54 protein-coding genes (1 of these 54 only partly in view) are annotated in these 55,785 nt (G+C 66.2%); 32 read left to right on the forward strand and 22 right to left on the reverse strand.

All coding sequences use genetic code 11. The features are described 5' to 3' along the window. Positions 1-27: 27 nt before the first annotated feature. The 5 genes from can to asnS form a co-directional block, all read right to left on the reverse strand. On the reverse strand, positions 28-690 hold the full coding sequence (gene can, locus GIW57_RS09770; protein WP_236510324.1) for a carbonate dehydratase: 663 nt from the start codon (positions 688-690) through the stop codon (positions 28-30). 73 nt (positions 691-763) lie between these two features. Continuing rightward, a complete protein-coding gene (locus GIW57_RS09775) occupies positions 764-1,402 on the reverse strand; it encodes an FMN-binding negative transcriptional regulator (RefSeq protein ID WP_230112633.1) in 639 nt (212 codons plus the stop codon). A gap of 9 nt (positions 1,403-1,411) precedes the next feature. Next, on the reverse strand, positions 1,412-1,726 hold the full coding sequence (locus GIW57_RS09780) for a hypothetical protein (RefSeq protein ID WP_025876872.1): 315 nt from the start codon (positions 1,724-1,726) through the stop codon (positions 1,412-1,414). A gap of 7 nt (positions 1,727-1,733) precedes the next feature. Continuing rightward, a complete protein-coding gene (locus GIW57_RS09785) occupies positions 1,734-2,033 on the reverse strand; it encodes a hypothetical protein (RefSeq protein ID WP_006376524.1) in 300 nt (99 codons plus the stop codon). 33 nt (positions 2,034-2,066) lie between these two features. Beyond that, a complete protein-coding gene (gene asnS / locus GIW57_RS09790) occupies positions 2,067-3,461 on the reverse strand; it encodes an asparagine--tRNA ligase (protein ID WP_100460442.1) in 1,395 nt (464 codons plus the stop codon). Between the two features lie 130 nt (positions 3,462-3,591). Between asnS and GIW57_RS09795 the strand changes: the two genes are divergently transcribed. From GIW57_RS09795 to rplI, 4 genes are all read left to right on the forward strand, one after another. Next, positions 3,592-3,930 carry an iron-sulfur cluster assembly accessory protein gene (locus GIW57_RS09795; protein WP_012511555.1) on the forward strand — a complete coding sequence of 113 codons (339 nt, stop codon included), beginning with the start codon at positions 3,592-3,594 and terminating at the stop codon, positions 3,928-3,930. 208 nt (positions 3,931-4,138) lie between these two features. After that, entirely contained in the window at positions 4,139-4,576 is a 438-nt protein-coding gene (gene rpsF, locus GIW57_RS09800) for a 30S ribosomal protein S6 (RefSeq protein ID WP_025876882.1), read from the forward strand. Between the two features lie 11 nt (positions 4,577-4,587). Further along, entirely contained in the window at positions 4,588-4,818 is a 231-nt protein-coding gene (rpsR, locus tag GIW57_RS09805; RefSeq protein WP_002804494.1) for a 30S ribosomal protein S18, read from the forward strand. Positions 4,819-4,923: 105 nt separating this feature from the next. Continuing rightward, the gene (rplI, locus tag GIW57_RS09810) at positions 4,924-5,376 is read left to right on the forward strand and encodes a 50S ribosomal protein L9 (RefSeq protein ID WP_025876905.1); all 453 of its coding nucleotides are present in this window, start codon (positions 4,924-4,926) and stop codon (positions 5,374-5,376) included. 108 nt (positions 5,377-5,484) lie between these two features. Here the strand turns inward: rplI and GIW57_RS09815 are convergent, their stop codons facing one another. Beyond that, entirely contained in the window at positions 5,485-6,072 is a 588-nt protein-coding gene (locus tag GIW57_RS09815; protein ID WP_236510326.1) for a DUF1963 domain-containing protein, read from the reverse strand. Positions 6,073-7,073: 1,001 nt separating this feature from the next. On the opposite strand from GIW57_RS09815, the gene smc reads away from it, so the two are divergent. Beyond that, positions 7,074-10,577 carry a chromosome segregation protein SMC gene (gene smc / locus GIW57_RS09820; protein WP_236510329.1) on the forward strand — a complete coding sequence of 1,168 codons (3,504 nt, stop codon included), beginning with the start codon at positions 7,074-7,076 and terminating at the stop codon, positions 10,575-10,577. A gap of 46 nt (positions 10,578-10,623) precedes the next feature. Further along, complete coding sequence (zipA, locus tag GIW57_RS09825) at positions 10,624-11,361, forward strand: cell division protein ZipA (protein WP_236510332.1); 738 nt, start codon at positions 10,624-10,626, stop codon at positions 11,359-11,361. A gap of 152 nt (positions 11,362-11,513) precedes the next feature. Here zipA and GIW57_RS09830 read toward each other — a convergent pair whose 3' ends face one another. After that, positions 11,514-12,638 (reverse strand): pyridoxal phosphate-dependent aminotransferase, encoded by a 1,125-nt coding sequence (locus GIW57_RS09830; protein WP_236510335.1) that lies wholly within the window; start codon positions 12,636-12,638, stop codon positions 11,514-11,516. 182 nt (positions 12,639-12,820) lie between these two features. Here GIW57_RS09830 and ligA point away from each other — a divergent pair, with 182 nt between their 5' ends. From ligA to GIW57_RS09865, 7 genes are all read left to right on the forward strand, one after another. Then, a complete protein-coding gene (gene ligA / locus GIW57_RS09835; protein ID WP_236510471.1) occupies positions 12,821-15,292 on the forward strand; it encodes an NAD-dependent DNA ligase LigA in 2,472 nt (823 codons plus the stop codon). 51 nt (positions 15,293-15,343) lie between these two features. Beyond that, a complete protein-coding gene (locus GIW57_RS09840; protein WP_100460434.1) occupies positions 15,344-15,829 on the forward strand; it encodes a GNAT family N-acetyltransferase in 486 nt (161 codons plus the stop codon). Further along, positions 15,826-16,782 (forward strand): EF-P lysine aminoacylase EpmA, encoded by a 957-nt coding sequence (gene epmA / locus GIW57_RS09845; RefSeq protein ID WP_100460433.1) that lies wholly within the window; start codon positions 15,826-15,828, stop codon positions 16,780-16,782. The genes GIW57_RS09840 and epmA overlap by 4 nt, the downstream gene beginning before the upstream one ends. 137 nt (positions 16,783-16,919) lie before the next feature. After that, on the forward strand, positions 16,920-17,651 hold the full coding sequence (locus GIW57_RS09850) for a DUF3011 domain-containing protein (RefSeq protein WP_236510474.1): 732 nt from the start codon (positions 16,920-16,922) through the stop codon (positions 17,649-17,651). 46 nt (positions 17,652-17,697) lie between these two features. Next, a complete protein-coding gene (gene mtnA / locus GIW57_RS09855) occupies positions 17,698-18,762 on the forward strand; it encodes an S-methyl-5-thioribose-1-phosphate isomerase (protein ID WP_236510337.1) in 1,065 nt (354 codons plus the stop codon). 258 nt (positions 18,763-19,020) lie between these two features. Continuing rightward, positions 19,021-21,735 carry a DNA gyrase subunit A gene (gene gyrA / locus GIW57_RS09860; RefSeq protein ID WP_236510340.1) on the forward strand — a complete coding sequence of 905 codons (2,715 nt, stop codon included), beginning with the start codon at positions 19,021-19,023 and terminating at the stop codon, positions 21,733-21,735. A gap of 130 nt (positions 21,736-21,865) precedes the next feature. After that, the gene (locus GIW57_RS09865; protein ID WP_236510343.1) at positions 21,866-24,397 is read left to right on the forward strand and encodes a membrane-bound PQQ-dependent dehydrogenase, glucose/quinate/shikimate family; all 2,532 of its coding nucleotides are present in this window, start codon (positions 21,866-21,868) and stop codon (positions 24,395-24,397) included. 87 nt (positions 24,398-24,484) lie between these two features. Here the strand turns inward: GIW57_RS09865 and GIW57_RS09870 are convergent, their stop codons facing one another. Next, positions 24,485-25,474: a zinc-dependent alcohol dehydrogenase family protein gene (locus GIW57_RS09870; RefSeq protein ID WP_236510345.1), complete on the reverse strand. Its 990-nt coding sequence runs from the start codon at positions 25,472-25,474 to the stop codon at positions 24,485-24,487. Positions 25,475-25,596: 122 nt separating this feature from the next. Here GIW57_RS09870 and GIW57_RS09875 point away from each other — a divergent pair, with 122 nt between their 5' ends. From GIW57_RS09875 to GIW57_RS09885, 3 genes are all read left to right on the forward strand, one after another. Beyond that, positions 25,597-26,505 carry a LysR substrate-binding domain-containing protein gene (locus tag GIW57_RS09875; protein ID WP_236510348.1) on the forward strand — a complete coding sequence of 303 codons (909 nt, stop codon included), beginning with the start codon at positions 25,597-25,599 and terminating at the stop codon, positions 26,503-26,505. A 79-nt stretch (positions 26,506-26,584) separates the two neighbouring features. Beyond that, complete coding sequence (locus GIW57_RS09880) at positions 26,585-27,052, forward strand: DUF4952 domain-containing protein (protein WP_236510351.1); 468 nt, start codon at positions 26,585-26,587, stop codon at positions 27,050-27,052. A 47-nt stretch (positions 27,053-27,099) separates the two neighbouring features. Next, positions 27,100-27,483, forward strand: coding sequence for an energy transducer TonB (locus tag GIW57_RS09885; RefSeq protein ID WP_100460426.1), 384 nt, complete (start codon positions 27,100-27,102; stop codon positions 27,481-27,483). A 4-nt stretch (positions 27,484-27,487) separates the two neighbouring features. Here the strand turns inward: GIW57_RS09885 and GIW57_RS09890 are convergent, their stop codons facing one another. Together GIW57_RS09890 and GIW57_RS09895 are read right to left on the reverse strand one after the other, a co-directional pair. Continuing rightward, positions 27,488-27,880 (reverse strand): DUF3037 domain-containing protein, encoded by a 393-nt coding sequence (locus tag GIW57_RS09890; protein ID WP_100460425.1) that lies wholly within the window; start codon positions 27,878-27,880, stop codon positions 27,488-27,490. Continuing rightward, the gene (locus GIW57_RS09895; protein WP_032976287.1) at positions 27,858-28,634 is read right to left on the reverse strand and encodes a HipA family kinase; all 777 of its coding nucleotides are present in this window, start codon (positions 28,632-28,634) and stop codon (positions 27,858-27,860) included. The genes GIW57_RS09890 and GIW57_RS09895 overlap by 23 nt, the downstream gene beginning before the upstream one ends. A 434-nt stretch (positions 28,635-29,068) precedes the next feature. Between GIW57_RS09895 and GIW57_RS09900 the strand changes: the two genes are divergently transcribed. From GIW57_RS09900 to GIW57_RS09920, 5 genes are all read left to right on the forward strand, one after another. Then, positions 29,069-29,278 carry a hypothetical protein gene (locus tag GIW57_RS09900; RefSeq protein WP_236510354.1) on the forward strand — a complete coding sequence of 70 codons (210 nt, stop codon included), beginning with the start codon at positions 29,069-29,071 and terminating at the stop codon, positions 29,276-29,278. Next, positions 29,275-29,610: a hypothetical protein gene (locus GIW57_RS09905; protein WP_089236083.1), complete on the forward strand. Its 336-nt coding sequence runs from the start codon at positions 29,275-29,277 to the stop codon at positions 29,608-29,610. The genes GIW57_RS09900 and GIW57_RS09905 overlap by 4 nt, the downstream gene beginning before the upstream one ends. A gap of 156 nt (positions 29,611-29,766) precedes the next feature. Then, positions 29,767-32,229: a prolyl oligopeptidase family serine peptidase gene (locus GIW57_RS09910; RefSeq protein WP_236510357.1), complete on the forward strand. Its 2,463-nt coding sequence runs from the start codon at positions 29,767-29,769 to the stop codon at positions 32,227-32,229. Positions 32,230-32,351: 122 nt separating this feature from the next. Further along, positions 32,352-33,113: a hypothetical protein gene (locus GIW57_RS09915; RefSeq protein ID WP_100460423.1), complete on the forward strand. Its 762-nt coding sequence runs from the start codon at positions 32,352-32,354 to the stop codon at positions 33,111-33,113. Between the two features lie 140 nt (positions 33,114-33,253). Further along, positions 33,254-33,577, forward strand: coding sequence for a hypothetical protein (locus GIW57_RS09920; RefSeq protein ID WP_236510360.1), 324 nt, complete (start codon positions 33,254-33,256; stop codon positions 33,575-33,577). Between the two features lie 13 nt (positions 33,578-33,590). Here the strand turns inward: GIW57_RS09920 and GIW57_RS09925 are convergent, their stop codons facing one another. Then, entirely contained in the window at positions 33,591-34,574 is a 984-nt protein-coding gene (locus tag GIW57_RS09925; RefSeq protein ID WP_236510364.1) for a hypothetical protein, read from the reverse strand. A 140-nt stretch (positions 34,575-34,714) separates the two neighbouring features. On the opposite strand from GIW57_RS09925, the gene GIW57_RS09930 reads away from it, so the two are divergent. Both GIW57_RS09930 and GIW57_RS09935 read left to right on the forward strand, forming a co-directional pair. Beyond that, positions 34,715-35,683: a DUF2268 domain-containing putative Zn-dependent protease gene (locus GIW57_RS09930; protein ID WP_236510366.1), complete on the forward strand. Its 969-nt coding sequence runs from the start codon at positions 34,715-34,717 to the stop codon at positions 35,681-35,683. A 94-nt stretch (positions 35,684-35,777) separates the two neighbouring features. Beyond that, positions 35,778-36,524: an SGNH/GDSL hydrolase family protein gene (locus GIW57_RS09935; protein ID WP_236510477.1), complete on the forward strand. Its 747-nt coding sequence runs from the start codon at positions 35,778-35,780 to the stop codon at positions 36,522-36,524. Positions 36,525-36,596: 72 nt separating this feature from the next. Here the strand turns inward: GIW57_RS09935 and GIW57_RS09940 are convergent, their stop codons facing one another. Continuing rightward, positions 36,597-37,457 carry a LysR family transcriptional regulator gene (locus GIW57_RS09940; protein WP_329605749.1) on the reverse strand — a complete coding sequence of 287 codons (861 nt, stop codon included), beginning with the start codon at positions 37,455-37,457 and terminating at the stop codon, positions 36,597-36,599. 144 nt (positions 37,458-37,601) lie between these two features. On the opposite strand from GIW57_RS09940, the gene GIW57_RS09945 reads away from it, so the two are divergent. Continuing rightward, positions 37,602-38,729, forward strand: coding sequence for an agmatine deiminase family protein (locus GIW57_RS09945; RefSeq protein WP_236510372.1), 1,128 nt, complete (start codon positions 37,602-37,604; stop codon positions 38,727-38,729). Between the two features lie 6 nt (positions 38,730-38,735). On the opposite strand, the gene GIW57_RS09950 is transcribed toward GIW57_RS09945, so the two are convergent. After that, positions 38,736-39,281, reverse strand: a complete 546-nt coding sequence (locus GIW57_RS09950) for a thioesterase family protein (RefSeq protein ID WP_236510374.1) — start codon at positions 39,279-39,281, stop codon at positions 38,736-38,738. Positions 39,282-39,350: 69 nt separating this feature from the next. Here GIW57_RS09950 and GIW57_RS09955 point away from each other — a divergent pair, with 69 nt between their 5' ends. From GIW57_RS09955 to GIW57_RS09970, 4 genes are all read left to right on the forward strand, one after another. After that, positions 39,351-39,929, forward strand: a complete 579-nt coding sequence (locus GIW57_RS09955; RefSeq protein WP_236510376.1) for a TetR/AcrR family transcriptional regulator — start codon at positions 39,351-39,353, stop codon at positions 39,927-39,929. Between the two features lie 187 nt (positions 39,930-40,116). Then, complete coding sequence (locus GIW57_RS09960) at positions 40,117-40,494, forward strand: VOC family protein (protein ID WP_236510379.1); 378 nt, start codon at positions 40,117-40,119, stop codon at positions 40,492-40,494. Beyond that, a complete protein-coding gene (locus GIW57_RS09965; protein WP_100460414.1) occupies positions 40,491-41,240 on the forward strand; it encodes a hypothetical protein in 750 nt (249 codons plus the stop codon). The genes GIW57_RS09960 and GIW57_RS09965 overlap by 4 nt, the downstream gene beginning before the upstream one ends. A 48-nt stretch (positions 41,241-41,288) precedes the next feature. Continuing rightward, positions 41,289-41,804, forward strand: a complete 516-nt coding sequence (locus GIW57_RS09970) for a hypothetical protein (protein WP_236510382.1) — start codon at positions 41,289-41,291, stop codon at positions 41,802-41,804. A gap of 45 nt (positions 41,805-41,849) precedes the next feature. Here GIW57_RS09970 and GIW57_RS09975 read toward each other — a convergent pair whose 3' ends face one another. From GIW57_RS09975 to hutI, 6 genes are all read right to left on the reverse strand, one after another. Continuing rightward, positions 41,850-43,958 carry a TonB-dependent receptor gene (locus GIW57_RS09975; protein WP_236510385.1) on the reverse strand — a complete coding sequence of 703 codons (2,109 nt, stop codon included), beginning with the start codon at positions 43,956-43,958 and terminating at the stop codon, positions 41,850-41,852. A 190-nt stretch (positions 43,959-44,148) separates the two neighbouring features. After that, positions 44,149-45,585: a serine hydrolase domain-containing protein gene (locus GIW57_RS09980; RefSeq protein ID WP_236510388.1), complete on the reverse strand. Its 1,437-nt coding sequence runs from the start codon at positions 45,583-45,585 to the stop codon at positions 44,149-44,151. A 149-nt stretch (positions 45,586-45,734) separates the two neighbouring features. Continuing rightward, positions 45,735-47,402, reverse strand: coding sequence for a urocanate hydratase (gene hutU / locus GIW57_RS09985; protein ID WP_236510391.1), 1,668 nt, complete (start codon positions 47,400-47,402; stop codon positions 45,735-45,737). Further along, the gene (gene hutG / locus GIW57_RS09990; protein WP_236510394.1) at positions 47,399-48,253 is read right to left on the reverse strand and encodes an N-formylglutamate deformylase; all 855 of its coding nucleotides are present in this window, start codon (positions 48,251-48,253) and stop codon (positions 47,399-47,401) included. The genes hutU and hutG overlap by 4 nt, the downstream gene beginning before the upstream one ends. Continuing rightward, positions 48,250-49,791, reverse strand: coding sequence for a histidine ammonia-lyase (gene hutH / locus GIW57_RS09995; RefSeq protein ID WP_236510397.1), 1,542 nt, complete (start codon positions 49,789-49,791; stop codon positions 48,250-48,252). The genes hutG and hutH overlap by 4 nt, the downstream gene beginning before the upstream one ends. Next, on the reverse strand, positions 49,788-51,011 hold the full coding sequence (hutI, locus tag GIW57_RS10000) for an imidazolonepropionase (protein ID WP_236510400.1): 1,224 nt from the start codon (positions 51,009-51,011) through the stop codon (positions 49,788-49,790). The genes hutH and hutI overlap by 4 nt, the downstream gene beginning before the upstream one ends. A 67-nt stretch (positions 51,012-51,078) precedes the next feature. Between hutI and GIW57_RS10005 the strand changes: the two genes are divergently transcribed. The 4 genes from GIW57_RS10005 (at position 51,079) to GIW57_RS10020 (ending at position 53,877) form a co-directional block, all read left to right on the forward strand. Further along, the gene (locus GIW57_RS10005) at positions 51,079-52,449 is read left to right on the forward strand and encodes a formimidoylglutamate deiminase (protein ID WP_236510403.1); all 1,371 of its coding nucleotides are present in this window, start codon (positions 51,079-51,081) and stop codon (positions 52,447-52,449) included. Between the two features lie 28 nt (positions 52,450-52,477). Next, entirely contained in the window at positions 52,478-53,206 is a 729-nt protein-coding gene (gene hutC, locus GIW57_RS10010; protein ID WP_236510406.1) for a histidine utilization repressor, read from the forward strand. Positions 53,207-53,292: 86 nt separating this feature from the next. After that, positions 53,293-53,475, forward strand: a complete 183-nt coding sequence (locus GIW57_RS10015; protein WP_089236063.1) for a type II toxin-antitoxin system HicA family toxin — start codon at positions 53,293-53,295, stop codon at positions 53,473-53,475. A 9-nt stretch (positions 53,476-53,484) separates the two neighbouring features. Then, positions 53,485-53,877, forward strand: a complete 393-nt coding sequence (locus GIW57_RS10020) for a type II toxin-antitoxin system HicB family antitoxin (protein ID WP_100460405.1) — start codon at positions 53,485-53,487, stop codon at positions 53,875-53,877. A gap of 46 nt (positions 53,878-53,923) precedes the next feature. Here GIW57_RS10020 and GIW57_RS10025 read toward each other — a convergent pair whose 3' ends face one another. The 3 genes from GIW57_RS10025 to GIW57_RS10035 all read right to left on the reverse strand — a co-directional run. Next, a complete protein-coding gene (locus GIW57_RS10025; protein WP_236510409.1) occupies positions 53,924-54,940 on the reverse strand; it encodes a restriction endonuclease in 1,017 nt (338 codons plus the stop codon). A gap of 237 nt (positions 54,941-55,177) precedes the next feature. Continuing rightward, positions 55,178-55,669, reverse strand: a complete 492-nt coding sequence (locus tag GIW57_RS10030) for a phasin family protein (protein WP_100460403.1) — start codon at positions 55,667-55,669, stop codon at positions 55,178-55,180. Positions 55,670-55,750: 81 nt separating this feature from the next. Beyond that, positions 55,751-55,785: the final stretch of a polyhydroxyalkanoic acid system family protein gene (locus tag GIW57_RS10035; RefSeq protein WP_236510410.1), read on the reverse strand. The gene runs 241 nt beyond the window's last position; 35 of the gene's 276 nt are visible here — the last part of the coding sequence; its start codon lies off the right edge, out of view; the stop codon is at positions 55,751-55,753.

The following is a 55,785-nucleotide window of genomic DNA, read 5'->3' on the forward strand; positions in this document are numbered from 1 at the left end:
GCATGGGGGTGTCCGTGGGAGGGAGGGTCAGTCGCGGCGGCCGCGGCGCGGAACGTAGGACAGGGCCTTCTCATATGCAGCCTGCAGGTCTTCCGGTGCGCCCACGTCGATGCCCATTTCGCGCACGCGGCCATCCTTCAGGCTGTACACCCAGCCGTGCACCATCAGCTTCTGGCCGCGTGCCCAGGCGTCCTGCACGATCGTCGAGCGGCAGGCGTTGACCACCTGCTCGATCACGTTCAGTTCGCACAGGCGTGCATGCTTCAGCTCCGGCTCCTCGATCGCATCCATGATCGCCGCGTGCTTCTGTGCCACGTCACCGACATGGCGCAGCCAGTTGTCGGCCAGGCCCACCCGCGTGTTGTTCAAGCTGGCGTGCACGCCGCCGCAGCCGTAATGGCCGACGATCAGGATGTGTTTCACCTTCAGCTGGTCCACGGCGTACTGGATCACGCTGAGGCAGTTCAGGTCGGTGTGCACCACCACATTGGCCACGTTGCGATGCACGAACACCTCACCCGGGGCCATGCCGATGATCTGGTTGGCCGGCACGCGCGAGTCGGAACAGCCGATCCACAGGTATTCCGGATGCTGCTGCTTGGCCAGCTGATGGAAGAAGTCCGGGTCTTCCTTCTCGATCCGGTCTGCCCATTCGCGGTTGTTCTGCAGCAGCTTGTGGATGTCTTTCATGTTCGGGGTCCCTGACGTCGGGTGGGGGCAAGGCGCGGCCGTTCTGGTCGCGTCGTCGCGGGAAACAGGGCGCTCAGCTGCCTGCGGCGGCTTCGTCGCGATACCGGCGCATCCACTGCGCCAGTTCGGTGGAATGGGGGTTGTCGAGGCGTTCCAGTTCGGCGATCGCCGCCTGCTGGTTGGCCTCGGGGTGGTTCTGGCTCAGCTTCAGCTTCAGCTGCACCTGTTCGACGGTGAAGCGGAAGCCGACGATGCCGCGCAGCTGGCGGCGGTGGTCGTCGCGCTCGGGCTCGAACTTCCACGCCTGGCCGACGCTGGCCTCGAAGTGGTTGCTGATATCGCTGACCAGCTGGGCGAGGGCATCGGTCTCGTCGAAGGGCTGCAACTGGCCGCGCAGCTCGGCGGCGGCGTAGTTCCAGGTAGGTACCCGCGCGGCAGGCTCCTTGTCCGGGTACCAGCTGGCCGATACATAGCCATGCGGCCCGTCCACCAGCACCTTGGCCGCACCGCTGTGGCGTGCCTGCGGGTTGGCGCGGGCCCAGTGGCCGCGCAGCTCGATGTGGTCGCCGTCGCGCTGGTACAGCACCGGCAACCGGGTCAGCTCCGGCAAGCCATCGCCACCGGCGGTGAGCACGGTGACGAATGGATCACGCGCCAGCAGGCGATCCAGCCACTGCAGGTCGGTCTGTGCGAAAGCGCGCGGGGTGAACATCGGTTGGCCTCAGGCGCGACTGCCGAGTGACTGCACCATGCGCCCGCGCAGGCCTTCGTCGCTGCCCGCCTGCGGTGGCTGCACTTCATGCAGCGAGAAGCCGCGTACCAGCGCATCTTCTTCGTCCAGGCCGTCGTACTCGACGAACTCGGCGTCGAACAGCTGCGAGCGGGCGGTGTCCTCGCTGTCGTAGCTCAGCGTATTGCCATCGCTGTCGAGCACTTCGGCGGTGCCAGCCTCTCGGATGCGCAGGCGTGCCCAGATCAGGGTGTTGCCGAGGCTGGCCAGCCACCAGCTGTCACGGACGTGGGAAAGGTCGTTCATGTGTGTATTACCAGAGCGAGGCCAGCCAGAGCAGGGCAGCCATGCCCAGTCCAGCCAGCAGGGTCAGCAGCGATACCCAGGCGGGCGTCGCCAGCCCGGACAGCGACCGGTCCGGCTGGGTGCGGTATTCGCGCCGCAGCAGCCAGCCCAGCGCATCGGGCTTGAGGAAGGCGCCACTGCCGAAGCGCTGCGCCAGCGCCGGATGGCGATCGCGCACATGCACCAGGGTCAGCGGCCAGAAAATCACGAAGGCACTGAACCCGGCCACTGCCACGCCGACGAAACACAGGGCGAAGAACAGGGTCATGGGGGCAGTACCTCCGTGGTCGTGCGTGTGGGCTTAGAAGTCCGCGCTGCCCGGGGCGCGCGGGTAGGGGATCGCATCGCGGATGTTGGACAGGCCGCAGACGTAGACCACCAGGCGCTCGAAGCCCAGGCCGAAGCCGGCGTGCGGCACCGAGCCGTAGCGGCGGAAATCGCGGTACCAGCTGTAATGCTCGCGATCCAGGCCGAACTGCGCCATGCGTGCATCCAGCACATCCAGGCGCTCCTCGCGCTGGCTGCCGCCGATGATCTCGCCGATGCCCGGGGCCAGCACGTCCATCGCGGCGACGGTCTTGCCGTCATCGTTCAGGCGCATGTAGAAGGCCTTGATGTGCTCGGGGTAGTTGGTCACCACCACCGGGCGGCCGACGTGTTCCTCGGTCAGCCAGCGCTCGTGCTCGGTCTGCAGGTCCAGGCCCCATTCGACCGGGAAGTCGAATTTCTTGCCGGACTTCTGCAGCAGGGCGACCGCATCGGTGTAGTCGATGCGCTCGAACGGCGCGTTGATGAAGTCTTCCAGCTTGGTGATCGCGTTCTTGTCCACGCGCTCGGCGATGAAGGCCAGGTCGTCGCCGCGCTCGTTGAGCACCGCGCGGAACAGGTATTTCAGGAATTCTTCCGCCAGGCGTGCGTCTTCGGCCAGGTCGGCGAAGGCGATTTCCGGCTCGATCATCCAGAACTCCGCCAGATGGCGGGTGGTATGGCTGTTCTCGGCGCGGAAGGTCGGGCCGAAGGTGTACACCTTGCTCAGCGCCAGGCAGTAGGCCTCGACGTTCAGCTGGCCGGACACGGTCAGGAAGGTTTCCTTGCCGAAGAAGTCGCGGCTGAAGTCGATCCCGCCCTGGGCGTCACGCGGCAGGTTCACCATGTCCAGCGTGGACACGCGGAACATCTGGCCGGCGCCTTCGGCATCGGAGGTGGTGATGATCGGGGTGCTGATCCAGTTGAAGCCGTTCTCGTGGAAGAACCGGTGCACGGCCTGGGCCAGGCAGTTGCGGATGCGGGTGACCGCGCCGAACAGGTTGGTGCGCGGGCGCAGGTGCGCCACTTCACGCAGGAACTCCGGCGTCATCGGCTTGGGCTGGATCGGGTAGGTGAGCGGGTCTTCGACCCAGCCGACCACCTCGACCGCGCTGGCCTGGATCTCAAACGACTGGCCCTTGCCCTGCGACTTCACCAAGGTGCCGGTGGCCACCAGCGAGCAGCCGGTGGTCAGGCGCTTGATCTCGTCGAAGTTGGCCAGTGCGTCGCCGGCCACGACCTGGATCGGGGCGAAGCAGGAGCCGTCGGTCACATTCACGAAAGCCAGATTTGCTGAACCGCGCACCGTGCGCACCCAACCGCGTACCGTGACTTCGCCACCTTCCGGGATCTTCCCGGCAAGCGCATGTTCAACGCTGACCACCGTCATGACTTGAATCCTCTGCTGATCGACTCGATCTCTGAACACGGGAGTTTACCGGTTGCAGCGTTCTGCTTGCGAGGCATTTCTGCGGTCATCGGCTCCCTATAATGTCCCGGTACCTCTGGAGTGATCCACCATGGCTGTCAGCCTGACCCCTATTGCCTTCGAGCGCGTGCAGCGCTTCGTCGCCCAGACCCCCGGCGCGCTGGGCCTGCGTTTTGGCGTGACCAAGACCGGTTGCTCGGGCTGGGGCCACGTCACCGACCTGGCCCGCGACGAGCGCGCGGACGACACCGTGTTCGACCAGGACGGGGTGAAGATCTATGTCGACGCCAAGAGCCTGGCCCTTGTGGACGGCACCGTGATCGACTTCGGCAAGCACGGCCTGAGCGAGACCTTCACGTTCAGCAACCCGAATGCCACCGCCGAGTGCGGCTGCGGCGAGAGCTTCACCACCGACGCCGACAAGGCCTGAGCCCCGCTTGGGTGGGGGCTGACCTTGGTCGGCACGGGAGCAGGGCGCCCCCGATTCAGGTGGCCCGGTTACCCACCGGTTGCCCAGCCCCCCCATCTGCGCCATAATGCGCGGCTTCCTGCCTCCCTGGCAGGATCCCTTGCCCCACCGCGGTATCAACGGCGGGGGGCTGTCCGGCCGCAAGGCCACATCCGAAAGGTAGAAAAACATGAGTCGTCATTACGAAATCGTGTTCATGGTCCACCCGGACCAGAGCGAGCAGGTCCCGGCCATGATCGAGCGCTACAAGTCGCTGGTCGAGAACGGCAACGGCACCATCCACCGTCTGGAAGACTGGGGCCGCCGCCAGCTGGCGTACCCGATCCAGAACCTGGTGAAGGCGCACTACGTGCTGCTGAACATCGAAGTCGACCAGGCTGTTCTGACCGAACTGACCGAGAGCTTCCGCTTCAACGACGCCGTGCTGCGCAACCTGGTCATCAAGCGTGACGAGGCTGACACCGAGCAGTCGCTGATCATGAAGAGCAAGGACGAGAAGGGCGACAAGCCCGAGCGTGGTGAGCGTCGTCGTCGTGATGACGAAGAAGGCGAAACCACCCCCGCCGCTGACAACGATGCCGGCGACGACGCCGCTTCGGCCGCCTAAGGAGCACTGACATGTCCAAGTTCTTCCGTCGCCGCAAGTTCTGCAAGTTCACGGCCGAAGGTGTCAAGGAGATCGACTACAAGGATCTCAACACCCTGCGCCAGTACCTGACCGAGAACGGCAAGATCGTGCCGAGCCGCGTCACCGGTACCAAGTCGAAGTACCAGCGTCAGCTGGCGACCGCCGTCAAGCGCGCTCGCTTCCTGGCCCTGATTCCGTACACCGACAACCACGACGTCTGATGCCGGCGGGGCAGCTTCGCGCTGCCCCCGCTGTGCCAGCTATTCGGACAGCCTTTGTTGCGGGGCCCGCGCCTCGCTAACGAATAACTTATCTGGAGCAATACCATGCAGCTGATCCTCCTGCAGAAAGTCACCAACCTCGGCAACCTGGGCGACCTGGTCGACGTGAAGCCGGGCTACGGCCGTAACTTCCTCGTGCCGCAGGGCAAGGCCGTTCCGGCCACCGAGAGCAACAAGGCCGAGTTCGAAGCCAAGCGCGCTGATTACGAAGCCAAGGCCCAGTCCATCCACGCTGAAGCCGAAGCCCGCAAGGCCAAGCTGGAAGGCGCGAGCGTGACCGTCGCCGCCAACGCTTCGACCGAAGGCAAGCTGTACGGCTCGGTCGGCGCGCGCGAAATCGCCGATGCCTTCACCGCTGCCGGCCTGGCGCTGAGCAAGAGCGAAGTCATCCTGGGCGAAGGCGCCTTCCGCAACATTGGCGAGTACGAAGTCCTGGTGCACCTGCACGCGGACGTCGAGACCACCGTCAAGGTCGTGGTTGAAGCCGAAAAGGCCTGATCCCACGCCGCAAGGCCTGGTATCACCAGAACGGGCGCCCGCAAGGGTGCCCGTTTTGTTTTGGGCGATGGCCGGGTATGTAGAGTCGAGCCATGCTCGACTGGTTGTTCAGGTGGCCTGGATGACGAATCGACCGCAGTCCATTGAAGGTGCGGGAATGTTGCGTTCAAGCAGCAGGTATCCCATTCCGCCGACAAGAATTCCTCGATGCGTTGGCGCTGCCCGGTTCAAGCGGGAACTGTTGATCTGGAGGATGAATTCCCGTCCTTCACTGCAATCATCCTGGAGCCAGGTAGGAATTCCGCCGATTTTGGCGATTCCATTTTGGGCGTCATCTGGGATGGAAGCTGCGTCAGTGTTGATCAGACACGGGTCAAATGGGAGTGCTGCGCTGCGTGCACCGAGTGCGTGAGGTACATAGGCGATGACACGTCCGCCAGCCTGTATAGCGGTCTCGATATAGGCATCATCACGAACGTCATAGGGTGTGAAAATCGAAACGCAGAGATTCGCTTTGATAGCGATCTTCGGAGCGTGCGCTTGAACGAACGGCGCAGGGAGGCTTGCCAGATGAAGCATTGGCTTCCCCGTGGCGTCGCTTGGCCACTGGGCATCGGCAGGCAGGTATGGTGCGCCTCCCAGAAAGGCCCGATCCGGAGCTTGGCAACGATCACCAAATACCATTTCTCGATACATGCATTAGTCCGATGAACTTTGGGCCTAGAAAGCACTGATTTGCCCTCGCCGACCATCAATACGAATCAACCAAGCGACGTTGGGCTGACTCATCACTTGCCTTAGGTTGTTTGAATGACGAATCGCCCGCAGTCCGTCGAAGGTGAGGGAATGTTGCGATCAAGCAACAGATAGCCCATCCCCCCGACCAGGATTCCTCGATGCGTCGGAGCTGCCTTATCAAGATCGAATTCGTCGAATTGAAGGACGAACGCTTGGCCCTCCGATTGGTCATCCTGCAGCCAGTAAGGCCGCCCACCAATCTTCGAACCTCCGTGAGGTGCTTCGCCCTCAGCCACCGCCGTCCCGGCGCAAATGTGCAGTGATCCAATCGGAGCGCAGGGAGAAGGCGTCGGTTCACGCCCGGGCCAGTGAGCAATTACACGACCGCCGTGGCTCATGGCTTCTTCGAATCTCTGCTCGTCCGAGGTGAGGTACGGCGTGAAGACCGAAATGATCAGCCCGGGCGCTAGGTCGAGTCCGGGGACGTGGTTTCGAATGAATGTGGTCGGAAAGCTAGCCAGGTGAAGCAAAGCGTGTCTATGGATGCTGGTTGGCCAAGGGGCGCGGGCATCCAGCCAAGCGGTTCCTCCGAGCACGGGAACGGTCGCCGCGTCGTAGGTGGGAGTAAATGAAAGCGGTCGGTACATCCGTCCATCCTGCACAGCTTCTGTTGTAGAAGGCTGCGACTCGGTTCAGTAACCAATAAATATCAATAACTTGCACTTTGCTCGTTGGCTGGGTAGTCCGTCGCGCCGGGCGTAAGGCGACATCGGGGTCCACTCCACGGGCTCTCCGCGCCCGTCATCCCGCCCGTGGAACATTGGCCCCGCTATACTCATTCCATTGCGTCACCCTTGGCCCTATTGAATTCTTTTGAAATCAAGGGCTTGAGGTGCTGGCTGACCTGACATCCACTATGGTGGCGGCCGTAAGGCCCTTGCCCGGAACCCAATCACGCCATGCGTCTTTCCACGATCAAGCTGTCCGGCTTCAAGTCCTTCGTCGATCCGACCACCCTGCACCTGCCGACCAACATGACCGGCGTGGTGGGCCCCAATGGCTGCGGCAAGTCGAACATCATCGATGCGGTGCGCTGGGTCATGGGCGAGAGCTCGGCCAGCCGCCTGCGTGGTGACTCGCTTACCGACGTGATCTTCTCCGGTTCCAATGCCCGCAAGCCGGTTTCGCAGGCCACCGTCGAGCTGATCTTCGACAATTCGGATCACACGATTTCCGGTGAGTACGCCTCGTTCAACGAGATCTCGGTCAAGCGCACCGTCAGCCGTGACGGCAGCAGCAACTACTACCTCAACGGCACCAAGTGCCGCCGCCGCGACATCACCGATCTGTTCCTCGGTACCGGCCTTGGCCCACGCAGCTACTCGATCATCGAGCAGGGCATGATCAGCCAGATCATCGAGGCGCGCCCGGAAGACCTGCGCGTGTACCTGGAAGAGGCCGCCGGCATCTCCAAGTACAAGGAGCGCCGCAAGGAAACCGAGACCCGCATCCGCCACACGCGCGAGAACCTGGACCGCCTGGGCGACCTGCGCGAGGAAATCACCAAGCAGCTTGAACACCTCAAGCGGCAGGCCAAGCAGGCCGAGCAGTACCAGGCGCTGCAGGAAGAGCGCCGGGTCAAGGACGCCGAGTGGAAGGCGTTGGAGTACCGCGGCCTGGATGGTCGCCTGTCCAAGCTGCGCGAGGGCCTGTCTCAGGAAGAAACCAAGCTTCAGCAGCTGATTGCCGACCAGCGTGACGCAGAGGCGCGGATCGAGACCTCGCGTGTGCGCCGCGAGGAGGCCGCCGACGCGCTCAACGCCGCGCAGGCCGAGGTCTACCAGGTGGGCAGCACGCTGGCCCGTCTCGAACAGCAGATCCAGCACCAGCGCGAACTGTCGCAGCGCCTGCACAAGGCGCGCGATGAAACCCGCCAGGCACTGGCCGAACTGGGCCAGCACATCAGTGGTGACGAAGCCAAGCTGCTGGTGCTGCGCGAAGCGGTCGATGCGGCCACCCCGCAGCTGGAAGCGCTGCAGGAAGAGAACGAGATCAAGCAGGAAGGCCTGCGCGAGGCGGAAGCGCGGTTGTCCGATTGGCAGCAGCGTTGGGAGCAGCACACGTCGCAGAGCTCGGAAGCCTCGCGCGCCGGCGAGGTCGAGCGCACCCGCGTGGACTACCTGGACAAGCAGATCCTTGACGCCGACCGTCGCCGCGAAGCGCTGGCGGCCGAGCGCGCAGGCCTTGACGTGGATGCGCTGGATGAAGTCTTCGAACAACTGCACCTGCAGCACGACACGCAGAAGACCGCGCTTGATGAACTGACCGAACAGGTCGAGGAGCGCAAGCACGGTGTCGCCGCCGTGCAGGAGCAGCAGCGCAACGGCCAGAACGAACTGGCCGAACTGCGCAAGCAGGTCAATGGCCTGCGCGGTCGCCTGTCCTCGCTGGAAACCCTGCAGCAGGCCGCACTCGGCCAGGAGCAGGGCGCGGCGGTGGCGTGGCTGAAGTCGCGTGGCCTGGATTCGGCCGCACGCGTCGGCGAACGCCTGGATGTCGATGCCGGCTGGGAAAACGCAGTGGAAAGCGCCCTCGGCCAGTTGATCGAGGGCGTGCTGGTCGATGACCCGGCCAGCCTGGTCGATGCGTTGGGCGAGCTGGGCGAAGGCCGCATTGCATTGGTCGCCAATGACGGCGCGGACCTGAAGGTCGCACCGACCTCGCTGGCTGCACGCGTGCGTGGCCCGGCGCCGATCCGCCGCCTGCTTGCGCGCCTGCACGGTGCGCGCGACCTGGGCGAAGCCAATGCCCTGCAGGCCAGTCTGCCCGAGGGCGATTCCATCATCACCCAAGGCGGTGAACGCCTGGGCGAGGGCTGGGTGCGCGTATCGCGCTCCGGCGCCGCCAAGCAGGGCGCGCTGCTGCGCGAACGCGAAATCAACGAGCTGCGCGAGCAGATCGAGCAGCTGCAATCGCGCGAAGCCGAACTGGAAGAACAGCTGGCCGGTTTCCGTGAGCATCTGTTGGCGGCCGAACAGCAGCGCGAGGATGCGCAGCGGGCGCTGTACCTGGCGCACCGCGCGGTGTCCGAACTGGCTGGCCAGTTGCAGGGCCAGCAGGGCAAGGTCGAGGCGGCACGTACGCGCATCGACCGCATCGAAGGCGAGCTCAGCCAGTTGCTCGAGACCCTGGACATCAATCGCGAGCAGGCGCGTGAAGCGCGTTCGCGGCTGGAGAATGCGGTCAACAGCATGGGCGACTTGGAGTCGAACCGGCAGGGTCTGGAGGGCGAACGCCGTCAGTTGACCGAGGCGCGTGATCTGGCCCGCGACGCCGCCCGTGCGGTGCGCGAGCGATCGCATGCATTGGCGCTGACCCTGGAATCGCAGCGTGCCCAGGTGGCCTCGTTGAGCCAGGCGCTGGAGCGCATGAACACCCAGCGTGGCCAGCTGGATTCGCGCCTGGGCGAACTGCATTCGCAGCTGGACGAAGGCGATACACCGGTCGAGTCACTGCAGGCAGAGCACCAGAACGCGCTGGAAGAGCGTGTGCGTGCTGATCGCGTGCTGACCGAGGCGCGCACGCTGCTGGATGGCATCGACGCCGAGCTGCGCAATTACGAGCAGACCCGCCACCAGCGCGACGAGCAGGCGTTGGCCCAGCGCGAGCGAATTTCGCAGCGCAAGCTGGACCAGCAGGCATTGGTGCTCAGTGCCGAAACCCTGCAGGGCGCAGTGGAGAAGGCCGGTTTCGTGCTGCAGGATGTGATCAACACGCTGCCCGAAGAGGCGCGCCTGGGCGACTGGGAACAAGCCGTGCACCAGATCGATGGCCGCATGCGCCGGCTGGAGCCGGTCAACCTGGCCGCGATCCACGAATATGGCGAAGCGTCGCAGCGCTCGGAGTATCTGGACGCCCAGCACGTGGATCTGACCACGGCGCTGGAGACCCTGGAAGATGCGATCCGCAAGATCGACCGCGAGACCCGCGGCCGTTTCAAGGACACCTTCGATCGGGTCAACGCTGGTGTGCAGGCGCTGTATCCGCGCCTGTTCGGTGGTGGCCACGCCTACCTGGAACTGACCGGTGAAGACCTTCTGGACACCGGTGTGACCATCATGGCGCGCCCCCCGGGCAAGCGGGTGTCGAGCATCTCGCTGCTGTCCGGTGGCGAAAAGGCGATGACCGCCGTGGCACTGGTGTTTGCGATCTTCCAGCTCAACCCGGCGCCGTTCTGCCTGCTGGACGAGGTGGACGCGCCGCTGGATGAAGCCAACGTCGGCCGCCTGGCCAACATGGTCAAGGAAATGAGCGAGAAGGTGCAGTTCCTGTTCGTCAGCCACAACAAGGCCACGATGGAAGCGGCGCACCAGTTGTCGGGTGTGACGATGCGCGAACCGGGCGTCAGCCGCCTGGTCAGCGTGGACCTGGAAGAAGCCGCGCGATTGGCGGGCGCGGCCTGACGTGCCATCCTAGTTGCCTGAATGAACTAGCCGGAGAACCTAACGAATGTCCGACACGGCACTGTTGCGCATCGGCGTCCTGGCCGCCGGCCTGCTGTTGGTCGCTGCGATCTTCCTGTTTGGCCGTCCCAAGAAGAAGCCCCAAGGCCGTCGTCTGGACAGCGCCGAGCCGGCAAGCGGCGAGCGCCGCGAGCCGGTGCTTGGCGAGGATGGCGTGCCCGTGGCTGATGGCCGCGTCGAGCCTGGCATGGGCGATGCGGTCGAGCAGGCCGAGCTGGGACTGCCCGACGTCGATGGCGCGGCCAGCGACCTGGGCAAGCGCGCGACCCAGGATTTCGACAAGATCGTTTCATTGTTCGTGGCCGCCCGCGCCGGCGAACAACTGCGTGGCGAAGACATCGTCGTGGCAGCGGAGAAGACCGGCCTGGTGTTTGGCCACATGAATGTCTTCCACCGGCTGGTCGAGGGGCATCCCGAACGGGGCCCAATCTTCTCGATGGCCAGCATCATGAAGCCGGGCAGCTTCGACATGGGCAACATCCGCGCCATGGAAACCCCGGCCATTGCCTTCTTCCTGACTCTGCCGGCGCCGCTGACCGCGCTGGATGCCTGGGAGAAGATGCTGCCGACCGTGCAGCGCATGGCCGAGCTGCTCGATGGCGTGGTACTGGATGACGGCCGCAACGCGCTCGGTCGCCAGCGCATCGCCCATATCCGTGATGAGCTGCGCGCCTATGACCGCCAGCACCAGGCCCCGCCGCTGACCAAGACCCCGCGCTGGTAAGCGCAGCAGGTCCTGGCGTGCCGACCAACGATCGGCACGCACCAGACCAGTAGATCCACGCCATGCGTGGATGGGGGCACTCAGGTTCTGCCGGTAGTAGATCCACGCCATGCGTGGATGGGGCGAACCAAGGTTCGCCCCCACCAACAGGGTCAGGCCGGTACGCCCGCCACCTTCGCGAACGCGCTGCGGAAGCGCGCCATCTCTTCCTCGGTGCCCACGGTCACGCGCACGCGCTGCGGCCAGATCGGCCAGCTGCGGCCGATCACCACGCCGTTGTCCGCCATGGCCTTGGCGAAGGCCGCGCCGTCACGCTGCACATCCACCACGAAGCAGTTCGCTTCGGTCGGCAGGCAGCTGAAGCCACGCTTGCCCAGCCAGGCGATGGTGCTCTGCCGGACCTTGGCATTCTGCAGTCGTCGCTGCGGGATCAGCTGCGGGTCACGCAGGCTGGCCAGTGCCGCTGCAAGTGCGGGCACGGGAAGCGGGTTCTCGCCCAGGCTGGCCAGCTCGCGCAGGCGCTCGGGATGTGCCGCCGCCACGCCAAGACGCAGGCCGGCCATGCCGTACAGCTTGGAGAAGGTGCGCAGCACGATCAGGTCATCGCGCCGGGCCACCTGTGCAATCAGGCTGGGCTGCTCGCTGTACTGCAGATAGGCCTCGTCCAGCAGCACGCGGGTGCCGGCGGGCTTGTTGGCCAGCAGCCAGGCCAGCTCCTCGGCGGGGCTTATCGAGCCGGTGGGATTGTTGGGATTGCACACGTACAGCAGGCCGGTTGGTCGCGCGCGCGCGGCTGCAACCATCGCGCGCAGGTCGTGCGCACCATCGTTGCGCAGTGGCACCTTCTGCACGTGGGCGCCGCGCGCGGCTGCCATCTCACCCAATGTCTCGAAGGTCGGGTCGGCCACCACCAGGCCCGCCTGCGGGCCGGTCCACAGCGTCGCCGCACGGTTCAGCGGTTCGCTGGAGCCCGGATACAGGCGCACGTGGTCGGCGGGAATTCCGGCCAGGGCGACGAAGGCATCGCGCACCTCACCGGCCAAGGCGAAGCGGTAACGCCCGCAGCTGGCGATGCTGTCGCGTGCCGCCTGCTGGGCGGCGGGCGAGGGGCCGTATGGGCATTCGTTGAAGTTCAGCAGCACCGCGCCCACATCGGCGTTTGGCGCGGCAACGGTCGCTGGCTGTGCCTGGGCCGACCGGGGCAGGCCGCTGCCGGCAAGGGCGAGGCCGGCGCCGGCCAGTTGCAGGAAGTGGCGACGGGAGGCGGGCAGGGTCACAGGGGCGGTTCCGGAAGGGCGACCGACGCACGCTAGCGCTGGCAGTGATTGCCGGCAAGCGGTTGCGTAGAGCCGGTGCCACGCTCGACTGCTGTTCGCTGCCCGTTGAGCCTTGCTCGACGCTACAGACAGGGCCTGACGCGCAGGCGCGGTAGAATTCACGGCCATCCCAGAACCCGCGGATTCCGATGAGCCCCAGCCCCGCCGAACGTGCTGAAGACCTGCGCCGGCAGATCGCCCAGGCCAATCGCGCCTATCACGAGCTGGATGCGCCGGAGATCCCCGATGTCGACTACGACCGTCTGGTGCGTGAGCTGGAGGCGCTGGAGCGCGAGCATCCTGATCTTGCCCGTGCCGACAGCCCGACCCAGCAGGTGGGCGCCCGCCCGTCGGGACGCTTCGCCGAAGTCACCCATGCGGTGCCGATGTTGTCGCTGTCCAATGCCTTCAGCGATGAGGAAGTCGCCGACTTCGTACGCCGCATCGATGAGCGTCTGCGCCGCGGCACTCTGCGTTTTTCCGCCGAACCGAAGATGGACGGCCTGGCGATCAGCCTGCGCTACGAGGATGGCCATTTCGTGCTGGGCGCCACCCGTGGCGATGGCAGCACCGGCGAGGACGTGACCGCCAACCTGCGCGAGATCGGCGACATCCCCAAGCGCCTGAAAGGCAAGGACTGGCCGGATGTGCTGGAGGTGCGCGGTGAGGTCTACATGGCCCGCGCCGATTTCGAGGCCTACAACGAGCGCGCGCGCCTGCACGGTGGCAAGGTGCTGGCCAATCCGCGCAATGCCGCCGCCGGTTCGCTGCGCCAGCTCGACCCGAAGATCAGCGCGCAGCGCAGGCTCAGTTTCTTCACCTACGGTACCGGTGACGTGCAGGGCGGTGAGTTGCCCGATACGCATTCGGGCACGCTGGCACAGCTGCGCGAATGGGGCTTCCCGGTCAGCGACCTGTGCAAGGTGGTGGAGGGCAGCGACGGCCTGTTGGCGTACTACCGGGACATCGGCGAGCGTCGTGACGGCTTGGCATTCGATATCGATGGCGTGGTCTACAAGCTCGATGATCGCGCCGGCCAGCAGACCATGGGCTTCGTTTCGCGCGCACCGCGCTGGGCCATTGCGCACAAGTTCCCGGCGCAGGAACAGAGCACCACGCTGGAAGCCATCGAAATCCAGATCGGCCGCACCGGTGCTGCCACCCCGGTGGCACGTCTTGCGCCGGTCGCAGTGGCTGGGGTGATCGTCTCCAACGCCACCCTGCACAACGCTGACCAGATCGCGCGCTTGGACGTGCGCGTGGGCGACAGCGTGATCGTGCGCCGTGCCGGCGATGTGATCCCGGAAGTGGTCAGCGTCATCCTCGACCGTCGTCCTGCGGGTACCACGCCCTGGCAGATGCCGACCAGCTGCCCGGTGTGCGGCTCGGAGATCGTTCGCGAGGAGGGGGCCGCCGCGTGGCGCTGCTCGGGCGAGCTGTCCTGCCCGGCGCAGCGCAAGGAAGCCATCGCCCACTTCGCTTCGCGGCGGGCGATGGATATCGACGGCCTTGGCGACAAGTACATCGAAACCCTGGTGGACGCCGGCATCGTCAAGAGCGTGGCCGATCTGTACCGCCTCAGCCGCGACCAGCTGCTGCACCTGAAGCTGGTGCTGGATGCTGAAGACCCTTCCGCACTCGCAGCCAGCCTGAAACTGCACCTGCCGGCCGAAGGCAGCGGCGCGGTGCTCAACGCCGTGTTGAAGCTGGATGGCAACGATGCGCGATGGCGCGCGCAGGCATTGGCGCAGCCGGCAGCCTTCGAATGGAACACGAAGAAGATCGCCACCAAGTGGGCGGACAACCTGATTGCCGCGATCGACGCCAGCCGTGATGCGACGCTGGAACGGCTGCTGTTCGCGCTGGGCATCGAGCACGTTGGCGAGAGCACCGCCAAGGCACTGGCACAGTGGTTTGGCGATCTGGCGTTGATCCGCCGTCTGCCGTGGCCGCTGTTCAAGCGCGTGCCGGATATCGGTGGCGAGGTGGCACGCTCGCTGGGCCACTTCTTCGAACAGGAAGGCAACCAGCAGGCCATCGATGCACTGCTGCAGGTGGGGCAGGTACGCATCAGCGACGTGCATCCGCCGAGCGCAAAGCTGCGCGAAGGTCTTGACCTGGCCCAGCTGCTGGTTGAAGCGGAGATTCCCGGCATCACCCGCCTGCGTGCCGAGAAGCTGGTCGCCGCACTGCCCAGCGCACAATCGGTGCTGGACGCCGAGCAGGGCCAGTTCGTCAATGCCGGCCTGCCCGATGACACCGCGCGCGGCGTCGCCGACTGGCTGGACAGCGAGGGCCATGGCGCGATACTGCTGGCAGCCGAAGTGGAGATGAAGCACATCCTGGCCAGCGCACCGGCCCTGGCCGAAGTGGTGGCCGGGCCGCTGGACGGGCAGACGGTGGTGCTCACCGGCACGCTGGCCCAGCTCAATCGCGATACCGCCAAGGAGCGCCTGGAGGCGCTGGGCGCCAAGGTATCCGGCAGCGTGTCGAAGAAGACCAGTTTCGTGGTGGCCGGCACCGAGGCCGGTTCCAAGCTGGACAAGGCGCAAGCGCTGGGCGTTCCGGTGTGGGATGAAGAGCGCCTGCTGGCCTACCTCGCCGAACACGAATGATGAACCGGCCGGGCGCGCAGGCGCCCGGCACGCAACCGCAAAGGAACACTGATGCAGACCGCCCCGCTGGATTTCCGCCTGGCCACCCGTGCCGACGAGGAACTGCTGATCGCGCTGATGCGCGATTTCTACGCCGAAGACAAGATCGAATTCGACGATGCGCGCGTGCGCCGTGGTGTCGATGCGCTGCTGGCCGATCCGCGCAACGGCGAAGTGCTGCTGTGGCTGGACGAGGCCGCAGCCGTCGTCGGCTATGCGGTGATCGCGATGGGCTTCAGCCTGGAGCAGGGCGGCCATTTCATGCTGTTGGACGAGCTCTATCTCAGCCATCGCGCGCGCGGCCGTGGCCGTGGCAAGCGGGCACTGGCCATCTGCGAACAGCGCGCGCGCGGGCGTGGGGTCAGCCGGCTGCGGTTGGAGGTCAACCATCACAACGAACTGGCGCGCCGCCTGTACCTGGCCAGCGGCTACATCGATGACACCCGCGATCTGCTGACCCTGCCGCTGGATCATCCGCGCACGGAGGGCATCCTGTGAGCGAAGCACTGCTGCGCAGCCTGCAACAGCGCGCCACCCTCAATGCGCTGGTGCGGCGCTTCTTCGCCGAGCGTGGCGTGCTGGAGGTGGAAACGCCGATCCTGTCGGTGGCGGGCAACACCGAGCCGAACATCGACAGCTTCCACACCGATTTCAGCGGCCACGTCGATGCGGGCGGTCGCCGCCGCTGGCTGCGCACCTCGCCGGAGTTTCCGCTCAAGCGACTGCTCGCTGCCGGCGTGGGCGATTGCTATGAGCTGGGCCGGGTGTTCCGCAATGGCGAAGCAGGCGGTCGACACAATCCCGAGTTCACCATGCTGGAGTGGTATCGGCTTGGCTGGGACCACCATCGGCTGCTGCAGGAAACCGCGGAACTGGTGGGGCAGGCACTGGCGCTGGTGGGGCGCAGCGCGACGTTGCGTGTGCTGAGCTATCGCGAACTGTTCCAGCAGCACGCCGGCGTGGACCCGTTCGATGCCGATGAGGCAACGCTGCGCGCCGCGCTGGGCGAGGTGCACATCGATCCGGTGGGCCTGACCCGCGATGACTGGCTGGATCTGTTGATGACCCACCGTATCCAACCGCATTTCGATGACGCGGTCATGACCGTCGTCCACGACTGGCCCGCCAGCCAGGCGGCATTGGCGCGCATCCGCGCCGGCACACCGCCGTTGGCCGAGCGTTTCGAGCTGTACCTGGGCGCGGTGGAACTGGCCAACGGTTATCACGAACTGAACGATGCGGCTGAACAACGCGCGCGTTTCCAGCATGACCTGCAGCGCCGCCACGCCCGCGGACAGGTGCAGCCCGCGCTGGATGAAGCGTTGCTGCATGCACTGCCTTTGATGCCCGACTGTGCCGGCGTTGCCGTTGGCATCGATCGCCTGTTGATGGCGATGCACCGTACACCGCGCATTGCAGATGTACTTGCATTCGATTTCGCCCACGCATGACCCGACGATTTCCCATGGACCTGGCAGGCTGAACGAAAACGCGCTTTTCCGCGCTTGATTCAGCAAGCACGATGATGCTCTTATCACAGCCGATACCGCACACTTGCGTCGTGGTTCATCCATTCATGGGGAAGGCTTTGGTCAAGTGGTTTGCGGTCGTAGCTGCACCGATGTACTCCGTGGCGATATGGGGTGGCCTGCTTCCGTCGACCGCATCGGCGCAGTCGATTGGCTATGACAGCGAAGTGGTGACCTGCGAATCCCGCGACATGGGCTGGGTGCACTGCGATATCGACATCAGCAACGGTGTCGACCTGATCCGCCAGTTGTCCAGCAACAGCTGCATCCGTGGCAGTGAGTGGGGCACCGACCGCAGTGGCGTGTGGGTGACCCTGGGCTGCCGCGCCGAGTTCCGCGCGCGCCGTGCAGAGAACGGTGCCGCGCCCTCGGCCGAGGGGCGCAAGCGTCTGGTGCGACGGGTCGTGCGCTGTGAGTCCAACGGTCGCCCGCAGAGTTGCCCTGTACGCCTGGATGGTGCGCCGGTGCGGCTGCTGCGGCAGCTGTCGGTGCTGCCGTGCCGGGAAGGACAGGGCTGGGGCTACAAGCGCAATGAGGTATGGACCACCCGGGGCTGCCAGGGTGATTTCGAGGTGGCCGACGAGCAGGGCCGTTTTGTCGACGTGCCGCGCCGGCTGACCTGCGAATCCAAGTCCAAGAAGCGCCGCTTCTGTGGCGCCAGCATCTCCACCAGCGCCATCATCTCCAACCAGCTTTCCAGCACCCCGTGCGAGGAAGGCAATACCTGGGGCTGGAACCGCAATGGCATCTGGGTCGACGGCGGCTGCCGCGCCGAATTCTCGGTGAACTGAATCCCGACGGGTCCATCCGCGCGTGGCGTGGCTCTACAATGGGCCCATGAACACTGCCACCGACCTCGACTACGCCCGCTACGACCACATCCGCCCGATCCTGTGGACCGGCGATACCCTGCAACTTCTTGACCAGCGCAAGCTGCCGTTCGTGGTCGAGCATGTGGCCTGCCATGACAGTGATGAGGTGGCCGCCGCCATCCACGCCCTGACCGTGCGCGGCGCGCCGGCCATCGGCATCGCTGCCGCCTGGGGTGTGGTGCTGGCCGCACGCGATGTGCACGCCGCCGACGGCACGCACGCCCTGCAGCAGCTGGAGCCGGCGCTGCAGCGGTTGAACGCCTCGCGCCCGACCGCAGTGAACCTGGCCTGGGCGCTGGCACGCATGCGGCGTTGCCTGGGGGCTGCCGGTGCCGACTGGAAGGCGCTGCTGGAGGCCGAGGCACAGGCCATCGCTGAAGAAGATCTGGCCGCCAACCGCCATATGGGTGCACTCGGCGCCGGCCTGATCGATGCCGGCAGCGGCGTGTTGACCCATTGCAATACCGGTTCGCTGGCCACTGCCGGCTTCGGTACGGCGCTGGGCGTGATCCGCGCCGGCATGGCCCAGGATCGCATCGCCCGCGTGTTCGCCGGCGAGACCCGGCCGTGGCTGCAGGGTGCGCGCCTGACCGTGTGGGAGCTGCAGCAGGACGGCATCGACGCGACGCTGATCGCCGACTCGGCCGCTTCGCACCTGATGAAGACCGGTGCCGTGCAGTGGGTGATCGTCGGCGCCGACCGGATCTGCGCCAACGGCGATACCGCCAACAAGATCGGCACCTACCAGCTGGCCATCGCGGCCCGCCACCACGGGGTGAAGTTCATGGTCGTGGCGCCGTCCTCGACGGTGGACATGGATACCGTGGACGGCAGCCAGATCGAGATCGAACAGCGCGATCCGGGCGAACTGTACGGCGTGGGCGGTACCCGCACCGTGGCCGAGGGCATCGCTGCCTGGAACCCGGTGTTCGATGTCACCCCGGGCGAGCTGATCGATGCCATCGTGACCGAGCGGGGGGTGATCCTGAACCCGACCGCAGAGAACATGCGCGCCGCCTTCGGCGGCTGACGCGGGCGCGGTCGAGCATGTCTGTAGAGCCGAGCCCATGCTCGGCTCAGCCGGGGAATCCACCACAGCCGAGCATGGGCTCGGCTCTACAGGGGCTGCTGAACCCCCTAAGTTCCTGATTTGTGCCGGTAAAATCACCGTAAAAGCAGGCGGAAAACGGCCCCGTGTGGTAGAATCCAGCGGTTGAATCGAGGTTCCGGCACGACCGCCCCCGGGTGGATGCGCCGGACTGGACCGCTACCAGACAACGGAACCCGAATGGCAGAAACCGCCAAGGAAATCATCCAGGTCAACCTGGAAGACGAGATGCGCAAGAGCTACCTCGATTACGCCATGAGCGTGATCGTGGGGCGCGCGCTGCCAGATGCGCGCGATGGCCTCAAGCCGGTGCATCGTCGTGTGCTGTTTGCGATGAATGAACTCAACGCGCACAGCAACAAGCCCTACTTCAAGTCGGCACGTATCGTCGGTGACGTCATCGGTAAGTACCACCCGCATGGCGATCAGTCGGTGTACGACACGCTGGTGCGTCTGGCACAGCCGTTCTCGCTGCGTTACATGCTGGTCGATGGCCAGGGTAACTTCGGTTCGGTCGACGGCGACTCCGCCGCGGCGATGCGATACACCGAGGCGCGCATGTCGCGGCTCGCGCATGAGCTGATGGCGGACATCGACAAGGAAACCGTCGATTTCCAGCCCAACTACGACGAAAAGGAACTGGAGCCGACGGTCATGCCGACCCGGTTCCCGAACCTGCTGGTCAATGGTTCGGCCGGTATCGCGGTGGGCATGGCGACCAACATTCCGCCGCACAACCTCACCGAATCGATCAATGCCTGCATCGCGCTGATCGACAATCCGGAAATCGATATCGACGGCCTGATGGAGTTCATCCCGGGCCCGGATTTCCCGACCGCAGGCATCATCAACGGCACCGCCGGCATCATCGCCGGCTACCGCACCGGTCGTGGCCGCGTGCGCATCCGTGCCAAGGCCGATGTCGAAGTGGCCGACAACGGCCGCGAATCGATCATCGTCACTGAAATTCCTTACCAGGTGAACAAGGCGCGTCTGATCGAGAAGATCGCCGAGCTGGTCAAGGAAAAGAAGATCGAAGGCATCAGCGAGCTGCGCGATGAGTCCGACAAGGACGGCATGCGCATCTACATCGAAATCAAGCGCGGCGAGTCGGCCGAGGTTGTGCTCAACAACCTCTACCAGCAGACCCAGATGGAGTCGGTGTTCGGCATCAACATGGTGGCGCTGGTCGATGGCCGCCCGCAGTTGATGAACCTCAAGCAGATGCTGGAGGCCTTCGTCCGCCACCGTCGCGAAGTGGTCACCCGCCGCACCGTGTTCGAGCTGCGCAAGGCGCGCGCCCGTGCCCACGTGCTGGAAGGCCTGACCGTTGCGCTGGCCAACATCGACGAGATGATCGAACTGATCAAGACCTCGCCGAACCCCACCGAGGCACGCGAGCGCATGCTTGCGCGCCTGTGGGAGCCGGGTCTGGTTGGTTCGATGCTCGGCGCCGCCGGTGCCGAAGCCTCGCGTCCCGATGACCTGCCCAAGGGTGTGGGCCTGATCGAAGGCGGCTACCAGCTGACCGAGATCCAGGCGACCCAGATCCTGGAAATGCGCCTGCACCGCCTGACCGGGCTGGAGCAGGACCGCCTGACCGAGGAATACAAGCAGCTGCTGGAAGTGATCGCCGGGCTGATCCATATCCTGGAAGATCCCGACCGCCTGCTGCAGGTGATCCGCGAAGAGCTGATCAACGTGCGTGCCGAGTTCGGTGACGAGCGCCGTACCGAGATCCGCCACAGCGAAGAAGATCTGGACATCCTCGACCTGATCGCCCCGGAAGACGTGGTGGTCACCGTCTCCCACGCCGGCTACGTGAAGCGCCAACCGGTGAGCGTGTACCGCGCGCAGCGCCGTGGCGGCCGTGGCCGCAGCGCGGCGTCGACCAAGGAAGAGGATTTCATCGAACAGCTGTGGCTGGTCAACACGCACGACACGCTGTTGACCTTCACCAGTTCGGGCAAGGTGTTCTGGCTGCCGGTGTACCAGCTGCCCGAAGCTGGTTCCAACGCCCGCGGTCGTCCGATCATCAACTGGATCCCGCTGGAGCCCGGCGAACGCGTGCAGGCCGTGCTGCCGGTGCGCGAGTACGCTGATGGCCAGTTCGTGTTCTTCGCCACCAAGAACGGTACGGTCAAGAAGACCCCGTTGGGCGAGTTCGCCTTCCGTCTGGCCCGCGGCAAGATCGCGATCAACCTCGACGAGGGCGATGCCCTGGTCGGCGTCGGCCTGACCGATGGCGAGCGTGACATCCTGCTGTTCGCCTCCAACGGCAAGACCGTGCGCTTCGGTGAAGACAAGGTCCGCTCGATGGGTCGTACCGCTACCGGCGTGCGTGGCATCAGGATGCCGGCCGGCGAGGAAGTGGTCAGCCTGATCGTGGCCGAGAGTGCTGGCGGCGTTGAGGATGAGAGCGAGGACGACAACGGTGTCGAGGAGGCCATCGCCACGGGCGAGACGGTGATCGAAGGTGCCGACGATGCCAACCTGCGGTACATCCTCACCGCCACCGAAAACGGCTACGGCAAGCGCACCCCGCTGCCGGATTACCCTCGCAAGGGGCGTGGCACGCAGGGCGTCATCGGCATCCAGACCACCGAGCGCAATGGCAAGCTGGTTGCCGCGGTGCTGATGGGGACCGACGATGAAGTCCTGCTGATCTCCGACGGTGGCACCCTGGTGCGTACGCGTGGTTCGGAAATCAGCCGCGTCGGCCGCAACACCCAGGGCGTGACCCTGATCCGCCTGTCCAAGGACGAGAAGCTGCAGGCGGTGGAGCGCATGGATGCCTCGATCGACGAGGACGAGGACGAGGTGGCCGCGACCGCCCCGGCCGCGACCGACGGCGCACCGGCTGCTGCCAGCAGCGAGGACGCCGCGCAGGAGTGATCCTGCCGCGACACTGAGGTACCCGACGACGCCGGCCTTGTGCCGGCGTCGTCGTGTCAGCCGTCGAAAATACGCACGCACTTCACGGTGACGGTGGCATAAGGGCGCATGCTGCCCCCGGAGATCGTCGATGTCCGCCACGTCGCAGTCCGCGTCCGCCGCAACGCCCACATCCCGCCACCCGCTCATCACAGTCGTGGCCCTGTTGCTGATCGCGCTCGGCCTGATCATCGGCGGGCTCGGTGGCTGGCTGGCCAGCCTCGGGGGCTCGTGGTACTACGCCATCGCCGGCCTCGGCCTGCTGGTCTGCGGCATCCTGTTGTGGGGCAATCGTCGCAGCGGTGCGCTGCTGTACGCACTGGTCTTCCTCGGCAGCCTGCTGTGGACCTGGTGGGAATCGGGCAGCGATTACTGGCGCTGGGTGCCACGGCTGGGCCTGGTGACCGCGCTCGGCATCGTCCTGGCGTTGCTGGCCCCGACCCTGCAGGCGCCGGTACCCAAGCGCCTTTCACGCAGCGTGGCCGCTGTGCTGATGCTGGTGTTCGTGGCCGCCTTCGGGCTCGCGTTCGCCCCCCATGGCCTGGTTGACGGGCACCAGCCGTTCCCGGAGCCGGCGGTCAGCGCCGGGCTCGATCCGACCCGTGATACCACCGGTCTGCAGCCGGCCGACCAGCCGGTGGAGGGCGACTGGCCGGCCTGGGGGCGCAGCAATGCGGCGACCCGCTATTCGCCGCTGCAGCAGATCACCCCTGAAAACGTAGGCACCCTGCAACTGGCGTGGCAGTTCCGTACCGGCGACCTGCCCAAGAAGCGCTGGGGTGCGGAAACCACGCCACTGAAGATCGGTGACCGGGTGTACCTGTGCACCGCCCGCAATCAGCTGATCGCGCTCGATGCCGGCAGCGGCAAGGAACTATGGCGGTTCGATCCGAAGGTGAAGGATGCCTCGATCCCGTACACGGCCGCTTGCCGTGGTGTGTCCTATTACGAACAGCCCAGCGCACCGACCCTCGCCGATGCCGCGCTGGCTGACGTGGCCGCCGATCTCGCGCTGCCTGCACCACCGCCGACCCGTACCAGCCGGAGCGCTGCACCCGGCAGCCGCGCCGCCTGCAGCGCGCGCATCATCGAAGGCACGCTGGATGGCCGCTTGATCGCGGTGGACGCCGACAGCGGTCGCCCCTGTGCGAATTTCGGCAACAACGGCCAGGTCGACATCACCCTGGGCATGGGCGAGGTGCCACCGGGTTACGTCTCGATCACCTCGCCACCGGCGATCGTCCGCGGTGTCGTCGTCACCGGGCATCAGGTACTGGACGGACAGCGCCGCGACGCGCCCTCCGGCGTCATCCAGGCCTACGATGCGGTCAGCGGCAAGCTGCGCTGGGCGTGGGACATGGACCAGCCCGAGCGCAGCGGCCTGCCACCGCGCGAGCAGACCTATACGCGTGGCACACCGAACATGTGGACAACCGCTACCGGCGATGAAGCGCTGGGCCTGGTATACCTGCCGATGGGCAATGCCGCGGGCGACTACTGGAGTGGCTCGCGCACGGAGAACCAGAACAGATACGCGACCTCGCTGGTCGCCATCGATGTAGCCACCGGCAAGCCGGTCTGGCATTTCCAGGCGGTGCGCAAGGACGTCTGGGATTACGACCTGGGTTCGCAGGCCAGCCTGATCGACTACCCGACGGCATCCGGCAAGGTGCCGGCAATCCTGCTGCCCACCAAGCAGGGCGACATGTACATCCTCGACCGTCGCAACGGCCAGCTGCTGACCCCGGCCGAAGAGCGCAAGGTGCCGCAGGGCGGCGTAGAGCCCGAGCAGCGCGCCGCCGCCCAGCTGTTCTCGCTGTACCACACGCTGCGGCGCGACGACGCGCTGACCGAGCGCGACATGTGGGGCATCACTCCCATCGACCAGCTGGTCTGCCGTATCCAGTTCCGCAAGGCGCATTACGAAGGTTTCTACACGCCGCCCAGCAGCGATCACCATTCCATCGAATACCCCGGCTACAACGGCGGCTCGGACTGGGGCAGCGTGGCCATCGATACGCGGCGCGGCGTGATCGTGGCCAACTACAACGACATGCCCAACTACAACCGGCTGGTGCCGCGCGCCGAGGCCGATCGCAGGGGCTGGCTGCCGCGTGAGCAGATCCGCGCGGACAAGGGCGGTGCCGAAGGGGCAGGGGACCCGCAGGTGGGAACGCCCTATGGCATCGACGTCAATGCCGGTTGGCGGCTGCCGTTCACCGGCCTGCTGTGCAAGCAGCCGCCCTATGGCGGCATCCGTGCGATCGACCTGCGCAGTGGCAAGTTGCTGTGGGATCGGCCGTTCGGCAGCGCACGCGGCAACGGCCCCTTCGGCATCCGCTCCGGCCTGCCCATTGAAATCGGCACGCCGAACAATGGTGGCTCGGTGGTGACCGCCAGCGGCCTGATCTTCATCGCCGCAGCGACCGACGACCTGCTGCGCGCCATCGACCTGAAGACCGGCAAGGAGCTGTGGCACACCACGCTGCCGGCGGGCGGCCAGGCCAACCCGATGGTGTACGAGCAGGGCGGGCGGCAGTATGTGGTGATCATGGCCGGCGGGCACCATTTCATGGAGACGCCCGCCGGGGATTACGTGATGGCGTATGCGTTGCCGCGATGAGCCGCCAGTGCGGGCAACACCACGAGCGGCATTGACGCCCCGGTGGGCGGGTACATTCCCAACGCCACAGGGGTATCGCGCAACCGGTTAAACCGTCACCACCACCTTGCCGATCTGCTCGTTCGATTCCAGGTAGCGGTGTGCGTCCTGGATCTGCGCGAACGTAAACACCTTGGCGATCAGCGGTGCCAGCACGCCCTTGTCCAGGCCATCGACGATGAACGCCTTCGCACGCGCCAGCGCCGCGTCATCGGACACGATTTCCGAGTACAGGTAGCCCTTCAGCGTCAGCGACTTGCCCAGTACGTTGAACAGCGGGAACGGCGTCGGCTCGCTGCTCAGCGCGCCATACTCCAGCAGGATGCCACCGCGTGCCATCGCCTCGGTGAGCGGCACGAACTGCGGGCCGCCGATGGGGTCGAATACCACGCGTGCGCCAGCACCTGCGGTGACGCGGGCAACTTCCGCCACCAGGTCCTGCTCCTGGGTGGCGATGACATGAGCGGCACCGGCATCGAGCAGCGCCTGACGCTTGCCCGGGCCACGGGTTACCGCGATCGGCGTCGCGCCTACCGCATTGGCGATCTGGATGGCGGCCAGGCCAACGCTGCTTGACGCTGCAGTGATGATGACGAAATCGCCGGCAGCCAGCTTGGCCTGCTCCAGCAGCGCGCCCCAGGCGGTGACGTACTGCATCCACACCGCAGCGGCCTGCTCGAAGCCCAGCGACGACGGATGCTTCACCACCAGCCGCGCCGGCACGTTGGCCAGCTCGCCGTAGGTGCCCCAGCGGGCGATATCCAACGGCGGCACGACGCTGACAGCATCGCCTACAGCGAAACCGGTCACCGCGCTGCCTGCGGCTTCAACCAGGCCCGCCGCTTCATAGCCCAGGCGGCTCGGGAACTCTGCCTGCTGCAGATAGGCGCCGTTGCGGAACATCACCTCGGCGCGGTTCAGGCCGATGGCCTTGACCCGGATCTGGATCTCATCGGCGGCAGGAGCGGGTACGTCGATATCGTCAACGCGCAGCACATCGGCGTCGCCATAGGCGTGGATGCGGACAACCTGGGTCATGGGGGTCTCCAAAGGGAACGCCGGCCGGTGGCCGGGCAGGGGGAACAGAGCGCTACTGTGCGCGTGGTCGGCGAGCGAAAGAAGGGGTAATCTGGCGTTTCATTGAAAAACAATAGTTTGCAATGGACCTGATCGTACCCCTGCGCAGCTTCGCCAAGGTGGCCGAGGTTGGCTCGTTCGCGGCCGCTGCCGACGCATTGGATCTGTCGCCGCAACTGGTCGGCAAGCATGTGCAGACGCTGGAGCAGCATCTGGGCGTGCGCCTGCTCAACCGCACCACGCGCAAGCAGAGCCTGACCGACTTCGGGCAGGCGTACCTGGCTCGTGCCCGGGTCATCCTGGAAGAAGTGGAGAGTGCCGAGCAGCTGGCCGAGATCGCGCGCGGGCGACCGATGGGCCGGCTGCGGATCAGTGCGCCGGTCACCTTCGGCGTGCACGCGCTGGGGCCGGCGGTGGTGGCCTACATGCAGCAGTATCCCGATGTGCAGGTGGATCTGAACCTGTCCAACAGCCTGGTCAACGTGGTTGAAGACGGCTACGACCTGGTGTTCCGCACGGGTGATCTCGCCGACAGTGGCCTGGTCGCGCGGCGGCTGGGCCCGTACCCGCTGGCGCTGTGCGCTGCACCCGGCTATCTGGCTGCACGACCACCTATCGTCCACCCGCAGGACCTGAGCCGGCACGAATGCCTGGGCTTCGCCCACTCGGTGATCCGCACGCGGTGGAGCTTCCATGACCCACAGGGCGGCGTGTTGACCGTGCCGGTTTCCAGTCGCTTCATGGTCAACCAGGCCGAGCCGCTGCTGACCGCTGCGGTCGGTGGGCTGGGACTGATCCTGCAGCCGTTTGAGATGATGTCTGCCGTTCTGGCCAGCGGCGGACTGGTGGAGGTGCTGCCTCGATTCGTGCCCGTGTCCACCTCGATCAACCTGCTGTATCCCCGCCATCGCCAGGTGACGCCGAAGCTGCGTAGCTTCCTGGATTTCTGCGTGGCGCGCTTCACCGAACAGAGCATGGCGCGTGAGCGTTGACGGAAGCCTGCGCAGCGGGTGGAGGCGCCGGTCGTTTACGATGACGTCTTGCCACGCTTGCAGAGGAGCTGCCATCACCGTGTTGCATCTTTTGCTGATCGGCAGCGTCGTCACCGCCAGCGCACAGACGCCCGCCGCTGCGATCGCCGAGTGGGAGTTGCACGGCCGCGCCGAAGGCCTGGCCCGGCCCGACACCGTCTGTCAGGATTTCCTGCAGGCGATGGGGAGAAAGCCCGCCGAGCTGGAATACGTCGGCTGCACGCAGGACGATGCTTCCTACCTCCAGCCGATGGAAGCGCGGTATCGCGTCAGCGGCGCTTCGGCGGCGAGGATTGAAGCCTACCTGCAGCAGACCTTCGGTATGCCGTCATTGACCTATGTCTGCTGCGGCTGGAGCAACGGCGCGCCTTATTTCTGGCGCCAGCAGCCCGGCAGCGTGAACTACCAGATCGGCATGGGCGTGGAGTCGCTGCATCATCCGCGCGGGCAGTGGAGCGCGATTCCCTACTTCGCGGTGACCGTAGCGGTGAACCGGAAAAGTCCGTGATGGCGTACGCTTGGGTACCGACCACTGGCGTACAAGGAATGACAACCATGCCTCCGATGCTGCTCCGCGCTGCTGCAATCGCGCTCGCCCTGGCGATGAGTCCGATGGCCATCGCCGCCACCGTTGAACCGCTGCTGCTGCAGCAGGCCGAAGCGTTGACGTACTGGAAGCCGGTGGAGGGCACGTTCCGCCCACAACTGAATGCCGATCCCGGGCGTGTGCAGTTCGCTGACGAGGTGACAGTGGCCTATTCGGTCAACAAGCGCGGCCGCACGTATGACGTAAAGGTGGTGGATGCCAAGCCGTCGACGGCCTTCAGCGGCTGGGCGTTGAACGCGGTCAAGGCGATGCGCTTCACCGCAACGGACAGCAACACCGAGCGCACGCCGATCCGCAGCGAAATGACCGCACGCTGGGGCAACGGCAAGTAGCGCGCTAGGTCGGCACCCGCACCATCTTTGCCATCAGGTGTTCGACCACGCCGGCCGGGTCCGCCGTGCGGCCCACATGCGTGCTGGACATCTGCACCACCGAGCTGCGCTTGGCAGTCAGGAAATGGAAGCGGGCGCGCGCCGGCAGCCGCGCGATCGGGCCGGCGTTGGCATCGCCCCGGCAGATCGCCACGATGGCATCCAGCCACGGCTGCAGCGCTTCAATATCCAGCGCCGGCGCGAAGGCCTGCAGGCGTGCGGCGTCGAGCTCGATCGCCGCTTCCAGGTGACGTGCGCCGGGGCAGGACACGATCACCCCGACGTTGATGAACTCCTCGCGTTCCACCCGCGGTACCACGCGGATGACGGCATAGTCATACGTGTGCAGCGTGGGCACGGATGGCCTCCTGCACGAACACCGCACGCACCTTCAGGCGATGCTTCAGGTAGTTGATGTAGCCCTGCCGGTAGGCCTGGGGGCTGTCGAAGGCCGGCTCATCGACCAGCCAGCTGTCCGGCACCAGGCCGACGATGCGCTCGATTTCCGCATCCGGCAGGCGCGCAGCCAGTTCGGCATCCACCTCGGCGATGCGGCTGGCGAACGACAGCAGCACGTGGTCGCGGATCAGCACGAAGGGCTTCTCGCAGGCATCGCCGGCGTTGGCCCAGTCGTGATGGAAGTACATCGCCGCGCCGTGGTCGATCAGATACAGCTTGCGGTGCCACACCATCAGGTTCGGATTGCGCGTGGTGCGGTCGACGTTGCTGGTGAACGCATCGAACCAGACGATGCGCGAGGCCAGGTCAGCGTCCACCGGCATTGCCGCCGGGTCGTAGTTGATCGCGCCGGGCAGGTAATCCAGACCCAGGTTCAGGCCCTCGCTGGCGCGGATCAGGTCCTGGATCTCCGGGTCGGGCTCGGTGCGGGCGAACTCGCTGTCCAGCTCCACGAACAGGATCTCCGGAATCGGCAGGCCCACCGCGCGCGCCATCTCGCCCGCGATCAGTTCGGCGATCAGCGCCTTTGGCCCTTGGCCGGCACCACGGAACTTGAGTACGGCCATGCCGTCGTCGTCGGTCTCGACCACGGCAGGCAGTGAGCCACCTTCCCGCAAGGGGGTGATGTAGCGAAGGGCATGGACGGTACGCATGGGTGCATTCTAGCGTGGCCCCTGCGCCGGTTGCTGATGGCACGGCTCCCAGGCACGCCCGCAGCGGCCGTTGTGCGGCTTCGATGGGTGCGTAGCGGTGGAGGATCGTCCAGTGCGTCCTTCACCGCCAGCACCTTCTGTTGCGGCGATGGGATGCCCCGCATGTCGGGGAAACTTCTTCACTTCGCCATTCCGTGAGCGGTGGCAGCATCCAATCGTGTAGACGATCAAGCGCGGGCGTGGCCTTACGTAGCGCGTGTGCCTGCCGCTTTCCCGCGACCGGCACTCCGCAACTCGTTTCCGGCACATTGCGCAGCGTTGAACGTGGCCCTGCGAGGCCACTCCCCCGGCAAGGAGGCCCGCGATGCACAGTCCTGTTCACGCGTACATCTACCGCATCAGCTACCGGCCTGTCGCCCAGGTAGCGTGCGCTGATGTTGACGAAACTGCTGAAACCGCTGCTGCGGTTCATGCAGCGTCAGACAGAATTCTTCCGTGAGTTGAGCACCGATGGTTGGTTCTGCATTCCGCAGTACGCAGAGCCACTACATGCATGCGAGACGCCCCATGACGCTGCTTCGTTTGCAGCACTGGGCGCGCATCTCGTCCACGATGTCCACGCAGGCTTCCGAGGTGCACGATGAGCAACGAATCGAGAGGAGCCCTGCCGCCCCTGGATCTGGATGATGCCAAGGCCGAGCAGATGATTGGCAAGCTGGTGCTGGTGGGCGTTACCCGTTTTGGTGGCGATGGCCAGGTACAGGGGCTGGAGCAGTTTGCAGGCACCGTGCTGAGGGTCAGTGCCGAAGAGGGGCTGGTGCTGGCCGATGGCGATGACGGACATGAGCGCTACCTGCCACCGATGCTGGACCAGTACCTGCCGGCCGCGCCGGGTGAGTACCAGTTGCGGTCCAGTGGCGTGACGGTGATCGATCCCGATTATCTGTCCACGTGGGAGTTGCACGCGCGGCAGTAGGCGAGGGGTATCCAGGGAGGTGGCCGGGCCATGCGGGTCCGCGCTTTGCAGGATGGGGCGACTAGCCCTTCCGGCCCATTTCCCGGTGCGCAGGGGGTGCTAGATTCGGCCCATGCCCGCCGTGCGGGTACCGAACTCACACCCCAGGGGAAAAGGATGCTCATCCGTCGTACCTCTCTGGCGGCGGCCGTTGCCGTTGCCACGCTCGGCCTGCTGGCCGCCGGCCCGGCCTGCGCCGACTACGCCAAGCCGCCGGAACACCTGCTCAAGGTGCTCAAGGCCCCGCCGCCGCCAGCACCGAACGTCGATCCCAGCGGCCAGCGCCTGCTGCTGACCACCGCGCAGACCTATCCGTCCATCACCCGCGTGGCCCAGCCGTACCTGAAGCTGGCCGGCGTGCGCCTGGAGCCGAAGAACCGCAGCCGCCACGACACCCCCGGCGGCTATGGCATTCCGGCCTGCGTGGCCGACTTCACCCTGGTCGAGATCGCCAGCGGCAAGAGCACCAAGGTCAACCTGCCGCAGGGGTGCGCCACCGGCGCGCTGTGGTCGGCCGACGGCAGCCATTTCGCCTTCCAGAACGCGGTTGATACCAGCGTGCAGCTGTGGGTGGGCGACGCCGCTACCGGCCAGGTGAAGCAGGTGCCGAATGTGCAGCTGAACCCGATCTTCGGGTACACCGTGCAGTGGCTGGGTGGCAGCCAGAGCCTGCTGGTGAAGCTGGTGCCGGCCAACCAGGGTGCGGCGCCGTCCAACGGCGGCACGCCCACAGGCCCGGACGCGCAGGAATCGCTGGGCAGCAGTGGCGAGAGCAGCACCTATGAAGCGCGCGACACGCTGACCAGCGTGCACGATGAAAAGCTGTTCGCCTATTACGGTGCCTCGCAGCTGGCGGTGGTCGATGCCGCTGCCGGCAGCGTGCGCCCAGTTGGCCAGCCGGCGCTGTACAACGACGTCAACGCCGCACCCGATGGCGTGCATGTGCTGACCGAAACCCTGAAGGCGCCGTTCTCGCATGCCGTGACCTACCAGCGCTTCGCCAACGATGTGGCGGTGCTGGACCTGGCCAACGGCCGCAACACGGTGCTGGCCAGCCTGCCGTTGGCTGATCGGGTGCCGGTGCACGGTGTGCCGGAAGGCCCGCGGAGTTATGACTGGCGCTCCACCGACCCGGCCACCCTGGTCTATGCCGAAGCGCTGGACAAGGGCGACTGGAAGGTGAGCGTGCCGCATCGCGATCGCGTGCTGATGCTGAAGGCCCCGTTCACCGGCAAGCCGGTGGAAATCGCCCGCACTGCGCAGCGCTTCGAGGGCTTCGCGTGGTCGGCCGACCCGGCCGTGTCGTTCCAGTTCGAGAACGACGAGAACCGCCACTGGATGCAGGCCCGCATCGTCGATGTGGACCAGCCGAAGAAGGAAGGTCGCCTGCTGTGGGACATGTCCAGCGATGAGCTGTACGGCAACCCCGGCAACCTGGTTTACAGGCGTCTTCCCAATGGTGCACAGGTCGTGCGCCAGGAAGGCAGCTTCGTGTTCCTCAGCGGCCGTGGCGCATCGCCACAGGGCGACCGTCCGTTCCTGGACCGCCTGGACCTTGGTTCGCTGAAGAGCGAGCGCCTGTTCCGCAGCAGTGCCGACGCCTACGAGCAGTTCCTCGGCTTCAGCAGCGCGCCGGGTCGCTACCTGACGTGGCACCAGTCGGTGATCGATCCGCCGAATGCCTTCATCCGCCAGCAGGGTGAGGCAGTGGCCGGTGCGAAGACCGGTGAGGCACAGTTCGCGTCCACCGCGACCGCGCTGACCACGCTGGTCGACCCGACCCCGGAAGTGCGGAAGATCCAGAAACGCCTGGTGACCTACAAGCGCGCCGATGGCGTGGACCTGTCGTTCACCCTGTACACGCCGCCGGGCTACAAGGAAGGCCAGCGCGTGCCGGCGATCCTGTACGCATACCCGGCCGACTTCGCCAACGCCGCACAGGCCGGGCAGGTATCCGGTTCGCAGCAGACCTTCACCCGTCTGCAGCCATACCGCCTGATGCTGCTGGCCGGCTACGCGATCATCGACAACGCCTCGTTCCCGATCGTGGGTGACCCGAAGAACGCCTACGACACCTATCTCGAACAGCTGGAAGCCGACGCCAAGGCAGCGGTGGACAAGGCCGTGGAACTGGGCGTGGTCGACCGCAACCGCATCGGCGTGACCGGCCACAGCCATGGTGGCCTGATGACCGCCAACCTGATCGCCCACACCAACCTGTTCAAGGCCGGCGTGGCGACCAGTGGCTCGTACAACAAGACCTTCACCCCGTTCGGCTTCCAGAACGAACGCCGTTCGGTGTGGCAGGCGCAGGACGTGTACCTGAAGGCCTCGCCGTTCTTCTACGCCGACAAGATCAAGCTGCCGCTGCTGCTGGTCCACGGCGAGGACGATGCCAACCCGGGCACCGAGCCGTTCCAGTCGCGCAAGCTGTACCAGGCGATCCGTGGCAATGGTGGCACCACCCGCCTGGTGATGCTGCCGAACGAGCCGCACTGGTACACCGCGCTGGAGTCGAACGAGCAGCTGGTCCATGAAATGCTCAACTGGTTCGACACTTACGTGAAGAACGCAAAGTAGTCCGGCAAGGCCGCCCTCCGGGGCGGCCTTTCTGTTTCCGGCGTCGTGTAGCACCCAGCCATGCCCGGTTGCCTCTACAGGATGGCCGAATGCTCCACAGAACCTGCTTTCCAAGGAGTCTCATGAAGGCGTGGTTTCTCGTTGTCGTAGCCCTCTGTCCCGCCGCCATGGCTGCTGCAGCCGATGGGCCCATGCGCATCGATGTGGCCTACGAATGGTCCGGCTGGGGAGGTGTTTCGGAGCACTGGCGCATCGAGCGCGATGTACGTGGAATCACCACGCGTGTTCGTGTCACAGATTCGGCGGGAAACCAGGAATTGCCCAAGCAGGTATTGCCGGCCGCTGCCGTCGAAGCGTTCGAGGCGGCTATTGGTGCTGCCCCGCTGTCCAAGGAGGCCGCGATCAGTCTGATTGCCGCCCGCCTTGATCGCGCCGCGATGCTGGAGTTGGATCCGAAACTGAGGTCAGTGCCTCCGGCATCGTGCACATTCGCCGATCAGCAGGCGTGGGCCCGTCGGACGTTGACTGTCCAAGGGCTGCACCAGCGGGTGCGGCAGCACTTCAAGGGGGAAGGCGTGGCGTGGACTGACGATTATCCGGTGATGTCGGTGACAGTGCGCCGCCAAGGCAGGCCTGATGTGGTGTTCCTGTCGAGATCGCAGAAGGCGCTGATGCTGCCATGGAAGCACGTGCCAATTGGGCAGGTGAATCAGCAGGCCCTGGCGCTCGCACCGGATCAGTGGCGCCCCGCGCTGAGTGACGCGTTGACCCGATTGCTGCCAGAAGGGGAGGCAACGCGTGCCCGCTTCAGAAGCAACTGGCTGCAGCATCGCTTGAAGCAGGAGCTTGCGCTGGAGGCATTGAAGTGCACGACCGGGCCATGAACAAGAGCCTTGAACTGCGATGGCACAGCCGGCGCCAGGTATCCCCCTGTGGGTGTTGCGTAACCATCTGTGATGCAGGCATGGACCGGCCACAAAGCTGCGGTACGCTGCGCATCTGATGTCCGCTACGGGTTCACTCCATGAAGGCCTTCATCCTTGCCGTATCGCTGTCGATGTCCGTTGTTCCGGTCGCTGCACTCGCCCAGCCGCTGCCGGCTGAGCTGGCAGCGTTGGGCATTACTGCCGGCATGCCCTATACCAAGGCCAAGCGACTGCTTGATGCCGCAGGGTGGCAGGCGAGCCCGCCACGCGATGCGCCCGAAGCACTGGAGGGTTTCCCGGAAGTGGGTTGCCAGAAGGGCGGCAGCAACTGCAGCAGTACTTTCGCCAAGGACGGGCAGCAGGTCGCTCTGCAGGTGGGAACCACTTTAGCGGGTCAGCCCTTCGTGCAGGGTGGCCACTGAGCGCGATCCGCGCTCATCCCAGCGGCAGGTTATCCAGTGCACGTGACATCCGATCGTGCAGGTCGCGCACGCGTTCGGCCTTGGCGTCAACGCGTCGCTCGTCACCGAAGCTGCGCACATAGGCGCATGCAGCGAAGCCGGCACTTTTCCTTTCGTATTCGGCGATCCACGCCAGACGGTCGGGGTTGCTGGCCTGCTCGGCTGACCAGGCCGCCACTGGCGGACGGATGCGGGCGATGATGCCAAGCCGCCACGGCTTCGGTGTCAGCCGCGCACGGAAGCAATGCTGCAGCGTGCACATGCGTGCATACAACGTGTCGGTGCCCAATGCCTTGAAGAAGGCATGCACCTGCGCATCCTGTGGTTCGAACGTGGCATGCATCGCCAGCACGCGCAGCCCGGCCGGGGTGCGGTACGCGCGCAGGTGCCAGCCCGGATGATGTTCGACGAACGCCTGCACGCGCTGCAGCGCGATGCCTTCGGCGCCACCGGACCGGGCCAGCCGGCGCTTGCGCCGCTGTGACATGATCTGGTTGACCACCACCATCGCGATGCCACCGGCCCCCAGGCCGATATTGAAGTTGCCCAGGGCCCCGCCGATCAGCGCACCGGCTGCCAGCAGCCCGAGTGCACCGAGCAGCGGCAAAGCGCAGCCCGACGGAGTGGGCACGTGGTCGATGTCGGCAAACAGCACGTCGGGGGTGTTCAGGCACAATGCGCCGTAGCTGTTGCGGGTGACAATGACATCATCCCTGCGCTGCACGATCTGCTCGCGGATCGGGATGCCCTCGACACCGTAGTTGGTTCGCCGCTCGCGACGCGGCACGGCCTGGCCGCTGAGGATGTCATCAAGCGCTTCGCGCGCACGCGCATCGGCATGGACCTGCGCGGCATCCTGGTCGTCGTCGGACCAGCCAAACCGGCGAACCACCACTGGTCGGCCCCTGTACCTGTCCTGCAGACGGGCTTCGGCCCAGTACGCTGGAACGATCATCATCCTGTCTTCCCCTTGCTTCCATGGCAGCCGCTCGCCGCGAGTCTGGCACAGCAGGGTAGGGCGTTGCACGATACGGCAGCGCATGCGCTGGCACGGTGATAGATTGCGCGCTTCGCGTGCACTCCACCAAGGACGGAGCCATGTTCGTGTTGTTGCGTTGCCTGCTTGCCCTGGCCCTTGGCGGGGTGGTCGGCACTGCCCGGGCGGCTGCGCCGGGGCCTGAAATCCTGACCACCGATGCCACCCGTTTCTACGCGTTGTACGAGGCGGCCGGCGGCAAGCCCAGCGCGGCCCAGCTGGAGCAGTATCTGGCACAGGGCACGCCGAGCCTGGCCCAGTTCGCGAAGCTGCGCCGGGTGACCGCCGAGCGCATGGCCGACGCGATGGCGCGCGACCCTGCGGTGTATGCCAATGGACGGGCCTGCCTTGCGGAGTTGCCGGCGGTGCGGCAGCGACTGGTGCAGGTGTTCGCCAACCTGCAGGCGATCTACCCGCAGGCGAAGTTCCCGCCGGTGGCGATCGTGGTGGGGCGCGGCAAGCCGGTGGGCATGACGCATCCGAACGGGGTGGTAATCGGCCTGGAAGCGCTGTGCGCGGCAGATTTCATGAACGCCAACGCGCAGGACCGCTTCGTGCACGTGATCGCGCATGAGTACGTGCATATCCAGCAGACCGGCGTGAGCGAGTACGAAGCAGGCGACCCGCGGGCGACAGTGCTGCGCGAGTCGTTGGGCGAGGGTGTTGCCGAGTTCATCGCCGAACTGATCTCCGGCAACGTCGGCAATGGTGGGCATGCCGGGTGGACGCGGGGCAAGGAGGTGCATATCGAAAGCGCGTTCGCGCTGGATATGGACAGCACCGATCTGAAGCCCTGGTTGTACAACCACACGCTGGGTTCGCAGGAGCCGTATGACCTGGGTTACTGGGTGGGCTATCGCATCGCCAAGGCGTATTACCTGCAGGCCGACAGCAAGCGCGATGCTGTGCGTGCGCTGATCCAGCAGGACAACCCGAAGGCGATCCTGGAGGCCAGTGGCTGGACGCCGGGGATGTGGATGCCGGCCAAGGTCACGGGTGTGGCGGCAAGGGCGGCTGCATCGGCAAAATGACCATTCGCAGGCCGCGCTAGACTGCCCAGGTCGACAGCGGAGGATGCTCATGCGCAGGATGGTTTCGATGGTCTGGCTACCGGCCGGTCTGCTCATGGCAGCGCTGGCCACGCCAGCGATGGTGCAGGCGGCCAGCAATCCGCTGCTGACCAAGCCAGTGGAGCAGGTGCAGCCAGACGAAGTGCGATTCATGCAGCAGCGTCTGTCCGATTGGCCGCAGCTGCAGAAGTACCGCGCGGCCAATGCCGCGTTGCCAGCGCCTCGGGCCGGCCAGCCACGCGTGTTGTTTTTCGGCGATTCGATCACCGAAGGCTGGGGCGCGGACGGCAGCAGCACTTTCTTTCCCGGCAAGGGCTATATCAATCGCGGCATCAGCGGGCAGACCACCGCGCAGATGCTGGTGCGCTTTTCGCAGGATGTGCTGGCGCTGCGCCCGAGCGTGGTGGTGATTCTGGCCGGCACCAATGACATCGCCGGCAACACCGGTCCGGCCACGCAGGCGATGATCGAGGACAACCTGCAGGCCATGCTGGACCTGGCGAAGGCGCATGGCATCGCGGTGGTGCTGGCGTCGGTGCTGCCGGTCAGCGAGTACCCGTGGATGCCGGGCATCACGCCTGCGCCCAAGGTGCGTGCGTTGAATGCTGCGCTGAAGCGTCATGCCGATGCACGCGGCCTGGTCTATCTGGATTACTACGCAGCGATGGCCAATCGTGCCGGTGGACTGGATGCGCAGTTGGCAACCGATGGCGTGCACCCGACGGCGAAGGGCTATGCGCTGATGGCACCGCTGGCCGAAGCGGCGATCAAGCGCGCGCAGGCGAACGCGCCCAAGCGCTGAGATGGGTAGTGCCGGCCGCTGGCCGGCAACCTCAATCTGCATGGCGAACGGATTGCCGGCCAGCGGCCGGCACTACCCTATCGCCAGTTCCGCCAGCAGCCACTCACAGAACCGCATCACCAGCGGATCGCGGGCGCTGTCCTCGTGCAGCAACCAGCTCCAGCGCGGTCCGCGCACATAGGCCTCATCCAGCGGCTGCAGCAGGCCCTGCGCGCGCGCCGGTGCGGCCAACAGTTCGCTGACCAGTGCAATGCCCAGGCCTTGGCACGCGGCATCCAACAGTTGTCCTGGCTCGGAGAAATTCAGGCCTTCGCGTTGCTGGCCGACATCCACGCCGCCCTGCACCTGCCACTGGCTCCAGTCCATTTCGCGCTCGCCGTGCAGGGTGCTGCGCTCGGCAACGGGTAGCGCCAGTACGCTGGGGTGGCAGGCCGGATACAGCCGGTCCTGCAGCAGTACGCGATGCTCGCAATGCGCCTGTGCCTGCAGATCATCGCGAACGCTGATGTCCAGCGTCTGCGCGGTCATGTCCGGCGCCTCTTCGCTGGTCAGCAACCACAGGTCGGCCTGTGGATGCTGGCGGCGGAAGTCGCCCAGCCGCGGTACCAGCCAGTGGCGCGCGAAGGCGGGACTGGTGTTGACGATCAGTTGATTCGGCTTGCGGTACTGATCGAGCCGACGGATGCCACTGGCCAGCTGCCGTAGCAGCGACTGCGTGGTTTCCAGCAGGTCGATGCCCGCATCGGTGAGGGTGACGCTGCGGCCCTGGCGGAAGAACAACGGCTGTTCCAGAGAGTCCTCCAGCCCGCGGATCTGCTGGCTGATGGCAGACTGGCTCACGTGCAGTTCCTCGGCCGCACGATGGAAGCTGCCGAGCCGGGCGGCAGCCTCGAAGCCGCGCAGGGCGTTCAACGGGGGCCAATGCTTGAGCATGATTGATAAGCCGGGCTGATCGTATTTCCGCTGAATCTATCGTTTGTGATCGTCAATTCGCAAGGGCAACATGGATCTATCGCGCATCAGCCGGTGCGCCTGAATCGATCAGCTGGACTTCACGGTCCGTCTCTGGAGCCTGTCATGTCTACCCGACGCCATTTCATCACCCAACTCGCCGCAACCGCCGGCCTGGGCGGCCTGGCCGCGCTGGGTCTGACCGGACTGCCCGCCCGCGCCCGTGCCGCTGCACCGGCCGGGTGGCAGATGCCCGATGAGCATGGTCCGCAGGAGCGCGTGTTCCTGGCCTTCGCCGCACAGCCGCGGGTATGGGGCGCGCAGGCCGATGCGGTGAACGATGCTGTTGCCCGGCTGGCGCGCACCATCGCCCGCCATCAGCCGGTCAGCGTGTTGTGCCGCCCCGCACAGCGCAGGCAGGCGCAGGAGCGCTGCGGCAGTGACAACATCGAATTCCTCGACGTGCCGCTGGACGATATCTGGGTGCGCGACTACGGCGGCTGTTTCGTTACCGATGGCAACGGCGGGCTTGGCCTGGTCGATTTCAACTTCAATGGCTGGGGCGGCAAGCAGAGTGCACGCAACGATGGCGCAGTAGCGCCGTGGCTGGCACAGATGAGCGGCGCGACGCTGCTGGAAAGCGATCTGGTGGGCGAGGGCGGTGGCATCGAAGTCGATGGCCACGGCACCGCGATCCTCACCGAAAGCTGCTGGGTGAACCGCAACCGCAATCCGGGCTGGTCACGCGCGGATATCGAAGCGGAATTGAAGCACCACTTGGGCCTGCGCAAGGTGATCTGGTTGCCTGGCATCGCTGGCGAAGACATCACCGATGCGCACGTGGATTTCTACGCACGCTTCGTGCGCCCGGGCGTGGTGATCGCCAACCTGGACAACGATCCGGAGTCCTACGATTACGATCTGACCCGCGAGCATCTGCAGATCCTGCGCGAGGCTACCGATGCCGACGGTCGCAGGCTGCAGGTGCACACGCTGCCGCCGCCGCTGGGCGGGCGCGACAATGTGCATACCCGTGACAATGATGATCTTGCCCGCGGCTACATCAATTACCTGCCGATCAACGGCGCGGTGATCGCACCGCAGTTTGGTGACGCGAAGGCGGATGGCTACTGCCGTGAACTGCTGGAAGACCTGTATCCCGGTCGCACCATCGAGCAGGTGGATATCGATGCGATTGCCGGCGGCGGTGGCGGCATCCACTGCGTGACCAAGAACATGCCGCGGGTCGGATGACGCGGCTCAGGCATCGTCCAGCTTCAACGCGGCATCGGCAGCCAGCAGTGCCTCGGCTGCCGCACTCAGGGCCGGCGAGGGCGGAGCAACCACGCCGATCGATTCCATCATCTGCGGCATGCCGACGAACTGCCGCGCGCGGCGGTCATAGATGCCGGTGATCAGCAGCGCACGCGTGGCGGTTTTCTGCTCCGCGCCGATCAGCACGCGTTGCTCCATGATGCCGCGTGTGCCGACCCAGCCGACCAGCCGCGTTTCCAGGGTGAAGCGCTGGAACGGCTTCAGCTCACGTCGGAACTGGATGGTGCCGGCGCCGACGATCGGCGCCCACTTCTCACGCAGCGCCACTTTGCCCAGCCCCATGCGCAGGATCAGGTCCAGCCGGCCCAAGTCGAAGATGTTCCAGTAGCGGCCGTTGGTCATGTGCAGGTTGCTGTCCAGGTCGTTGGGCAGCACCCGGAACGAAAGGCGCGAGACCCCGAATGGCGCGTCCAGCTTGGGCCGGAACAGGCTGCACAGCAGCAGGTGGAGCAGGCGGAACCAGAGATTCATGGTTATTACGACTGTTATAGAACGGTCGATACGCTAGTCTATGACGACTGTCTTAGCAAGGAGCCTGCCGTGAGCCCGCGATCGTCCGATGCCCCCCAGCGCGTGATCGATGCTGCAGCGCAGATGCTCGCACGGGTGGGCCTCAATGCCACCAGCATCCGCGAAGTGACCAAGCTGGCCGAAGCGCCGCTGGGGTCCACGTATCACCACTTCCCGGGCGGCAAGCAGGAGCTGCTGGCGCGGGCCACCACCATGGCCGGCGACAAGGTGGAGGCGCTGCTGATCGAGCTGTTGAAGGGCGGTGCAGTGCAGGGGTTGCAGCAGTTCCTGGCACTGTGGCGCGAGCGCCTGCTGCGCACCGGTTTTCGTGCCGGCTGCCCTGTGCTGGCGGCGGCTGTCGAGGAGCCGGTGGAGGCTACGCCGAGCCAGCCGCGTGCGGCGGCCGCCGAAGTGTTCGTGCGCTGGCAGGGGCACTTGGCTGCTGCCTTCATTGCCGATGGCCACGAACCTGCTGCAGCGAACGGGTTGGCCAGCCTGGTGATCGCCAGCGTGGAAGGGGCGGTGGCGATGAGCCGCGCAGTGCAGGACATCGCCCCGTTCGACCAGGTGGCTGCGCAGTTGTTGAAGGCAGCTGCACCACCCGCTTGAATCACCCTCGCCGGGAGACGCATCGCGAGTCCTGGCTGGTTGCCACGATGGATCGGTTGCAGTGTCGCCGCCTGCATCGTCGCCCTGCATTGCAGCATCCGGTGGGCAGGTGGGTTGGCAGGCAGCGGCCGCGATTCGTGGTTACAATCCGCCAACCATCACCCGCGTGCCAGGCAAGGATGTCCGCATGCTGCACCATCTTTCTTTCGGGGTTCGCGATCTGCACGCTGCAGGCCGCTTCTATGATGCAGTGCTCGCAGCGCTTGGCTATCGCCGCGTCTTCGAAGACGACACCGCGATCGGCTATGGCCTGGTCGACGATGAAGACCTGCTCTGCCTGAAGCTGCGCGACGATGCGGCTGCGCCGGGGCCCGGCTTCCATCTGGCGTTTGCGGCAACCACGCGCGCGGCTGTTGATGCCTTCCATCGTGCTGCGTTGGCAACCGGAGGCCAGGACAACGGACCTGCGGGCCTGCGCCCGGATTACGACGACCGTTACTACGCCGCGTTCGTGATCGATCCTGACGGCCATCGCATCGAGGCGGTGACCAAGGCGGCGATATGAGCAACCGACGCCCGCCCGTTTCCATGCCGAGCAGCCGCAGCACTGAAGCGATGCACGCACGCCGGCAGCTGCAGCATCGTGGCTGGCCACGGTTGCAGATGGCCCTGATCGTCGTGCTGACCGGTGCTGCGGGGTTCCTCGCCTCGCACGTGCTGCGCCTGGCGGGCATGGACGCGATGCTGCTGCGCTATCCACTGGCCGTGCTGATGGCCTATGGCGTGTTTCTGCTGCTGATGTGGATCTGGATCCGTTGGCGCTGGGATGCGGTGGCCGACGGATTGGGTTCCGGGCCCGGCGGCGGTGGCAGCCCGGGATCGCCGTGGACCGGCAGCGGCGGGCATTCCGGCGGTGGTGGCGCGTCCGCTTCCTGGGGCGAAGCCGCAGCGTCTTCCAGCACGAGCGCCGACAGCGCGTCGTTGCTGGACGTAGCCGACGGCGAGGCAGGCCTGCCGCTGCTGGCCGTTCTCGGCATCATCGCGCTGGTGGCTACGGTGCTCCTGGCCAGTGTCTGGGTGGTGTGGTCGGCGCCGGTGCTGATGGCCGAACTGCTGGTGGATGCGGCCATCGCCGGTGGTCTGTACAAGCGTATGCAGGGCATGCAGGCGCAGGGCTGGTGGCGACTGTGCCTGTCCCATACGATCTGGCCGCTGCTGGGCCTGCTGGTGTTCTTCGCCGGTCTGGGCTGGCTTGCGCAGGAGCTGGCGCCCGGTGCGGTCAGCCTGATGCAGGTGTTCAAGGCGTTGTAGCAGGATCTGCCACGACGTTGAATTTCAATCAAACGCAAGGAGAAGCGCATGGATGTCGCTGCACGCAGTAACAGGAAGTTCGTTGGTTGGTTGATGGTGGCGATGCTCGCGCTGTTGATGCCCTTCGCGGTGACGGCCCAGTCGGGGCCCACAGCGGCCCCGCCCGCAGCGGAGGCGGCCGCAGAAGAAGCCCAATGCCGCGCCTGCACCTATGCACGCATCGGGTACAAGGTGGACATCGGCCTGGTGTCGCTGGTGTCGTTGATGGTGGTTGCCCTGCTGGTCGCCATTTCCCGCGAGTGGGGCACGACTTCGCAGCGCTGGACCTGCCGCACCATGGCCGTGCTGCTGGTGGGAATGGGACTGGCCCTGCTGTGGTGGGCAGGCAGCATCATCTACCTCGGTTACAACCCTTGGCAGGAGGAGGCCGCTCGGCTGGAAGCTGCATTGACCTCCACACTGCTCAGCACATCGCCGAAGTGGCTGGCGGGGTTGCTGATGATGGGCTTTGCGCCATCCATCTGGAAGCGCAGTGAGCGCCTGCCTGCGTGGCGCATCGGCTGACCTGGAATCGCGGCGCCGGCTCACGTCCGGCGCCGCCTGCAGCAATCAGTCGAAGCGCCAGCGCACGCCCGCATACACGCCGCGGCCTTCGCCGGGCGTGGAGCGCGCCACGTCCTTGCCGGCATCGTTGTAACCGGGGGTGACGGTGGCGGCGTAATGGCGGTCACCGATGTTGCGCATCTCCGCCCACAGCTGCCAGTGGCCGCCCGGTGCGTCGTAACCGATGCGGCTGCCGAAGATGACGTGGCTGTCGGCCCAGTAGCTGTTGGCGTAGTCCACCGCGATGCGCGAGGCGTATTCGGTGTTCAGTGCGGCATACAGACCCGAGGCGTGGTCGAAGCGCAGTTCGGCCTGGTAGGCATGGCGCGGCAGACCCGGCAGGCGGTTGCTGCCGAAGCGAGTGTCATGGCGATAGCGGAAATCGCTGAAGGTGTACGCCTGGCGCAGCGACAAACGGCCCGGTGCGGCCTGCCACACGGTGCTGTCCAGTCCGGCCTCGATGCCACGGTGCACGGTGGGGCTGGCGTTGTTCTCGGCGATGAACAGGTTCGGCACCGGTTGCAGTTCCACACTCAGCAGTTCGTGGTTCACGTGCGCGTAGTAACCGGTCAGTTCCCAGCGGCCCACCGCGGCGTCGCCGCGTGCCCCCAGTTCCAGCGTGGTGGCGGTCTGGTTCTGCATCGGCACCGGCGCGCGCTGGCGGCCGCTGGACGGGCCATTGCCGGGCCCGAAGTACTGGTTCGAACCCCAGATCATCGACCATGGATGTGGCGCTTCCACCGAACGGCTGAGGTTGCCGAACCACTGCGTCTGCGGCGTCTGTTGCCAGGTGAAGCCCAGCCGCGGCGCGTAATCCCAGTCGTGGTCGCGCAGGCGGCCACCACTGCTCGGCCAGGTGACCTGCACATCGCGGCGGGTGTTGATAAGCGCAAAACCGGTCTGCACGCGCAGGCGCTCATTCACGGCCAGGTTGTTGCCGATATGCAGCGTGCCGTCGGTGCCGTGGTGGCGGAAATCGCGCGTGCGGGTGCCGGCGGCATAACCGTTGTTGGCATAGCGCAACGACTCGCGCACATCGGCATCCAGGTCATGGGTAACGCGCAGGCCGATGGTGGTCTCGCTGTCCAGACCGAGCAGCGTGTGCCGGCGGCGGTAGTCCAGCGTGGCATTGAGGTTGGCGTAGTCCAGCTGCTGGCGGTACAGGCTTTCGTTCAAGTCCATCGGATACTTGTGATAGACCAGCCCGGCCTGCAGCGAGGAATCCTCATCGATCTGCAGCGTGGTGACATTGCCCACCCAGGTGCTGCCCGGCTGCGGACGGCGCGCATCGATGGCCAGGTTGGCCGGGTTCGCCGCGCGCGGATCGTTGCGGATCTGTTCGCGGGTCAGGCGCCCAGGTGTTTCGTGGTTGGTTTCGCGGTAGCGCACGAAGAAGCGGGTCTGCAGGTCGGGTGTGATCTGCCAGCCGATGTTGGCCATCGCGCCCTTGCCATCGCCGGACGCATGCCGTTGGTAGCCGTCGAATTCGGTATCGGTATAAGCCAGGAAGTAGTCGACGTCACCGCTGACGCCGCCCCAGCTGAGGCCGCGCTTCTGGTAGCCACGGCTGCCGGCTTCGTAGTGCAGCTGCACGCCGGCCGAATCGCGGCCACTGCGGCTGATGTAGTCGATGGCACCGCCCAGCGCCAGCGCGCCGCGTTCGAAGCCGTTCGCCCCGCGCAGTACTTCCACACGCGACAGCCACAACGGTTCCAGCAGTTCGTAGGGCGTGCCGCCCGGGCCGGTCAGCGGCAGGCCGTCGATCGATACCGCGATGCCGGAGGCATGTGCGCCCGGGCCACGGTTGATGCCCGAGCCGCGGATCGACACCTTGGCGCCTTCGTTGCCCGGTGACTGCGCACTGATGCCCGGCTGGTAGGCCAGCACATCGGCACTGCTGGACAGGCGGCTGTTCGCCTTGGCCACGTCGATGACGTTGCTGGCGCCCGGCACGCGCTTCAGCGCTTCGCGCGCCTGGGCGCTGGCATCGGCGGCAGTGACCTGCACCGCATCGAGGGTGGTGGCCTGTGGCGCGGCCTGGGCGGTAGTGGCGAGGCCGAGGGTTACGGCCAGGAACAACAGCGACGGGGTGGGGCGGTACGGCGAGAGCGGCATGCGGGAATGCTGTAAACCACGAAATTGGCGCGCAAGTTAACAGGTCGGCGGCGCCGCGTCACCCTCCACCTGCGTATGGCCGCCCGCAGTGTCCCTGTAGAGCCGAGCCCACGCTCGGCTATCGCGCGCAGCGCGGGTTTTCTCCAATCGCAACGAAAAGCAGCCGAGCATGGGCTCGGCTCTACAGGGTTTACGGCGAAGGCTTCGCCAGCGCCTTCGACTTCGCATACAGCCGATCAGCGGTTTCTTTTTCGCCCAGCGCTGCGTGGCATTCGGCCAGGCTGTCCCAGGCATTGGCCGAGGTGGGATACAGCGCGGTGTTGAGGGTGAAGACCTTCAGTGCGGGTCGATCACCCAGATTGTTGCGGATCGCGTAGCCGGTCGCGTTGATGCCTCGCTCCAGCTCATTGGAAGGAATGCCACTGCTCTCGCGCAGCCATGCACGCAGGGTGACTTCACTGCCGCTGTCGCCGCCCAAGGCGTAGCCGATCAAGCGTTCGGCCAGTGCCGCATGCGGAAACTCGCCCGGCGCAGCCACCGCCATCGTGCTTTCCACCAGCGTGCTCGACCAGACATTGCGGGCACTGCCATTGGTCAGGTACACGAACACCCAGTAGCCGCCGGCCAGCGTGCCCTTGTAGGCCAGCCGTGCCCGCACGCGGATGCCGCCATCGTGGCCGACCTGCGTGTAGCCGTCGCTGCGGGTGGTATCCCAGCCGGTGGAGAAGAAGTTGCTGCCTCCACCGGTCAGTTCCTGTGGCTCCCACAGTGTTTCCAGCGTGGCCGTGCGCACCAGCTTGCCGGTCGCCAGCGCCTGCAGGAAGCGGTTCATGTCGCCGACGGTGGTCTGCAGGTCGGCATGGCCCCAGCCGTAGTTCGGCCACGGATCTTCGTTGGCCAGCTGCAGTTGGCCGTCCTTGCCGATGTAAGGCACGGCCGCGCGCTGCGCCGGCACGCTGGCCGTGCCCCACGAGGTGCTGCGCATCTTCAGCGGTTGCAGGATGCGTTCGCGCGCGATGGCCGGATAGGGCTTGCCGTAATGGGTTTCCAGCAACGCGGTCAGTACCAGGTAGTTGGCCTGGGTGTACTGCACACGGCTGCCCGGGACGAACTGCATCGGCGCCGAACCGGCGACCTTCAGTGCGGCGGCGAGATCGGGTGCGAGGCCGTTGTAGCCCTTGCTCACCCAGTGTTCGCCCTTTCGCTCGTAGTACTCGGAGATGCCGGAACTGTGATTGAGGAAATCGCGCAGGCGTATCTCCTGCCACGCGATGGGCAGGCCTGGAACATAGTGGCTGGCCGGTGCATCCAGATCCACCTTTTCCTGGTCCACCAGCTGCATCACCAGGGTGCTGGTGAGCAGTTTCGCTAGCGACTGCGCGGCGAATATGGAATCGACGGTGGCGGGCGCGTGGGTAGCCGGATCGCGTTCGCCGCTGGCGCCCTGGTAGAACACCGTGCCGTTGTGCGCGACCAGCACTGCCTGCCCGGCGATGCCGTAGTGCTCGCGGTTGGCCTGGAGTTGTGCGTCCAGCTGCGCGGTGAGGTCGCCTGGAACGTCACGCGCCGAAGCGGGCAGTGCGATGGCCAGGGCACAGAGCAATACGGCAGCAAGCGTGCGGTACATCGCGATGTTCCGTCAGCGGCGATGGCGCATCTTGGTCACGGTGGGGGATAGGGTCAAGCGAGGAGGGCTGTGCCGACCAAGGTCGGCATCTACCAGAGCGATTCCCATCAGGCGGTGCCGGCCAGCGGCCGGCACTACCCCAAGTCGAATCAGCCGAGGATTCCCGGCAGATCCAATCCCTTCTCCTTCGCACATTCAATCGCGATCTCATACCCCGCATCGGCATGGCGCATCACGCCGGTCGCCGGGTCGTTCCACAGCACGCGTGCAATCCGCTTGGCTGCCGCTTCAGTGCCATCGCAGACGATCACCATGCCGGCGTGCTGCGAGAAACCCATGCCCACGCCGCCGCCATGGTGCAGCGACACCCAGGTCGCGCCGCTGGCGGTGTTGAGCAGGGCGTTCAGCAGCGGCCAGTCGGACACTGCATCCGAGCCGTCGGCCATCGCTTCGGTTTCGCGGTTCGGCGAGGCCACGCTGCCGCTGTCCAGATGGTCGCGGCCGATCACCACCGGCGCCTTCAGCTCACCATTGGCAACCATCTCGTTGAAGGCCAGGCCCAGGCGATCGCGATCCCCCAGCCCGACCCAGCAGATGCGCGCCGGCAGCCCCTGGAACTTGATCTTCTCGGCGGCCATGTCCAGCCAGCGGTGCAGGTGCGGGTTGTCCGGAATCAGCTCCTTCACCTTGGCGTCGGTCTTGGCGATGTCTTCCGGGTCGCCGCTCAGCGCCGCCCAACGGAACGGGCCGATGCCACGGCAGAACAGCGGGCGGATGTAGGCCGGCACGAAACCCGGGAAATCGAACGCGTCCTCGACACCTTCTTCCAGCGCCATCTGCCGCAGGTTGTTGCCGTAGTCCACGGTCGGCACGCCCAGTGAGTGGAAGCCGAGCATGGCGCGGATGTGGTTGGCCATCGACGCACGCGCGGCCTTCTCCACTTCCTTCGGTGCGGTTACGCGCTTGGCATCCCATTCTTCCACCGTCCAGTCCTGCGGCAGGTAACCGTTGACCGGGTCGTGCGCGGAGGTCTGGTCGGTCAGCAGGTCCGGCTTCACGCCGCGGATCAGCAGTTCGTCCAGCACGTCGGCGACATTGCCGAGCAGGCCGACCGACAGCGGCTTCTTGGCGGTGCACGATTCTTCGATCAGGCGCAGCGCCTCATCCAGATCGTCGGTCCAGGTATCCAGGTAGCCGGTACGCAGGCGCATTTCGATGCTGCTCTTGCGGCATTCCACCGCCAGGCACGAGGCGCCGGCCATCACGGCGGCCAGCGGCTGCGCGCCGCCCATGCCACCCAGCCCGCCGGTGAACAGCCACTTGCCTGCCAGGCTGCCGTTGTAGTGCTGGCGGCCCATTTCCACGAAGGTTTCGTAGGTGCCCTGCACGATGCCCTGCGCGCCGATGTAGATCCAGCTGCCGGCGGTCATCTGGCCATACATCGCCAGGCCTTTCTTATCCAGCTCGTTGAAGTGGTCCCAGTTGGCCCAGCGTGGTACCAGGTTGGAATTGGCGATCAGCACGCGCGGTGCATCGGCATGGGTGCGGAACACGCCCACCGGCTTGCCAGACTGCACCAGCAGGGTCTGGTCATCGTCCAGGCGCTTGAGCGTTTCGACGATGGCGTCGAAGCTCTCCCAGTCGCGCGCCGCGCGGCCGATGCCGCCGTATACCACCAGTTCCTGCGGCCGCTCGGCCACGTCCGGGTGCAGGTTGTTCATCAGCATGCGCAGGGGCGCTTCGGTCAGCCAGCTCTTTGCGTTCAGCATGGTGCCGGTCGGCGCGGCGATGGTGCGGGACGGGTCGTTGCGGGTCATGCGGCGCTCCGGTTCGTAGCGAATTCAAGGCAGGCGTTGAGCACCTGCGCCAAGGTGTGGCGCAACGGTGCGGCGTGGTCGGGGTCGAGCGGGGTGGGCCAGCTGTGCTCGTCCACCTGGTCGGGCAGAGGCTCGTGCATGTAGCCGCGGCAGGCCAGCTCCATCTGCAGGCTGTGCACGCCACCGGCAATGCTGCTGTAGTGGCGGGTGATCCAGCCGCCCTTGAAGCGGCCGTTGCGCACCTGGCTCATGCCGCTGATCTTCAGCAGATTTTCGACAACGTCGCTCAGCGCGTTGTCGCACGAAGTGTCCGGCGCACCGGACGGCCCGGCAGTGCCGAGGTTGAACTGCGGCAGCTCGCCATCGAACAGGTGCGGGATATGCGAACGGATCGAATGTGCGTCATACACCACTATGGTGCCGTGGCGTGCCCGCAGGCGTGCGATCTGCTTGGCCAGTGCGTCGTGGTAGGGCGCGAAATACGTATCGCGACGTCGGGCGATTTCCGCTTCATCCGGTTCGCGACCCGCGTGGTACAGCGGCTGGTTGTCGAAGGTGGTCAGCGGGCACAGGCCGGTGGTGTTCTGGCCCGGGTACAGCGACACGCCACTGGGATCGCGGTTGAGATCGATCACTGAACGCGAGATCGCCGAACGCACCGTGGTCGCGCCCATGCCGCGCGCGAAGTCATACAGCTCGTGCACCCACCAGTCGGCATCGCGACGCGCCAGCCACGGCGAGTGGTAATCGCCGATCAGGTCATGCGGCAGCTCGCTGCCGGTGTGCGGAAAGCTGACGATCAGCGGGGCATCGCCCTCGTGCACGGTCAGCCAATCGGGGTGGGCATTCATGCCTGCGGTTCCACGGTCGGCAGCAGCTCGCCCAGACCATTGGCCAGTGCACCGCTGCGAACCAGATCGGTCGCGATCACCATGTCCGGGTGGAAGTAGCGATCTTCTTCCAGCGTCGGCACCTGTGCACGCAGGGTGGCGCGCACGGATTCCAGCGCGGCGCTGGAGCGCAGCGGCGCATGGAAGTCACAGCCCTGCGCGGCGGCCAGCAGCTCGATGCCGATCACGTTGGCCGCGTTCTCTGCCATCTGCATCAGGCGGCGTGCGCCGTGCGCTGCCATCGACACATGGTCTTCCTGGTTGGCCGACGTCGGGATCGAATCGACACTGGCCGGGTAGGCGCGCTGCTTGTTCTCCGACACCAGCGCAGCAGCGGTCACCTGCGGAATCATGAAGCCGGAATTCAACCCCGGGCGCGGCGTCAGGAACGCCGGCAGACCGGACAGCGCCGGGTCGACCAGCATCGCCAGGCGACGTTCGCTGATCGAGCCGATCTCGCACACCGCCATCGCCAGCATGTCGGCGGCAAAGGCCACCGGCTCGGCGTGGAAGTTGCCGCCGGACAGCGCCTCACCGGTTTCGGTGAACACCAGCGGATTGTCGGACACGCCGTTGGCTTCGATTTCCAGCGTGGTCGCGGCCTGGCGCAGGATGTCCAGTGCCGCACCCATCACCTGCGGCTGGCAGCGTAGGCAGTACGGGTCCTGCACGCGTACGTCGTTGTCGCGGTGTGACTCGCGGATGCCCGAATCCTGCATCAACGTGCGCAGCGTGGCGGCGGTGGCGATCTGCCCGCGTTGCCCGCGAAGGGCATGGATGCGCGGATCGAACGGCGTGTCCGAGCCCTTGGCCGCTTCCACCGACAGCGCGCCGGTGACCAGCGCGGCCTGGAACACGGTTTCGATTTCAAACAAGCCGGCCAGTGCGTACGCGGTGGAGAACTGGGTGCCGTTGAGCAGGGCCAGGCCTTCCTTCGCGCCCAGTTCCACCGGCTGCAGGCCGGCGCGTGCCAGTGCGTCCACGGCAGGCAGGCGCTCATTGCCAACGAAGGCCTCGCCGACGCCGATCATCACGCTGGCCAGGTGCGAGAGCGGCGCCAGGTCGCCCGAAGCACCGACCGAGCCCTGCGCCGGCACCACCGGCAGCACGCCCTTCACCAGCATGGCTTCCAGCAGCAGCAGCGTTTCCTCGCGCACGCCGGAAGCACCTTGGGCCAGGCTGACCAGCTTCAACGCCATCATCAGTCGCACCACATTCGCCGGCATCGGCTCGCCCACGCCCGCGGCATGCGAAAGCACGATGTTCCGCTGCAGGGTGGCCAGGTCCTCGCGTTCGATGCGCACGCTGGCCAGCTTGCCGAAACCGGTGTTGATGCCATACACCGGTGCGCCCTTGGCAACGATGGCAGCCACCGTCGCAGCGCTGGCGCGTACCGCCGGCAACGCGGCCGGGTCGAGCGACAGCGGCGCACCGCGATACGCCTGCCGCCACTGGGCAAGGGTGACATGGCCGGGGCGAAGAACCAGGGTGTTGCTCATGTGTTGCTCCAGGAGGCAGGCAGGTCGGGCTGTCCGCGCATCACGCGCGCGTGCAGCGGGTTGAATCCAATGCGATAGACCAGGTCGGCGGGCGCGTCGATGTCCCAGATCGCCAGGTCGCAGTCCATGCCGACGGCCAGGCGGCCGATGCGCTCGCCATGGCCCAGCGCGCGCGCCGCTTCACGGGTGAAGCCGGCGATGCATTCGTCCACGGTCAGGCGGAACAGGGTGGCGCCCATGTTCATCGCCAGCAGCGGGCTGGTCAGCGGCGAGGTGCCCGGGTTGCTGTCGGTGGCCAGCGCCAGCGGTACGCCGGCCGCGCGCAGCGCAGCGATCGGCGGCAGGGTGGTGTCGCGGGTGAAATAGAACGCGCCAGGCAGCAGCACGGCGACGGTGCCGGCGGCGGCCATCGCGGCAATGCCGGCGTCGTCCAGGTGTTCGATATGGTCGGCCGACAGCGCACCAAAACCGGCCGCCAGTTCGGCGCCATGCTGGTTGCTCAGCTGTTCGGCGTGGATCTTGATCGCCAGCCCGTGCGCGCGCGCGGCTTCGAAGACCTGGCGTGCCTGTGCCGGCGAGAACGCGATGTTCTCGCAGAAGATGTCCACGGCTTCGGCCAGGCCCTCGGCAGCGATGGCGGGGATCATCACCTCGCACACCTCGTCGGTGTATTCCTGCGCCTCGCGGCCCGGCGGCACCGCGTGCGCACCGAGGAAGGTCGGCACCACGTTCACCCGGCATTCTTCGCCCAGCGCGCGGGCCACCTGCAGCTGCTTGCGCTCGTCCTGCAGGGTCAGGCCGTAGCCGGATTTGATTTCGATGGTGGTCACGCCTTCGGCACGCATCGCCAGCAGGCGAGGGCGACTCTCGTGTGCCAGCTGCTCTGGCGAGGCGGCGCGGGTGGCGCGCACGGTGGACACGATACCGCCACCGGCACGGGCGATCTCGGCATAGCTCACGCCCTGCAGGCGCTGCTCGAATTCGTTGGCGCGGTTGCCGGCGTAGACCAGGTGGGTGTGGCAGTCGATCAGACCCGGTGACATCCAGCGGCCTTCGCCGTCGATGCGGGTGGTCGGCTGCAGGTGGGCATCGCTGCCGGCGGGGCCGACATGCACGATGCGGCCATCGGTGGCGGCCAGTACTGCATCGCGCAGGACACCCAGCCCCTCGCCATCGAGGGTCATCAGGTGGACGTTGGACCAGAGGGTATCGACGTGCATGGCATCCACAACGCGGCTGTGCTTATATGTCTATACAATATAGGCGTCCAATTCGGGTTGTCCAGCCATGTCCGATTCGCGTTCCCCGCACTCCTTCCATGCCGCCCATGCCCTGTTGGCCGACGGCTGGGCCGCCGATGTCCGCCTGCAGGTGCAGGAAGGGCGCATCGCCGCGGTCACGCGTGGGCAGGCTGCGCAGCAGGGCGACACCCGCGTGGACATCCTGGTGCCGGGCCTGCCGAACCTGCACAGCCACGCCTTCCAGCGCGGCATGGCGGGGCTGACCGAGATCGGCGGCGGCGACGGCGACAGCTTCTGGAGCTGGCGCGAACTGATGTACCGCTTCCTCGCCCATCTGCGCCCGGACGCAGTGCAGGCCATCGCCGCCCAGGCCTACATGGAGATGCTGGAAAGCGGCTTCACCCGCGTCGGCGAATTCCACTACCTGCACCACGATGCCGATGGTCGCCCCTACGCCAACCGCGCCGAGATGAGCGTGCAGATTGCCGCTGCGGCCGGGCAGACCGGCATCGGCCTGACCCTGCTGCCGGTGTTCTATGCCCACGCCGATTTCGGTGGCGCGCCGCCGAACCCGGCACAGCGCCGCCTCATCCATGACGTAGACGGGTTCGCACAGCTGCTCGATGATGCCCGTACCGCGCTGGCCACGCTGCCCGATGCGGTGCTCGGCATCGCACCGCACAGCCTGCGCGCAGTGACCGGCGACGAGCTGAGCGCGCTGCTGCCGCTGACCAACGGCCCGGTTCATATCCATATCGCCGAGCAGGTGCGCGAGGTCGAAGCCTGCCTGGCATGGAGCGGCATGCGCCCGGTGCAGTGGCTGTACGAACATGCCCCGGTCGACGCGCGTTGGTGCCTGGTGCACGCCACCCACATCACCGACGATGAGCGTGCGCAGATGGTCGCCAGCAAGGCCGTGGCCGGCCTGTGTCCGATTACCGAAGCCAACCTGGGTGACGGCCTGTTCCCGATGCAGGCCTTCGCGCGCGAGGGCGGGCGCTTCGGCGTCGGCTCCGATTCCAACGTGCTGATCGATGCCGCAGAAGAGCTGCGCCTGCTGGAATACGGCCAGCGCCTGACCCTGCGGGGTCGCAACGTGTTGGCCCCGGATGCTGGCCGCAGCACCGGGCGCTTCCTGTTTGAAGGGGCACTGCAGGGCGGTGCACAGGCGCTGGGCGTGGCTGCCGGCCTGCAGGTGGGTGCCAGCGCAGACATGATTGAACTGGATGCCGCGCATCCCGCGCTGCAGGCGCGACACGGTGACGCATGGCTTGACAGCTGGGTGTTCGCCGCACGTAATGGCGCGCTGCGATCGGTCTGGCGCCATGGCCGCCAGTGCGTGGCCGAGGGCCGCCACCTGCAGCGCGAGGCCATCACCACCGCCTTCGCCGCTGCCCTGCGTGGCGTGCTGGGCTGATCGCCTCCCACCATCGAGACCCCACTACGTGAAGGCCAGCAAGTCCGCCACGCTCAACCAGCGCATCCGCAGCGACCTGGAAAGCCGCATCCTCAGCGGGGAGTGGGCGCCGGGCTTCCGTATTCCGTACGAGCACGAGCTGATGGAGCAGTACGGCTGCTCGCGGATGACGGTGAACAAGGTGCTGACCGCGCTGGCCGAGAGCGGCATGATCGAGCGCCGCCGCCGGGCGGGCTCGTTCGTGGCCCGGCAGCCACCGCACCTGGAGCAGGTGGCGCTGGAGATCCCGGACATCGCGATGGAGGTCGGCTCGCGCGGGCATCAGTACGGCTACCGCCTGCTGCAGCGCGAACTGCGCCTGGCCGAGGCAGCCAATGCTGGTGAGGTGGAACTGGCCGGCAGTGAGCAGTTGCTGGCGATGCGCTGCCTGCACCTGGCCGATGGCCGGCCGCTGGCGCTGGAGCATCGCCTGATCAGCCCGGTCGGCGTGCCCGAGGTGCTGGACGTGGACTTCAGTACCACTGCGCCGGGCAGCTGGCTGCTGCAGAACGTGTCGTGGACGCGCGCCCAGCACCGTATCAGCGCCTGGGGCGCCGACGCCCCCACCGCCAAGCTGCTGGACGTGAAGCCCGGTACCGCCTGCCTGGTGATCGAGCGCCTGACCTGGCGCGGCGAACAGCCGATCACCCGCGTGCGTCAGATGTTCCTGGGGGATGCGTGGGATCTGGTTGCCCGCTTCGCGCCCGGAGCGCGATAGGGGCAGACTCACCGTTCTCCGCGGTGGTGCAGGCGCTGTCGTCTTGCGCTCTGTCGTTGCGTGTGTACGATGTGTATGGTTCCTGCATGAAGAGCGGGGACCTTATCCGGGAGCTGGAAGCGGCGGGCTGGTCCTGTCGCCGGATCCGCGGATCCCATCATGTGTTCGTGCATCCGCACCGGCCTCACATCATCACCGTTCCGCATCCCAAAAAGGATCTGGGAAAAGGGTTGGTACAGGCATTGCGGAAGCTTGCGGGACTGACGTAGGAAGCCCTCATGCGATATCCAGTCTTGATCGAGGCCGGCGATGAACGTACCGCGTGGAGCGTGATCGTTCCGGATCTGCCCGGCTGCTTCTCGGCTGCCGACACGCTCGACGCTGCGTTGACGTCTGCTGAGGAGGCGGCACTGGGATGGATCGATGCCGCGCTGGATGCAGGCCGCCCGATTCCGCGCCCTTCGTCGGCGCAGAAGGTGGTTGCCGAGGCCGATGAAGCAACCGCGTGGATCCTTGCTTACATCTGCATCGATCCTTCCTTGCTGGATGACACCATCGAGCGGGTCAATATCAGCCTGCCGCGCCGCATCCTTGCGCGCCTGGATGCGCAGGCCAAGGCGGCCGGCGAGTCGCGCTCAAGTTACATCGCGCACCTGGCGGCACAGGGCTGACGACGCGGTGGCCGAGCTTGGGCCCGGCCCCATACCCCTCAGCCCATCAATACGTCGCGCACTGCCGCCAGCGCACCGGCTCATCCACGCCGGGGCGGGCGTTGAGCTGCACGCGCACATTGCGCAGGGCAGGGTAGCGCAGCACTTCCTGGCACACGCGAGGCCACACGGTTTCCAGTTCGCCGGTGCGGTTGATCGCCAGTGTCTGCCGGGTCAGCCAGACGCCGCTGGCGATGCCGGATTGCCCCGCCAGCGCGTGGGCCAGTTCGGCCTGGTAGCGGTCCAGCGTGGCAGCGTCGGGGTTGGGATTGCTGCGCGCGTCGTCGGTGCTCTGCGGCGCCGGCGCGGCGGCCATGGGAGCAGGTGCATCCGCAACCTTGTCCGGCGCGGTGGGCGTCGGCAACGGCTGTGCGGCCGGGGGCGCGACAGGCGCGACGGCGGGTGCCGGAGTCGGATCCGCTTGTTCGCTACGCAGGCCCTGCAGGCCAAGCCCGACCAGCAGGCCCAGCGTCACTGAAGCCAGCGCAGCGATGGCGATGCGGCGCAGCGCTTCATGGCGGGCGATCGCGCGCACGCGGGTGTCAACATCGGTCGGCAGGTAGGGCTGCAGCAGCGGCCACAGACGCGGACCATCGATCACTTCCACCGCCTGCTTCTCTGCGGCGGTCAGACCATCGCGCTCAACCCGGCCTTCGGTGATCAGCATGCCGCCCTTGGCGCCCGCCAGTCGCGCGGCAGCGCCCAGTTCGTTCACCGCAGCGGTGCCGATGCGATAGGCCAGGCCGTGCTTGCACGACACCCGCCAGGTGTTCGGGCCGTCGCTGAGCAGGAAATCGCTGCTCGGCTCACGGCTTTCCTCGCTCGGGTCCTGCAGTTCACGCAGGCCGCGCTGCTCGCGCAGCATGCGCTTGATCAGGGTGGAGAACTCGCGCCAGTGCATGCCAGCCAAGGCCTGCAGGCCCAGTTGCATTTCGGTACGTCGGCGCTTGAACCACCAGAGGTAGACGGTGGCCAGGGTGCAGGTAAGCAGGGCCGACAGCAGGGCCAGAATCCAGGGAAGCATGCAGGGCGACGACGGAAGGGGCGAAAACGGAAGCCCACAGTGTAAAGGGCCGACCGGGCGATTGCGTCAGGGTGTCCCCGACAGCAAGCGTGATGCAGCCCGCAGATCTGCACGCGCCAGACACGAAAAACCCGCCAATCCTGAAGCCGTGAGGGGAGGGAACAAACGGCAGCCGAAGCGATTGGCGGGTTCTACGCGATTGTCAACGAAAATTTATTGCGTTGCAACAAAGGCGGTTCAGGGCGTGCTGCCTGGCGATTGGTGGCTGCCCGGCGAGGGGGCATCGACGTCGGTGGAGGCGCGGTGTTCCAGCTTGGCCAGGCGCGCGGTCAGCGCGTCGATACGTGCTTCCAGCGCGGTCACTTCATCGGCGGTCGGCACGTGCAGACGCTTGAGCACAGCCTGTACCTGGTCATCGAACGCCTTGTTGACCTTGCCCCACGTTCCGGAGGCCTTTTCCCGGGCTTCGTCCAGCGAGTGCTCGACGTTGTCACGCCAGCCCGGTTCCTGCTCGCCGCTACGCTCGCGGCGGCGGGCTTCCCAGGCTTCGCCTTCCTTCACCAGGCCATCGAAGAACCGGCCTCCTTCTGCCTGCGCGCGTCCCAGGGCGCCCAGTCCGGCCAGCCAGACCTGCTGTGCCGAATCGCTCAGCTTGCGCGAAAAGCGTTCTGCCTGGTCGCCGAAGCCGGCATCGTCGTCGCGGCGGTCGTCATTCTCGTAACGGTTCATCGCACTTCCCGGGGGAGTTGGGCCTACCCCCGAGAGTAGCGCGCGCCGACGTTGCTGGGCCGTGATGGCCGCAGCGCAGGTTCAGCCCAGCTTTTCCTTCAACACGCGTTGGATCT

The sequence above is a fragment of the Stenotrophomonas sp. PA-6-5C genome, assembly GCF_021605635.1.
GTDB classification, from domain to species: domain Bacteria; phylum Pseudomonadota; class Gammaproteobacteria; order Xanthomonadales; family Xanthomonadaceae; genus Stenotrophomonas; species Stenotrophomonas lactitubi.

What these genes read in the sequence shown, in the direction of transcription:
- can (WP_236510324.1), bottom strand. Translation starts at nt 690, where the DNA reads ATGAAAGACATCCACAAGCTGCTGCAGAACAACCGCGAATGGGCAGAC.
- GIW57_RS09775 (WP_230112633.1), bottom strand. Translation starts at nt 1,402, where the DNA reads ATGTTCACCCCGCGCGCTTTCGCACAGACCGACCTGCAGTGGCTGGAT.
- GIW57_RS09780 (WP_025876872.1), bottom strand. Translation starts at nt 1,726, where the DNA reads ATGAACGACCTTTCCCACGTCCGTGACAGCTGGTGGCTGGCCAGCCTC.
- GIW57_RS09785 (WP_006376524.1), bottom strand. Translation starts at nt 2,033, where the DNA reads ATGACCCTGTTCTTCGCCCTGTGTTTCGTCGGCGTGGCAGTGGCCGGG.
- asnS (WP_100460442.1), bottom strand. Translation starts at nt 3,461, where the DNA reads ATGACGGTGGTCAGCGTTGAACATGCGCTTGCCGGGAAGATCCCGGAA.
- GIW57_RS09795 (WP_012511555.1), top strand. Translation starts at nt 3,592, where the DNA reads ATGGCTGTCAGCCTGACCCCTATTGCCTTCGAGCGCGTGCAGCGCTTC.
- rpsF (WP_025876882.1), top strand. Translation starts at nt 4,139, where the DNA reads ATGAGTCGTCATTACGAAATCGTGTTCATGGTCCACCCGGACCAGAGC.
- rpsR (WP_002804494.1), top strand. Translation starts at nt 4,588, where the DNA reads ATGTCCAAGTTCTTCCGTCGCCGCAAGTTCTGCAAGTTCACGGCCGAA.
- rplI (WP_025876905.1), top strand. Translation starts at nt 4,924, where the DNA reads ATGCAGCTGATCCTCCTGCAGAAAGTCACCAACCTCGGCAACCTGGGC.
- GIW57_RS09815 (WP_236510326.1), bottom strand. Translation starts at nt 6,072, where the DNA reads ATGTATCGAGAAATGGTATTTGGTGATCGTTGCCAAGCTCCGGATCGG.
- smc (WP_236510329.1), top strand. Translation starts at nt 7,074, where the DNA reads ATGCGTCTTTCCACGATCAAGCTGTCCGGCTTCAAGTCCTTCGTCGAT.
- zipA (WP_236510332.1), top strand. Translation starts at nt 10,624, where the DNA reads ATGTCCGACACGGCACTGTTGCGCATCGGCGTCCTGGCCGCCGGCCTG.
- GIW57_RS09840 (WP_100460434.1), top strand. Translation starts at nt 15,344, where the DNA reads ATGCAGACCGCCCCGCTGGATTTCCGCCTGGCCACCCGTGCCGACGAG.
- mtnA (WP_236510337.1), top strand. Translation starts at nt 17,698, where the DNA reads ATGAACACTGCCACCGACCTCGACTACGCCCGCTACGACCACATCCGC.
- gyrA (WP_236510340.1), top strand. Translation starts at nt 19,021, where the DNA reads ATGGCAGAAACCGCCAAGGAAATCATCCAGGTCAACCTGGAAGACGAG.
- GIW57_RS09865 (WP_236510343.1), top strand. Translation starts at nt 21,866, where the DNA reads ATGTCCGCCACGTCGCAGTCCGCGTCCGCCGCAACGCCCACATCCCGC.
- GIW57_RS09870 (WP_236510345.1), bottom strand. Translation starts at nt 25,474, where the DNA reads ATGACCCAGGTTGTCCGCATCCACGCCTATGGCGACGCCGATGTGCTG.
- GIW57_RS09875 (WP_236510348.1), top strand. Translation starts at nt 25,597, where the DNA reads ATGGACCTGATCGTACCCCTGCGCAGCTTCGCCAAGGTGGCCGAGGTT.
- GIW57_RS09885 (WP_100460426.1), top strand. Translation starts at nt 27,100, where the DNA reads ATGCCTCCGATGCTGCTCCGCGCTGCTGCAATCGCGCTCGCCCTGGCG.
- GIW57_RS09895 (WP_032976287.1), bottom strand. Translation starts at nt 28,634, where the DNA reads ATGCGTACCGTCCATGCCCTTCGCTACATCACCCCCTTGCGGGAAGGT.
- GIW57_RS09900 (WP_236510354.1), top strand. Translation starts at nt 29,069, where the DNA reads ATGTTGACGAAACTGCTGAAACCGCTGCTGCGGTTCATGCAGCGTCAG.
- GIW57_RS09905 (WP_089236083.1), top strand. Translation starts at nt 29,275, where the DNA reads ATGAGCAACGAATCGAGAGGAGCCCTGCCGCCCCTGGATCTGGATGAT.
- GIW57_RS09910 (WP_236510357.1), top strand. Translation starts at nt 29,767, where the DNA reads ATGCTCATCCGTCGTACCTCTCTGGCGGCGGCCGTTGCCGTTGCCACG.
- GIW57_RS09915 (WP_100460423.1), top strand. Translation starts at nt 32,352, where the DNA reads ATGAAGGCGTGGTTTCTCGTTGTCGTAGCCCTCTGTCCCGCCGCCATG.
- GIW57_RS09920 (WP_236510360.1), top strand. Translation starts at nt 33,254, where the DNA reads ATGAAGGCCTTCATCCTTGCCGTATCGCTGTCGATGTCCGTTGTTCCG.
- GIW57_RS09925 (WP_236510364.1), bottom strand. Translation starts at nt 34,574, where the DNA reads ATGATGATCGTTCCAGCGTACTGGGCCGAAGCCCGTCTGCAGGACAGG.
- GIW57_RS09930 (WP_236510366.1), top strand. Translation starts at nt 34,715, where the DNA reads ATGTTCGTGTTGTTGCGTTGCCTGCTTGCCCTGGCCCTTGGCGGGGTG.
- GIW57_RS09935 (WP_236510477.1), top strand. Translation starts at nt 35,778, where the DNA reads ATGGCAGCGCTGGCCACGCCAGCGATGGTGCAGGCGGCCAGCAATCCG.
- GIW57_RS09940 (WP_329605749.1), bottom strand. Translation starts at nt 37,457, where the DNA reads ATGCTCAAGCATTGGCCCCCGTTGAACGCCCTGCGCGGCTTCGAGGCT.
- GIW57_RS09945 (WP_236510372.1), top strand. Translation starts at nt 37,602, where the DNA reads ATGTCTACCCGACGCCATTTCATCACCCAACTCGCCGCAACCGCCGGC.
- GIW57_RS09950 (WP_236510374.1), bottom strand. Translation starts at nt 39,281, where the DNA reads ATGAATCTCTGGTTCCGCCTGCTCCACCTGCTGCTGTGCAGCCTGTTC.
- GIW57_RS09960 (WP_236510379.1), top strand. Translation starts at nt 40,117, where the DNA reads ATGCTGCACCATCTTTCTTTCGGGGTTCGCGATCTGCACGCTGCAGGC.
- GIW57_RS09965 (WP_100460414.1), top strand. Translation starts at nt 40,491, where the DNA reads ATGAGCAACCGACGCCCGCCCGTTTCCATGCCGAGCAGCCGCAGCACT.
- GIW57_RS09970 (WP_236510382.1), top strand. Translation starts at nt 41,289, where the DNA reads ATGGATGTCGCTGCACGCAGTAACAGGAAGTTCGTTGGTTGGTTGATG.
- GIW57_RS09975 (WP_236510385.1), bottom strand. Translation starts at nt 43,958, where the DNA reads ATGCCGCTCTCGCCGTACCGCCCCACCCCGTCGCTGTTGTTCCTGGCC.
- GIW57_RS09980 (WP_236510388.1), bottom strand. Translation starts at nt 45,585, where the DNA reads ATGTACCGCACGCTTGCTGCCGTATTGCTCTGTGCCCTGGCCATCGCA.
- hutU (WP_236510391.1), bottom strand. Translation starts at nt 47,402, where the DNA reads ATGACCCGCAACGACCCGTCCCGCACCATCGCCGCGCCGACCGGCACC.
- hutG (WP_236510394.1), bottom strand. Translation starts at nt 48,253, where the DNA reads ATGAATGCCCACCCCGATTGGCTGACCGTGCACGAGGGCGATGCCCCG.
- hutH (WP_236510397.1), bottom strand. Translation starts at nt 49,791, where the DNA reads ATGAGCAACACCCTGGTTCTTCGCCCCGGCCATGTCACCCTTGCCCAG.
- hutI (WP_236510400.1), bottom strand. Translation starts at nt 51,011, where the DNA reads ATGCACGTCGATACCCTCTGGTCCAACGTCCACCTGATGACCCTCGAT.
- GIW57_RS10005 (WP_236510403.1), top strand. Translation starts at nt 51,079, where the DNA reads ATGTCCGATTCGCGTTCCCCGCACTCCTTCCATGCCGCCCATGCCCTG.
- GIW57_RS10015 (WP_089236063.1), top strand. Translation starts at nt 53,293, where the DNA reads ATGAAGAGCGGGGACCTTATCCGGGAGCTGGAAGCGGCGGGCTGGTCC.
- GIW57_RS10020 (WP_100460405.1), top strand. Translation starts at nt 53,485, where the DNA reads ATGCGATATCCAGTCTTGATCGAGGCCGGCGATGAACGTACCGCGTGG.
- GIW57_RS10025 (WP_236510409.1), bottom strand. Translation starts at nt 54,940, where the DNA reads ATGCTTCCCTGGATTCTGGCCCTGCTGTCGGCCCTGCTTACCTGCACC.
- GIW57_RS10030 (WP_100460403.1), bottom strand. Translation starts at nt 55,669, where the DNA reads ATGAACCGTTACGAGAATGACGACCGCCGCGACGACGATGCCGGCTTC.